General features: G+C 52.5%; 49 protein-coding genes, 1 tRNA gene, 1 CRISPR repeat array and 1 riboswitch (1 of these 52 cut by a window edge). Of the genes, 18 read left to right on the forward strand and 32 right to left on the reverse strand.

The genetic code is table 11. The features are described from left to right. A protein-coding gene (locus ACK4HN_RS07705) for a prohibitin family protein (RefSeq protein WP_409868974.1) crosses the window boundary here: on the reverse strand, positions 1 to 413 show its 5' portion. 421 nt of this gene lie to the left of the window's left edge; 413 of the gene's 834 nt are visible here — the first part of the coding sequence; it begins with the start codon at positions 411 to 413; its stop codon lies beyond the left edge, outside the window. Positions 414 to 519: 106 nt separating this feature from the next. Here ACK4HN_RS07705 and ACK4HN_RS07710 point away from each other — a divergent pair, with 106 nt between their 5' ends. Next, positions 520 to 1,176: an ATP-dependent Clp protease proteolytic subunit gene (locus ACK4HN_RS07710; RefSeq protein WP_409868975.1), complete on the forward strand. Its 657-nt coding sequence runs from the start codon at positions 520 to 522 to the stop codon at positions 1,174 to 1,176. Here the strand turns inward: ACK4HN_RS07710 and ACK4HN_RS07715 are convergent. The 5 genes from ACK4HN_RS07715 to ACK4HN_RS07735 all read right to left on the reverse strand — a co-directional run bounded on the left by ACK4HN_RS07715 (position 1,173) and on the right by ACK4HN_RS07735 (position 6,072). After that, positions 1,173 to 2,534, reverse strand: a complete 1,362-nt coding sequence (locus tag ACK4HN_RS07715; RefSeq protein WP_409877440.1) for an LCP family protein — start codon at positions 2,532 to 2,534, stop codon at positions 1,173 to 1,175. The genes ACK4HN_RS07710 and ACK4HN_RS07715 overlap by 4 nt on opposite strands. A gap of 190 nt (positions 2,535 to 2,724) precedes the next feature. Then, positions 2,725 to 3,696 carry a solanesyl diphosphate synthase gene (gene sds, locus ACK4HN_RS07720; RefSeq protein ID WP_409868977.1) on the reverse strand — a complete coding sequence of 324 codons (972 nt, stop codon included), beginning with the start codon at positions 3,694 to 3,696 and terminating at the stop codon, positions 2,725 to 2,727. Between the two features lie 94 nt (positions 3,697 to 3,790). After that, positions 3,791 to 4,864 carry an ABC transporter ATP-binding protein gene (locus tag ACK4HN_RS07725; protein WP_409868978.1) on the reverse strand — a complete coding sequence of 358 codons (1,074 nt, stop codon included), beginning with the start codon at positions 4,862 to 4,864 and terminating at the stop codon, positions 3,791 to 3,793. A 3-nt stretch (positions 4,865 to 4,867) separates the two neighbouring features. Then, entirely contained in the window at positions 4,868 to 5,026 is a 159-nt protein-coding gene (locus ACK4HN_RS07730; protein ID WP_409868979.1) for a chlorophyll a/b-binding protein, read from the reverse strand. Between the two features lie 26 nt (positions 5,027 to 5,052). Further along, positions 5,053 to 6,072: a succinate dehydrogenase/fumarate reductase iron-sulfur subunit gene (locus ACK4HN_RS07735; RefSeq protein WP_409868980.1), complete on the reverse strand. Its 1,020-nt coding sequence runs from the start codon at positions 6,070 to 6,072 to the stop codon at positions 5,053 to 5,055. 54 nt (positions 6,073 to 6,126) lie between these two features. On the opposite strand from ACK4HN_RS07735, the gene ACK4HN_RS07740 reads away from it, so the two are divergent. Together ACK4HN_RS07740 and ACK4HN_RS07745 are read left to right on the forward strand one after the other, a co-directional pair. Beyond that, the gene (locus tag ACK4HN_RS07740; protein WP_409869011.1) at positions 6,127 to 6,459 is read left to right on the forward strand and encodes a YnfA family protein; all 333 of its coding nucleotides are present in this window, start codon (positions 6,127 to 6,129) and stop codon (positions 6,457 to 6,459) included. Between the two features lie 66 nt (positions 6,460 to 6,525). After that, a tRNA-Gly gene (locus ACK4HN_RS07745) sits at positions 6,526 to 6,597 on the forward strand. A gap of 85 nt (positions 6,598 to 6,682) precedes the next feature. Here the strand turns inward: ACK4HN_RS07745 and uvrC are convergent. The 12 genes from uvrC to ACK4HN_RS07805 all read right to left on the reverse strand — a co-directional run bounded on the left by uvrC (position 6,683) and on the right by ACK4HN_RS07805 (position 20,061). After that, a complete protein-coding gene (gene uvrC, locus ACK4HN_RS07750; protein ID WP_409868981.1) occupies positions 6,683 to 8,578 on the reverse strand; it encodes an excinuclease ABC subunit UvrC in 1,896 nt (631 codons plus the stop codon). Between the two features lie 13 nt (positions 8,579 to 8,591). Next, positions 8,592 to 10,367 (reverse strand): M61 family metallopeptidase, encoded by a 1,776-nt coding sequence (locus ACK4HN_RS07755; protein WP_409877441.1) that lies wholly within the window; start codon positions 10,365 to 10,367, stop codon positions 8,592 to 8,594. A 30-nt stretch (positions 10,368 to 10,397) separates the two neighbouring features. Then, a complete protein-coding gene (gene rpsJ / locus ACK4HN_RS07760; protein WP_298614098.1) occupies positions 10,398 to 10,712 on the reverse strand; it encodes a 30S ribosomal protein S10 in 315 nt (104 codons plus the stop codon). 115 nt (positions 10,713 to 10,827) lie between these two features. Beyond that, positions 10,828 to 12,057, reverse strand: coding sequence for an elongation factor Tu (gene tuf, locus ACK4HN_RS07765; protein WP_409877442.1), 1,230 nt, complete (start codon positions 12,055 to 12,057; stop codon positions 10,828 to 10,830). A 17-nt stretch (positions 12,058 to 12,074) separates the two neighbouring features. Beyond that, positions 12,075 to 14,150 (reverse strand): elongation factor G, encoded by a 2,076-nt coding sequence (gene fusA / locus ACK4HN_RS07770; protein ID WP_409868984.1) that lies wholly within the window; start codon positions 14,148 to 14,150, stop codon positions 12,075 to 12,077. 74 nt (positions 14,151 to 14,224) lie between these two features. Further along, complete coding sequence (rpsG, locus tag ACK4HN_RS07775) at positions 14,225 to 14,695, reverse strand: 30S ribosomal protein S7 (protein ID WP_409868985.1); 471 nt, start codon at positions 14,693 to 14,695, stop codon at positions 14,225 to 14,227. A gap of 64 nt (positions 14,696 to 14,759) precedes the next feature. Further along, complete coding sequence (gene rpsL / locus ACK4HN_RS07780) at positions 14,760 to 15,164, reverse strand: 30S ribosomal protein S12 (RefSeq protein WP_149819523.1); 405 nt, start codon at positions 15,162 to 15,164, stop codon at positions 14,760 to 14,762. Between the two features lie 56 nt (positions 15,165 to 15,220). Then, a complete protein-coding gene (locus tag ACK4HN_RS07785) occupies positions 15,221 to 15,949 on the reverse strand; it encodes an RsmE family RNA methyltransferase (protein ID WP_409868986.1) in 729 nt (242 codons plus the stop codon). Positions 15,950 to 15,973: 24 nt separating this feature from the next. Further along, positions 15,974 to 16,816 (reverse strand): class I SAM-dependent methyltransferase, encoded by an 843-nt coding sequence (locus ACK4HN_RS07790; RefSeq protein WP_409877443.1) that lies wholly within the window; start codon positions 16,814 to 16,816, stop codon positions 15,974 to 15,976. Then, positions 16,798 to 18,291, reverse strand: a complete 1,494-nt coding sequence (locus ACK4HN_RS07795) for a leucyl aminopeptidase (protein WP_409868988.1) — start codon at positions 18,289 to 18,291, stop codon at positions 16,798 to 16,800. Before ACK4HN_RS07795 ends, ACK4HN_RS07790 begins: the two co-directional genes overlap by 19 nt. Before the next feature lie 55 nt (positions 18,292 to 18,346). Further along, positions 18,347 to 18,772 (reverse strand): VOC family protein, encoded by a 426-nt coding sequence (locus ACK4HN_RS07800; RefSeq protein ID WP_409868989.1) that lies wholly within the window; start codon positions 18,770 to 18,772, stop codon positions 18,347 to 18,349. A 2-nt stretch (positions 18,773 to 18,774) separates the two neighbouring features. Beyond that, entirely contained in the window at positions 18,775 to 20,061 is a 1,287-nt protein-coding gene (locus tag ACK4HN_RS07805; RefSeq protein WP_409868990.1) for an efflux RND transporter periplasmic adaptor subunit, read from the reverse strand. Positions 20,062 to 20,206: 145 nt separating this feature from the next. On the opposite strand from ACK4HN_RS07805, the gene ACK4HN_RS07810 reads away from it, so the two are divergent. The 3 genes from ACK4HN_RS07810 to ACK4HN_RS07820 all read left to right on the forward strand — a co-directional run bounded on the left by ACK4HN_RS07810 (position 20,207) and on the right by ACK4HN_RS07820 (position 23,425). Then, positions 20,207 to 21,508 (forward strand): valine--pyruvate transaminase, encoded by a 1,302-nt coding sequence (locus ACK4HN_RS07810; RefSeq protein WP_409868991.1) that lies wholly within the window; start codon positions 20,207 to 20,209, stop codon positions 21,506 to 21,508. Positions 21,509 to 21,764: 256 nt separating this feature from the next. Beyond that, positions 21,765 to 23,045 (forward strand): glutamyl-tRNA reductase, encoded by a 1,281-nt coding sequence (locus ACK4HN_RS07815; protein ID WP_409868992.1) that lies wholly within the window; start codon positions 21,765 to 21,767, stop codon positions 23,043 to 23,045. 5 nt (positions 23,046 to 23,050) lie between these two features. Continuing rightward, positions 23,051 to 23,425, forward strand: a complete 375-nt coding sequence (locus ACK4HN_RS07820; RefSeq protein WP_409853682.1) for a YraN family protein — start codon at positions 23,051 to 23,053, stop codon at positions 23,423 to 23,425. Positions 23,426 to 23,431: 6 nt separating this feature from the next. Here ACK4HN_RS07820 and ACK4HN_RS07825 read toward each other — a convergent pair whose 3' ends face one another. From ACK4HN_RS07825 to queC, 5 genes are all read right to left on the reverse strand, one after another. Further along, positions 23,432 to 24,862 carry a mechanosensitive ion channel domain-containing protein gene (locus ACK4HN_RS07825; RefSeq protein WP_409877445.1) on the reverse strand — a complete coding sequence of 477 codons (1,431 nt, stop codon included), beginning with the start codon at positions 24,860 to 24,862 and terminating at the stop codon, positions 23,432 to 23,434. Between the two features lie 132 nt (positions 24,863 to 24,994). After that, positions 24,995 to 25,294, reverse strand: coding sequence for a TMEM165/GDT1 family protein (locus tag ACK4HN_RS07830; protein WP_409872876.1), 300 nt, complete (start codon positions 25,292 to 25,294; stop codon positions 24,995 to 24,997). A gap of 10 nt (positions 25,295 to 25,304) precedes the next feature. Further along, the gene (locus tag ACK4HN_RS07835; protein ID WP_409853552.1) at positions 25,305 to 25,469 is read right to left on the reverse strand and encodes a hypothetical protein; all 165 of its coding nucleotides are present in this window, start codon (positions 25,467 to 25,469) and stop codon (positions 25,305 to 25,307) included. Positions 25,470 to 25,674: 205 nt separating this feature from the next. After that, positions 25,675 to 27,591 (reverse strand): molecular chaperone DnaK, encoded by a 1,917-nt coding sequence (dnaK, locus tag ACK4HN_RS07840; RefSeq protein WP_409868995.1) that lies wholly within the window; start codon positions 27,589 to 27,591, stop codon positions 25,675 to 25,677. Positions 27,592 to 27,715: 124 nt separating this feature from the next. After that, positions 27,716 to 28,417, reverse strand: coding sequence for a 7-cyano-7-deazaguanine synthase QueC (gene queC, locus ACK4HN_RS07845; protein WP_409868996.1), 702 nt, complete (start codon positions 28,415 to 28,417; stop codon positions 27,716 to 27,718). 143 nt (positions 28,418 to 28,560) lie between these two features. Between queC and ACK4HN_RS07850 the strand changes: the two genes are divergently transcribed. From ACK4HN_RS07850 to ACK4HN_RS07860, 3 genes are read left to right on the forward strand one after another with little or no spacing between them, the layout of a single operon-like run. After that, positions 28,561 to 29,598, forward strand: a complete 1,038-nt coding sequence (locus ACK4HN_RS07850) for a Gfo/Idh/MocA family oxidoreductase (protein WP_409868997.1) — start codon at positions 28,561 to 28,563, stop codon at positions 29,596 to 29,598. Between the two features lie 60 nt (positions 29,599 to 29,658). Then, positions 29,659 to 30,096 carry a hypothetical protein gene (locus ACK4HN_RS07855; RefSeq protein ID WP_409868998.1) on the forward strand — a complete coding sequence of 146 codons (438 nt, stop codon included), beginning with the start codon at positions 29,659 to 29,661 and terminating at the stop codon, positions 30,094 to 30,096. Position 30,097: 1 nt separating this feature from the next. Further along, the gene (locus ACK4HN_RS07860) at positions 30,098 to 30,685 is read left to right on the forward strand and encodes a 4'-phosphopantetheinyl transferase family protein (RefSeq protein WP_409868999.1); all 588 of its coding nucleotides are present in this window, start codon (positions 30,098 to 30,100) and stop codon (positions 30,683 to 30,685) included. A 59-nt stretch (positions 30,686 to 30,744) separates the two neighbouring features. Here ACK4HN_RS07860 and ribBA read toward each other — a convergent pair whose 3' ends face one another. Then, entirely contained in the window at positions 30,745 to 32,388 is a 1,644-nt protein-coding gene (gene ribBA, locus ACK4HN_RS07865; protein ID WP_409869012.1) for a bifunctional 3,4-dihydroxy-2-butanone-4-phosphate synthase/GTP cyclohydrolase II, read from the reverse strand. Between the two features lie 208 nt (positions 32,389 to 32,596). After that, positions 32,597 to 32,742: riboswitch (cobalamin riboswitch) on the forward strand. 535 nt (positions 32,743 to 33,277) lie between these two features. On the opposite strand from ribBA, the gene metE reads away from it, so the two are divergent. The 3 genes from metE to ACK4HN_RS07880 all read left to right on the forward strand — a co-directional run bounded on the left by metE (position 33,278) and on the right by ACK4HN_RS07880 (position 37,161). Continuing rightward, positions 33,278 to 35,560, forward strand: a complete 2,283-nt coding sequence (metE, locus tag ACK4HN_RS07870) for a 5-methyltetrahydropteroyltriglutamate--homocysteine S-methyltransferase (RefSeq protein WP_409869000.1) — start codon at positions 33,278 to 33,280, stop codon at positions 35,558 to 35,560. Between the two features lie 58 nt (positions 35,561 to 35,618). Continuing rightward, positions 35,619 to 36,095 carry a hypothetical protein gene (locus ACK4HN_RS07875; protein ID WP_409869001.1) on the forward strand — a complete coding sequence of 159 codons (477 nt, stop codon included), beginning with the start codon at positions 35,619 to 35,621 and terminating at the stop codon, positions 36,093 to 36,095. A gap of 79 nt (positions 36,096 to 36,174) precedes the next feature. Continuing rightward, positions 36,175 to 37,161, forward strand: a complete 987-nt coding sequence (locus ACK4HN_RS07880) for a methyltransferase domain-containing protein (RefSeq protein ID WP_409869002.1) — start codon at positions 36,175 to 36,177, stop codon at positions 37,159 to 37,161. On the opposite strand, the gene ACK4HN_RS07885 is transcribed toward ACK4HN_RS07880, so the two are convergent. After that, complete coding sequence (locus tag ACK4HN_RS07885) at positions 37,146 to 37,781, reverse strand: YqiA/YcfP family alpha/beta fold hydrolase (RefSeq protein WP_409852334.1); 636 nt, start codon at positions 37,779 to 37,781, stop codon at positions 37,146 to 37,148. The two genes, ACK4HN_RS07880 and ACK4HN_RS07885, sit on opposite strands and share 16 nt — an antisense overlap. Positions 37,782 to 38,139: 358 nt before the next feature. Between ACK4HN_RS07885 and ACK4HN_RS07890 the strand changes: the two genes are divergently transcribed. Together ACK4HN_RS07890 and ACK4HN_RS07895 are read left to right on the forward strand one after the other, a co-directional pair. Then, positions 38,140 to 38,559, forward strand: a complete 420-nt coding sequence (locus ACK4HN_RS07890; RefSeq protein WP_298976338.1) for a photosystem I reaction center subunit II PsaD — start codon at positions 38,140 to 38,142, stop codon at positions 38,557 to 38,559. Positions 38,560 to 38,699: 140 nt separating this feature from the next. Continuing rightward, a complete protein-coding gene (locus tag ACK4HN_RS07895) occupies positions 38,700 to 39,008 on the forward strand; it encodes a DUF3181 family protein (RefSeq protein WP_409869003.1) in 309 nt (102 codons plus the stop codon). Here the strand turns inward: ACK4HN_RS07895 and acsF are convergent. After that, positions 39,005 to 40,069 carry a magnesium-protoporphyrin IX monomethyl ester (oxidative) cyclase gene (gene acsF / locus ACK4HN_RS07900; RefSeq protein ID WP_409877447.1) on the reverse strand — a complete coding sequence of 355 codons (1,065 nt, stop codon included), beginning with the start codon at positions 40,067 to 40,069 and terminating at the stop codon, positions 39,005 to 39,007. The genes ACK4HN_RS07895 and acsF overlap by 4 nt on opposite strands. A 273-nt stretch (positions 40,070 to 40,342) precedes the next feature. On the opposite strand from acsF, the gene ACK4HN_RS07905 reads away from it, so the two are divergent. From ACK4HN_RS07905 to ACK4HN_RS07915, 3 genes are all read left to right on the forward strand, one after another. Continuing rightward, the gene (locus tag ACK4HN_RS07905) at positions 40,343 to 41,068 is read left to right on the forward strand and encodes a heme oxygenase (biliverdin-producing) (RefSeq protein WP_409869005.1); all 726 of its coding nucleotides are present in this window, start codon (positions 40,343 to 40,345) and stop codon (positions 41,066 to 41,068) included. 43 nt (positions 41,069 to 41,111) lie between these two features. Next, on the forward strand, positions 41,112 to 42,494 hold the full coding sequence (gene hemN, locus ACK4HN_RS07910) for an oxygen-independent coproporphyrinogen III oxidase (protein ID WP_409869006.1): 1,383 nt from the start codon (positions 41,112 to 41,114) through the stop codon (positions 42,492 to 42,494). 89 nt (positions 42,495 to 42,583) lie between these two features. Further along, complete coding sequence (locus tag ACK4HN_RS07915; protein WP_409869007.1) at positions 42,584 to 43,423, forward strand: acyl-CoA desaturase; 840 nt, start codon at positions 42,584 to 42,586, stop codon at positions 43,421 to 43,423. Here the strand turns inward: ACK4HN_RS07915 and ACK4HN_RS07920 are convergent, their stop codons facing one another. Further along, positions 43,424 to 44,173 (reverse strand): DUF928 domain-containing protein, encoded by a 750-nt coding sequence (locus tag ACK4HN_RS07920; RefSeq protein WP_409869008.1) that lies wholly within the window; start codon positions 44,171 to 44,173, stop codon positions 43,424 to 43,426. It abuts the gene before it with no gap. Between the two features lie 370 nt (positions 44,174 to 44,543). Between ACK4HN_RS07920 and ACK4HN_RS07925 the strand changes: the two genes are divergently transcribed. Continuing rightward, the gene (locus tag ACK4HN_RS07925; RefSeq protein ID WP_409877448.1) at positions 44,544 to 46,229 is read left to right on the forward strand and encodes an alpha/beta hydrolase; all 1,686 of its coding nucleotides are present in this window, start codon (positions 44,544 to 44,546) and stop codon (positions 46,227 to 46,229) included. A gap of 34 nt (positions 46,230 to 46,263) precedes the next feature. Here ACK4HN_RS07925 and cas5 read toward each other — a convergent pair whose 3' ends face one another. From cas5 to cas6, 5 genes are read right to left on the reverse strand one after another with little or no spacing between them, the layout of a single operon-like run. Continuing rightward, entirely contained in the window at positions 46,264 to 46,881 is a 618-nt protein-coding gene (gene cas5 / locus ACK4HN_RS07930) for a CRISPR-associated protein Cas5 (RefSeq protein WP_409877449.1), read from the reverse strand. After that, positions 46,881 to 47,753, reverse strand: coding sequence for a type I-B CRISPR-associated protein Cas7/Cst2/DevR (gene cas7i / locus ACK4HN_RS07935; RefSeq protein ID WP_409877450.1), 873 nt, complete (start codon positions 47,751 to 47,753; stop codon positions 46,881 to 46,883). Before cas7i ends, cas5 begins: the two co-directional genes overlap by 1 nt. Before the next feature lie 29 nt (positions 47,754 to 47,782). After that, entirely contained in the window at positions 47,783 to 49,336 is a 1,554-nt protein-coding gene (gene cas8a1, locus ACK4HN_RS07940) for a type I-MYXAN CRISPR-associated Cas8a1/Cmx1 (protein WP_409877451.1), read from the reverse strand. Further along, the gene (cas3, locus tag ACK4HN_RS07945; protein ID WP_409877452.1) at positions 49,333 to 51,579 is read right to left on the reverse strand and encodes a CRISPR-associated helicase Cas3'; all 2,247 of its coding nucleotides are present in this window, start codon (positions 51,577 to 51,579) and stop codon (positions 49,333 to 49,335) included. Before cas3 ends, cas8a1 begins: the two co-directional genes overlap by 4 nt. After that, positions 51,569 to 52,225: a type I-MYXAN CRISPR-associated protein Cas6/Cmx6 gene (cas6, locus tag ACK4HN_RS07950; RefSeq protein WP_409871701.1), complete on the reverse strand. Its 657-nt coding sequence runs from the start codon at positions 52,223 to 52,225 to the stop codon at positions 51,569 to 51,571. Before cas6 ends, cas3 begins: the two co-directional genes overlap by 11 nt. A gap of 267 nt (positions 52,226 to 52,492) precedes the next feature. Next, positions 52,493 to 53,318: direct repeats of the CRISPR family, unit length 36 nt; unit sequence GTGCTCAACGCCTTACGGCATCAGAGGTAGAGGCAC. The last annotated feature ends 64 nt before the right edge of the window (positions 53,319 to 53,382 follow it).

The raw sequence follows: 53,382 nt of genomic DNA on the forward strand, positions 1-53,382 counted from the left end.
GCGGTGCGGCGGGCAGCGGCAATTTTGAAGGCCTCTTGGGTTTGGGGAGCAATAATTTTAGCCACGATGTTTTCCAGCGTCCCTTGGGTACGGCGCACATCCACAATGGCTAAGGGGTCAAGGCGAAAGTTAATGGCAAAACTGGCGGTAATGTCCTGCAAATCTTTGGTGGCACTTTCCGCTGGCACTTCAAACTTCTGCACAGTTACGTCATAGACATCCACAGTGGCAATGAAGGGGGGCTTCCAGTGAATGCCCTCAAGGAGGGGGATATCCTGAGCCTTGCCCAAAATACTCAAGACGCCCGCCTGCCCAGGATTGATAATCACCACGGCATTCAAGAGGAGGACTAGCAAGAGAAGGGCGATCGCCAGCACTGAGGAAGTCAGCCGCGAACTGAGGAGTTGATTCATACTCAAGGAACTTGATTTCTGCTTTGATTATAGGCGGTGCCTCCCGCCGATCCTGAAGGCAATTCCTTGCTAGAGTACAGATAGTCTGTCATTTGCTGAGCGTCCTATGCGGTTGCCCATTACTGCTGCCCAAGCGGCCTACTATGGTGATGCCTACTATCGCACCCCACCCCCCGATCTCCCTTCGCTGCTGTTGAAGGAGCGGATCGTCTATCTCGGTATGCCTTTGGTGCCAGCGGTCACGGAGCTGATCATTGCGGAACTACTCTATCTGCAATACGACGATCCTGAAAAACCGATCCGCATTTACATTAACTCGACGGGCACCTCCCGCTATGATGGTGAACCCATTGGGTTTGAGACCGAAGCCTTTGCTATCTGCGACACCATGCGCTACATTAAACCCCCTGTGCATACGATCTGTATTGGTCAAGCCATGGGGATGGCAGCTATGTTGCTCTCCGCCGGTACCAAAGGGTGTCGCGCCAGCTTACCCCACGCCACCATTGTCCTGCACCAAACCAAAAGCTATGCCCAAGGGCAGGCTACCGATATCCAAATTCGGGCCAAGGAGGTACTGGCCAATAAGGCAATGATGGTGGAAATTTTGGCGCAAAACACTGGTCAGCCCCCTGAGCGCATTGCTCGCGATATGGATCGGCTGCTCTATATGACGCCCCAAATGGCCAAGGAATACGGCATCATTGACCGCATCCTCGAACCGGAAGCCGTGACCAAGAAACTGCCGGCAACCCTGACTTAGTGCAGGACGGCGGCCCAGTCGCGACCAATGCGAATCGTAATATCTGAAGACAGCACGCCCGTTGAATTGGCTGAGACCCGCCCCAAACCAAGGACAGAGCGAATCATTTGTGCAGCTCCAATATCCCCTTGCTGAGCGACGATTTCTGTTTCGGGGGTTTGCTGATACCATTCCTCAGCGATGATCACATTGGTATAGCCGTGGTGGGCGAGAAAATCCGCCATGTCTTGGGCAGCGTCCCTGCTGCCGGAGGCATTTTGTAAAGCAATGCGTAACGTGCCGCCTTCGCTCCAACTGGAGTTGACGAGTTTCGAGGGGCGATCGCTAAAGTGCTCAGCCACCAGTCGATCAATGCGCTCATAGTCAGGCAGCCAGTAGCTCGCCTCATAACCATCGCCACTAAAGCGCCCCGGCAGCAAGATCAAGCGGAGATTCTCTGGCTCAATGCGCAGACTAAACTGGGCGATCGCCATCAATTCGGCAAAGGTTAAATCCGTGTCCACATATTTTTGAAGCACGCTGTAGAGTTTCGGCAACTGGGTCAGCATGACAGGATTGGCCAGTTTCTTTTGTAATGCCTTGATTAGCATTTGCTGCCGTTGGGCACGGCCAATATCCCCCAGTTCATCGTAACGAAAGCGAACAAACCCCTCCGCTTGCTCTCCATTCAGAGTTTGCAGCCCCGGTTGAAGATCAATGTAGAGTTTTTGGGTGTGATCGGTATAAACCATCCGCTTGGGCACATTCACCTCGACCCCGCCCACCAGATCCACTAGTTCCCGAAATGCCCCCGTATCAATGCGAATGTAGCGATCAATGGGGGTATAGTTCAGGGTTTCGCTGACCACCCGCACCGTGAGATCGACCTCCCCATAAACATTAGCCGCATTAATTTTGCTGATGCCATAGCCAGGAATCTCCACCCGCGTGTCACGGGGAATACTCAAAACGGTGATGGTGCCATTTTCAGGGTTAAATCGCGCCAGCAGCATTGTATCGGTACGACCACGGAAGCGTTCTGGAGAGTCTTCGGGAGCATCCAAGACCTTATCCACCCCCAGTACTAAGAGATTCACCGGCCGACTCATGCCATACTGTAACCCCCGTGTCATCATTTCTAGCCAAGAGGGATTGCCTTGGCCACGATGGTTGGTACCTTGAAAGGGTGACATCAAAACAAAGGTCATGCCCGCAAAAGCAGAGACCAAGGACACACCACTAAAGGCAGCAATCCAGCCTAGGGTACGCCACATTGAAGGGCGCGATCGCTGACCCCTGCTTTTTTGATATACCCTTTGACTCCCCCGACCACCCACAGTCGAACTTACCGGTTTACGCTGTTTGACGCCTCGTGCCACAAATTCACTCCCGAAACAAACACAAGTCATGGGCTAGCCGGGTGGACATACCCCCTGTACCTAGTCTAAGGGACTCACTCCTCATCCCCCACTTATACCTATTGGACTGCCCTAAGGGATTCTTGTTTCTATTTTTCGCCCACTGCCTGAGATTTATGCGCTGTGCATTGGAAATTCGTTGGTTGACAGCTTAATAGAGCCGCTCAAGGACATAGTCTGTCAATTGACTGAGGGCCTGACGCGGTTCCGACGGGGGAAGCACTTCAAGTGCCGGTAGAGCCGCTTGGGCATATTCTTTGGCTAAATTGCGGGCATCTTCAATGGCACCACTTTGGCGCACTAGGTTGAGGGCGGTTTCTAGATCGCCTTCTTCACTGAACTCCCGCTCGATCAGGGTGTGCAGGTAGGGGGCTTTGGGTAGGGCATAGAGCACCGGTGCCGTTAGGTTGCCATCGCGCAGATCTGAGCCAGCGGGTTTCCCTAGTTCTGCAGTGGAGCGGGTAAAGTCGAGGATGTCATCCACAATCTGAAAGGCCAACCCTAAATTTTTGCCATAGGTGTACATGGCTTCAATGGTTTCTGGGGGCGCTTCACTGAGCACGGCGGCGGCCTTGGCACTGTTGGCAATGAGGGAGGCCGTCTTGTAGTAGGTTTTCAGTAGATAATCATCTAGGGTAATGCTGGTGTCAAAGCGGTTAAAGCCCTGGCGAATTTCCCCTTCCGCAAAGTCTTTGATGACTTGGGAGAGGAGTTTCACCACCTGCAGGTTATCCAAATCCGCTAAGTACCAAGAGGCTTGGGCAAAGAGAAAGTCCCCGGCTTGGATGGCCACGCGATTGCCAAAGATGCTGTTGACGGTGGGCACACCCCGCCGCAGTTGTGCTTGATCCACCACATCATCGTGGAAGAGACTGGCCGTATGAATCATTTCCGTGATTTCGGCAAGGCGGCAGTGGCGAGGAGTGAGACCCTGATCCGGCAGGGTGGCGCGTGAGACCAGGAGAACAATGGCGGGCCGAATGCGTTTGCCACTGGCAGAAAAGAGGTGTTCGGTGGCAGCAGAGAGTACGGCGTGTTGTGCTCCAATCAGTGCCTTCAGGTTTTCTGTGAGTACACAGAGATCTGCTTCAACCGGTGAAAAAAGAGAGGTTACCGAAGTCATGGAGGGGCTGGCCGCAGAAGTTACGAAATTTTACAGAATCCTAGTTGTATTCTAAGCGAACCCACCAGTCTTGGGTAAGGGTGGCGATGAATTTTCAGCAAGGCTCAAAATTGAGGGCAGCACCGCTGGCAGCATCAAATAGATAAAGGTGCGTGACCTGCAACTGCACAATATCACCCATCGCAGGAATTTGCCCACGGGGAGCAAGCCACAATAGTTCTTGGCAGCTTTGCTGCAAGCGACAGCGAACAATAGCTTCCCGACCCAAGGGTTCCACGAGGGTGGCGATCGCCCCTAGGCCCTCCTTGCCAAGGTGCAAATGCTCTGGGCGAATTCCCACGGTGAGGGGCTGTTCACTTTTTAGCGACCAATGGGAGGTGTTCGGACAGGGTAAGGGCTGCTGCTCTATCCACAGGCGGCTGCCATCCCAGCGAGCGGGCAGTAAGTTCATCGGTGGGGTGCCCAGAAACCGCGCCACCATTGTATTGGCTGGTCTTTCGTAGAGGTCGGCGGGGGTGCCAATTTGCTGGATTTGACCGCGATCGAGCACCACAATGCGATCGCCAAGGGTCATGGCCTCCACCTGATCGTGGGTGACATAGAGGGTGGTAATGCCCAGTTGTTGATGCAATTGCTTCAATTCAGCACGGGTTTGCTCCCGCAATTGGGCATCAAGGTTGGAGAGGGGTTCATCAAGGAGAAACACTTGGGGCGATCGCGCCAAGGCTCTGCCCAAGGCTACCCGCTGTTGCTGACCTCCCGACAGTTGACGGGGTTTGCGCTGAAGCAAAGACTCAATCCCTAGGAGCTTCGCCACTTGGAGCACCCGTTGCTGCCGTGTGGCCGGATCAACACCGCGCATCTTGAGGCCAAAGCCCAAGTTTTCCGCCACGGTCATGTGGGGATAGAGGGCATAGTTCTGAAAGACCATGGCCACATCGCGATCGCGCCCACTGCGGCTATTGACACAGGTCTCCCCAATATAAATCTCGCCACTAGTGGGTTGCTCCAAACCAGCAATGAGCCGCAATAGGGTGGATTTACCACAACCAGAAGGGCCGACAATCACCCAAAGCTCCCCCGCAGGTACCGTCAAGGAGAGTGGACCAATCGCCACCCCCGGCGCAAAGCGCCGCGTCACTCCCTCTAGACGCAGTGTTGCGGTCACAGCCTATCGCAAACCCACCCACGTAAAGAAATCTTGGCCGGTCACCCACTCCAGCACTAGCAGGGCAACAAAACCAATCATGGCAAAGCGGCCATTGATCAGCTCCGCATAGCGCGACCACCCAAATTGGGGGGTCAAATCCTCAGGCGTTGGTTCACTCATGGCGTTAGGAATGCAAAACAACTTCTTTAGCTTGGCGTAAAGCCTTCGCGGTGTACTCCCATTTTAGAAGAGGGCTGTCGCTGCTGTAGGGCGGTGATCACCGCCTGAATTTGCGCTTGACCGGCAGACTTTTCAAATCGCAGTGGAAACTTACCGCGCCGCAATAACCGCCAACCTAAGGGGGCAAGGCTCACAACGCCCTGCAGATCTCGAAAGTGATTGCCCACCACCCGCAGGCCAAATTGCCGCTCATCCACCCAGCCACCTTCTTTCACGAGTTCTAAGAGGACTTGACGATGGCGCAAAGGACGGTCTAGATTGCGGGTTGCTGTTGTTGAGCGTGCTAGGATCGCCTGCTTGATTTCACTAATGCGATCGAGGGGTTGCACACCCACGGGACACACCGTATTGCAATTAAAACAACGGGTACAGCCCCACACGCCACTGCTGGCCGTGTTGTATTGCTCTAGGCGTTGGTCAGTTTCGCTATCGCGGGTATCGGCCACAAGGCGAGCAGCCTTGGCAAGGGCGTGGGGACCGACAAAGTCTGGATTCACTTCCACGGCATTGCAGGCACCATAGCAGGCACCACAGAGAATACAGTTGCCCGAGGCATTCAGTTTGGCGCGATCGCTGGGGGATTGGAGAAACTCCCGCTCTGGCACTTGCCGTGCCGCTGTACTCACATAAGGATTGACGGCTGAAAGTTTTTGCCAAAAAGCGCTCATGTCCACGACAAGGTCTTTGAGCACAGGCAGATTTCCCAAAGGGGCGATCGCAATTTGGTTGGGAACAGGACTATTGGCTAATTCAGCGCGAATACTTTGCTGACAGGCGAGGGCAGAACGACCATTAATCGTCATTGCACAACTGCCGCAGATGGTGTTGCGACAATTTTTGCGAAAGCTGAGGCTGCCGTCGTAATATCCCTTAATCTGGATGAGGGCATCCAGAATGGTCAGGGAAGGATCAATCTCTAGTTCAAAGGTTTGCCAATAGGCGCCCCTGTCTGGTGCTTGGCGGCGAATGGTCAACTGAAAGGTCATCGTCTAGTGTCGGCCCACTATCATCTCCAGTCTATAGCAAGCGTTACGACCATGCTGAAGGTTGCACAGTCGCTCCTTTACTTCCTCATCACAGGCCTCCTGGAGCTGGGGGGAGCCTATCTTGTCTGGCTCTGGCTACGGGAGCACAAAAGCATTTGGTATGCCTTAGGGGGGGCGATCGTTCTTTTTCTGTACGGGATGGTACCAACCCTCCAACCTGCCCATTTCGGTCGTGTTCAGGCAGCCTACAGTGGCATGTTTCTGCTGGTGGCCCTAGTCTGGGGCTGGGGAATTGAGAAAGTGCGCCCCGATAAGTTCGATCTGCTCGGTGCCGGGGTGGCGCTTCTGGGCACCCTGATCATCATGTACGCGCCAAGGGGGCATTGAGGGGGTTGCAATCCTTGGGCAGCTCTTGACAACTGCCCTGCTCATTTTCTAGACTAAGAAGGTACTGCGGGTATAGCTCAGTGGTAGAGCGCAACCTTGCCAAGGTTGATGTCGCGCGTTCGAATCGCGTTACCCGCTTGGGTTATTTACTGCTTAGCCTTTTTTCCAGAGGCTTTTTCCGCGAAGAGAGAGCAGCCTTGCCTTATTGTGGCGAAAGGAGCAGTCAAGGGGTAGGGTCAGCATCCCGATGAAAATAGCGGTAAATTTTTTCCGCCAAGCGGGGGCCGACCCCATGTACCTGCGCCAACTGTTCGGGCGTGGCCATGCGGATGTAGTCAATGGAGCGAAAGGTGGCAAGCAGTTCTTTTTGACGCCGATAGCCCAAGCCGCGAATTTGGTCGAGGTGCGATCGCCGCTGGCGTTGGGCACGTTTTTGCCGGTGGAAGTTAAGGGCAAAGCGGTGAGCCTCATCGCGGACGCGGCGGAGCAACTGCACCCCCGGTTGCTCCGGATCCGTCGGCAGGGGCTGGGATTGATGGGGGAGGAAAATCTCCTCCCGCTGTTTGGCTAAGCTGAGAAGGGTGAGGTCGCCCAAGAGTGGCGCCAAAACCTGAACCACAGCCGAGAGTTGCCCCTTGCCACCATCAATGAGGATGACATCCGGCCAGTCATCACTCTCCAGAGGGTTCCTTTTCCCCTCAAGATAGGGAGCAAAGCGGCGGCGGAGAATCTCGGTCAAGCTGGCAAAGTCATCGGAGTGGCCCAGTTTGACCTCGGGATTGCGGATGTTGTAGTGGCGATAGTGCTGCTTGGCGGGTAACCCTTCAATAAAGACAACCCGTGAGGCCACCGCATCAGCCCCCTGAATATGGGAAATGTCATAGCCCTCAATGCGATGGGGTAGGGTGTCAAGGCCAAGGAGTTGGGCTAAATCTTCAAGGGCGGTTTGGGTGCGATCGCTCGCCTGCTGAAGGCGCACCAGTTCCAGTTCGGCATTGCGTTGTACCATGGCAAGCAGTTCGGCTTTGGCTTGGCGCTGGGGGACGGTGAGGGTAACGGCACGCCCTTTCTTTTCGCTCAGGTAGGTGCGTAGCAGGTCTGCCTCTGGCAGAGGATATTGCAGCAAAATTTCACTGGGAATTTCCACCTCCTCTACTTGGGCATAGTGTTCTTCGAGTACCCGCTGCAGAATCGTGGCGGGGCTGCCACTCTGGGCATCAGCCACAAAAGCTAAACGTCCCACCAAGCGACCGCCGCGAATTTGAAAGAGTTGAATGGCTGCATAGCGATCGCCCACAGCAAGGGCAATGGCATCCCGTGACACCGTATCGTCGGGCAAGGCAACCTTTTGATCTACCCCCAACTGCTCTAGGGCGCGAATTTGATCCCGCAACCGTGCCGCCAGTTCAAAATTGAGGTCTGCTGCCGCTTGTACCATTTGTTCTCGCAACTGCGCCACCAGTTCCCCCGTACGTCCCTGAAAGATCATCGCCGCCTTCTGCAGGGTTTGCCGATACTCTTGGGGGGAAATGAGGCCTTGGCAGACCCCCGGACAGCGACCAATATCATAGTTAAGGCAGGGGCGATCCTTAAAGAGGGGGCGGGGACGTTGCCGCAGGGGAAAAAGCCGCTTCACTAGGGCAAAGGTCTGGCGCAGGCGAAAGCTATCCACATAGGGACCATAGTAGCGATCCTTGGGGGAGTCACTGGTGCTACTGCCGGCATTACCAAATTGGCGTTTGCGGGTAATGAAAATGCGGGGGTAGGGTTCCGACCAAGTAATACAGACGTAGGGATATTTCTTGTCATCTTTGAGGAGAACGTTGAAGGGGGGCTGATGCTGCTTAATTAAATTGGCTTCGAGGGCAAGGGCCTCGGCCTCCGTATCGGTAACAATGAATTCAATGTCCGCCACCTGATAGACCATCAGCTCAAGGCGTGGCCCTAGGTGGGCGGGTTCACGAAAATAGGAGCGCACCCGCGATCGCAGGCGTTTGGACTTGCCAATGTAGAGAATTTGATCCGTCTTGTCCTTAAGGAAATAGACTCCCGGTGCCAAGGGCAGTTGCCGCAGCACCTGTTCCAAGCGATCGCGATCCTGAATCAAGGGCTGAAGCATTGTGCTGCCTCCCCTAAAGCTGCGCTGCTGTGGCTCCCAACCAAGCTTCTAAATGTGCTCGCTGGCTCGGCGTGGCATCAGCACAGCACTGCAACCGATAGTTGGGTTGGGGTTGCCCTAAAATCAGTGTCCCAGTGTGCAATTGCTGATCATGGAACCATGTCAGGTGAATCGTCTCTCCCACTGGGTATTCCCGCAGTCGCTCTGACCAGTCCTCTGCGGTGATGCACCAACCATTGAGGGCAATGATTTCATCCCCAGCCACCAAGCCTGCCTGTTCAGCGGGGGAGTCCCGCAGCACTGCCTTGATTTGAAGAGGGCCGTGTTCCTGCTTGAACTGAAGTCCCGTATAGGGCAGTGCGTCTTGGGGGACTAGTTCCAGCCCAACTTTAGCCAGCCACTCCTGAAGGGGGAGTTCCACGGTTCCTTCAATGAACTGCTCGCGCCATGTCCCCAAGTTTTCATCGGCAACGGTTTCAATGGTCTCCCACAGCTCATCGGGGGTGTAGCCTTGACCCGTTTCACCATACTGCTGCCAGAGCCGCCGCAAAACATCGAGGAGCGATCGCTGGTGATTGAAATTCAGGCGAATCCGCAGATCCAACAGTAGCGCCACCAACTCCCCTTTGAGGTAGTAGGACATCTGGGAATTGATGCTGTTTTCATCGGGGCGATAGAGCTTAATCCAAGCATCAAAACTCGCGGCACTTAGGGATTGCACAAAGCGACCGGGGGTATGGAAATAGCGATTGAGACTTTCACTGAGGAGCTGCAGATACACCTTGGCATCAAATAGCCCAGCCCAGAGGGGAATGAGTTGATCAAAATAACTGGTCACCCCCTCTGCAAACCAGAGACTCGTGGTGTAATTCTCACTGTCGTAGTCAAAAACCTCGAAGGCTTGGGGGCGAATCCGCTTGACGTTCCAGAGATGGAAAAACTCATGGGCCACTAAACAGAGAAAGCGGCGATACTGCTCCGCTTGCTGAAAGCCAAAACGATGGAAGATCAACGAGCAGCTATTCAGATGCTCTAAGCCGCCGTAGCCCTTGTGGGTAAGGTGCAAAATAAAGACATAGCGATCGTAGGGCAAACCACCAAACAGACTTGCCTCGGTGGTAATGATCCGCTGCATATCGGCGATCGCCCGCTCTGGATCAAAATTTCCCTCGCCCCACACCGCCAATTCATGGGGTTTGCCTGCCGCCTCAAAGGTGTAAACCGCATGGGTGCCCACTTCAAAGGGGCTATCCACCAATAGATCGTAATTTGCCGCCCAAAAGGTGGAGCTATCCTCCCCCAAGGGTTCGAGGGGAGTGGTGACCCGCCAACCGCAAGGTGCTTCAATGGTGACCGTCAAGGGCTGGTCGCGATACTCTGGCACATAGAGACACACCGCTGCGGGATTGAAATAGGCGTGGCTGCCATCAAAGTGGTTGGTGCGTACCGAGAGTTCATGGGCATAGATGGCATAGCGCACTTCCAGTTCTAGACCGGGCGTGCACGCCACCTGCCACTGGTTTTTGGCACACTTCCACCACTCAAGGGGGGTACCATCGGCAGCCGTTACCGTAAAATCCTGAAGATGCCGCGCATATTCGCGCACAAGGTAGGAGCCGGGCGTCCAAACCGGTAAATGCAGATGAAGGACATCGGTTTGCGGTGCCCTCAACCGCAGCGTCACCCCTAAAAGATGCGTATGCCCCTGCTGGCAGTTAATCCGATAGGCCATTGCAGGGGGCTGAAGAAAAGATGTAGAGGGGGAGGGATGAATGATCGTATGGGTCATATCCCTCAGTGTAGTGAACTTTGGCGACGCTTACAATTTCACCTCGATATCCACCCCCGCCGGCAAGTCCAACTTCATCAGCGCATCAATCGTTTTTGGCGAAGGCTGGTAAATGTCGAGGATACGACGGTGGGTACGGGTTTCAAAATGCTCCCGCGAGTCCTTGTCAATGTGGGGCGATCGCAGGACACAGTAAATTCGCCGTCGTGTCGGCAGAGGAATCGGCCCGACGGGGGAAGCGCCAGTCCTTTTTGCGGTTTCTACAATGCGATCGCAGGAGGTATCGAGCAAGCGGTGATCAAAGGCCTTAAGGCGAATACGAATTTTCTGTTGCAAAGCAGCCATAGTGAGATTCCCTACTTGTCAAGGTTCAGCGAAGATCAAACAAAAATTCAGACCCAAAAATTGGGATAGAAAAGGCCGCCAACACCCCACAAAGGCTAGCGGCCCTACAGATCAACTACTCAATGATTTTAGAAACAACGCCTGCACCAATCGTACGGCCACCCTCACGGATGGCAAAGCGCATCCCCTGCTCAATGGCAATGGGCTGGATTAGTTCCACGGTCATTTTGACACGGTCGCCAGGCATCACCATTTCAGCAGCGCTACCATCGTCAGCCGTAAAGGAAGTGATCGTACCAGTCACATCGGTGGTGCGCACATAGAACTGCGGACGATAGCCCGCAAAGAAGGGAGTTTTACGACCACCCTCTTTCTCAGTGAGCACGTATACTTCACCCTCAAACTTGGTGTGGGGCGTAATGGAGCCGGGTTTAGCAATCACCATTCCCCGTTCCACATCCTCTTTTTTCAGACCGCGCAGGAGCAGACCAGCGTTGTCACCGGCAATCCCCTCTTCGAGGCTCTTCTTAAACATTTCAATGCCAGTGACAGTAGTCGTCCGCGTTTCCCGCAGGCCGACAATTTCGACCGTCTCGTTGAGCTTGATGCGCCCCCGCTCAATCCGTCCAGTGGCCACTGTCCCCCGACCAGTGATAGAGAACACATCTTCTACGGCCATCAGGAAGGGCTTGTCCACATCCCGCTCAGGCGTAGGAATATAGTTATCAACCGCATCCATCAGTTCATAGATTTTGTCCACCCATTCATTTTCACCGCGTTGGGTTTTGGGGTTGGCGGTCATCGCCTCAAGGGCTTTCAGACCCGAACCACGGATAATGGGTACCTCATCTCCGGGGAATTCATACCCATTAAGGAGTTCTCGCAGTTCCAGTTCCACTAGCTCCAGCAATTCTTCGTCATCCACCATGTCGACTTTGTTCAGGAAGACAACGATGCTGGGCACCCCGACCTGACGCGCCAAGAGAATGTGCTCCTTGGTTTGGGGCATTGCACCGTCAGTTGCGGCCACCACCAGAATGGCACCGTCCATTTGCGCGGCACCGGTGATCATATTTTTCACATAGTCAGCGTGGCCGGGGCAATCCACGTGGGCATAGTGACGCTTTTCAGTCTCATACTCCACGTGAGCCGTATTGATGGTAATCCCACGGGCTTTTTCCTCAGGTGCCGCATCAATTTCATCATATTTGCGAGCTTGGGCTTTCCCCTGAGCAGCTAGAACCATGGTAATAGCTGCTGTCAGCGTCGTTTTACCGTGGTCAACGTGACCAATCGTACCAATGTTAACGTGGGGTTTGGTTCGTTCAAATTTAGCGCGTGCCATGTTGTTCCTCGTATAGACTATGCGTTCCCTTTATTTTTGGCAATGATCGCCTCAGCCACATTACGGGGGACTTCCTCGTAATGGCTAAATTCCATCGAGAAAATTCCCCGACCTTGGGTATTCGAGCGAATGTCAGTGGCATAACCAAACATCCGTTCGAGAGGGACTTTTGCGGTCACTTTGGCAATGCCATTTTCCACAGTTTGTCCCTCAATTTGACCGCGACGGGCAATCAAGTCTCCCATCACTGTCCCAAGGAATTCTTCTGGAACCTCGACCTCGACCTTCATCATTGGCTCTAGCAGCACTGGATTGGCTTTCATCACTGCCTCTTTAATCGCTATGGAGCCAGCAATTTTGAAGGCCATCTCCGAAGAGTCCACTTCGTGGTAGGAGCCATCCACTAATGTGACCTTGAGATCAATCACTGGGTACCCTGCCAAAATTCCCGATTCACAGGCTTCCCTCATCCCCTGTTCAGCGGGTGGAATGTACTCTTTGGGTACAACACCGCCGACAATTTTAGAGACAAATTCAAAGCCAGTGCCGGGTTCGGCAGGCTCGACTTCAATCACAACGTGACCATACTGGCCTTTACCGCCACTTTGACGGATAAACTTGCCTTCGGCACGGACAGGTTTGCGAATCGTTTCGCGGTAGGCCACCTGAGGTTGGCCAATATTGGCTTCCACTTTGAATTCCCGCTGCATCCGATCCACAAGAATCTCAAGGTGCAATTCCCCCATACCCGCGATCACGGTTTGGTTGGTTTCGGGATCAACGCTGACACGGAACGTGGGGTCTTCCTCAGAGAGGGCTTGCAGGGCTTTGGAGAGTTTTTCCATGTCCTGCTTGGTTTTGGGTTCCACAGCCACGGAAATGACTGGCTCTGGAATGTACAGCGATTCAAGGATCACAGGGGAGTTTTCGTCGCAGAGGGTATCCCCTGTAAAGGTTTCCTTCAAACCTAGGGCAGCCCCGAGATCCCCGGCTCGCAGTTCATCCACCTCAATCCGCTCATCCGCTTTAAGCACGATCAGACGGGAGATGCGCTCTTTCTTGTTCTTGGTGGCATTGAGCACATAGCTGCCTTTTTTCAAAACGCCGGAATACACGCGCACAAAAGTCAGGCGGCCATAGGGATCCGACATGATCTTGAAGGCCAGCGCTGCTAGGGGTTGATCGTCGTCGGCAGCGCGTTCTACCTCTGTGCCATCGGGAAGATGCCCTTTAATCGCTGGAATATCAACAGGTGAGGGCAGATAGTCCACGACGGCATCAAGAAGCAACTGCACACCCTTGTTCTTGAAAGCAGACCCACATAGCATCGGCACAATGGTGCCGGAAATGGTTCCTTTGCGTAGGGCAGTGCGGATTTCTTCTTCGGTGAGTTCTTCTCCCTCAAAGTATTTTTCCATGAGGGCATCATCGGTTTCGGCAACCGCCTCGATGAGCTTGGTGCGATACTCTTGCGCCAGTTCAGTCACTTCGGCAGGAATTTCCGTGTCTTCAATTTCCTTGCCAAGGTCGTCTTTGTAAATTTTGGCGCGCATGCGCACGAGGTCAACAATGCCCACAAACTGATCTTCAGCACCAATGGGCAACTGAATGGGCACGGCATTGGCTCGCAGGCGATCGCGAATCTGGTCATAGACTTTGTAGAAGTTTGCCCCAGTGCGATCCATTTTGTTGACAAAGACGATGCGCGGGACACTGTAGCGATCCGCTTGCCGCCACACGGTTTCCGATTGCGGTTGCACACCACCGACGGAGCAGAATACCGCAATTACCCCATCGAGAACCCGCATGGAGCGCTCCACCTCAATCGTGAAGTCCACGTGGCCAGGGGTGTCAATAATGTTGATCTGGTGGTCTTTCCAAGAGGTGCTAATGGCGGCGGCTGTAATGGTGATGCCCCGCTCCCGCTCCTGTTCCATCCAGTCGGTAACCGTGGTACCTTCGTGCACTTCGCCAATTTTGTGCACCACACCAGAATAGAAAAGAATACGTTCAGTTGTGGTTGTTTTACCCGCATCAATGTGAGCGGCAATCCCGATATTTCGCACTCGCTCTAGCGGGGTCGTCCGTGCCACAGCTACCTCCTTGTTTGTTGCATTACGTTAGAATTCTTAAATAATTGTATCCAACTCTTGAACCGTATGGCGGTCTAGTAGCGATAGTGGGCAAAGGCCTTGTTGGCTTCTGCCATCTTGTGGGTTTCTTCTCGTTTGCGAATGGTGCTCCCGGTCTCGTTAGCAGCATCCATCAGTTCATTGGCCAGCTTGGCTGACATCGAACGGCCAGCTCGTTTGCGGGAAAATTGCACTAACCAGCGCAAGGCCAAGGCGACCCCGCGATCAGGACGGACTTCCACAGGCACTTGGTAGGTGGCACCCCCCACACGGCGGGCTTTCACTTCCACTAGGGGCGTTGCGTTTTTCACAGCACGCTCAAAAACTTGCAGAGCATCCTCGCCGGTGCGCTCCTGCACGGTTTTCATTGCATCATAAACAATGCGGCTGGCAAGGGATTTTTTGCCATTGAGCATAACTCGCTGGATCAACATACTCACCAGCACGTTGTTATAGACCGGATCAGGGGCAGTAGGCCGTTTTTGAGCGCGAGTGCGACGAGACATAGGTGTTTGCTGTTTGCTCTAGTGAAGTTTAGGGTTTCAACTCAAGGAGATAAGAGAACGGAAATTATTTTTTCTTACCGGTAGCAGCAGCCTCACCGGGTTTGGGACGCTTGGCACCGTATTTAGAGCGACCTTGCTTACGGTCTTTGACACCCGCGGTATCCAGCGTGCCACGAATAATGTGGTAGCGCACACCGGGCAAATCTTTGACCCGACCGCCGCGAATCATCACCACAGAGTGCTCCTGCAAATTGTGGCCAATTCCCGGAATATAAGCGGTGACCTCAAAGCCAGAGGTTAAGCGTACTCGTGCCACTTTGCGCAGGGCAGAGTTGGGCTTTTTGGGAGTTGTGGTATAGACCCGTGTGCACACCCCACGCCGTTGGGGGCAGCTTTTGAGAGCCGGAGATTTTGTTTTCTTTTTCAACAGTTCCCGCTCTTGGCGGATCAATTGCTGGATGGTGGGCATTGCTGCTTACGTTAATTTCACCGAACTTCTAGTGTATCGAGCTACCTGTCGCGTTGTCAATGCTGTTGTGCCGTTGTGCAGTGCCTCTCAGTGTAATGGCTCACTATGGTTACGCTGGCGATCGCAGCGGTGACGGCTCGCAGGGTACGCCGCCCCAAGGAAAAGGCTTGCCAACCAGCCCTCAAGACCTGCCCTAGTTCTGAATCTGTCCATCCCCCTTCTGGTCCGATCGCCAGATAAATTGGCTGAGATAAATCCATCTGGGGCAAGCAGTCCCACAGGAGCGGTGAGGCATTCAAACTCGCAACGTAGCCCTTGGGGGTAAGGCTGACCATTTCAGTAACGGAGAGGGGGTCGCTGAGGGTGGGCACATAAAGACGCTCACTTTGCTCGGTGGCCTCTTGGAGAATGCGCTGCCAACGCTGGTATTTATGGGCACTGGGCTGCAGGAGCGATCGCGCCGTTTGAATGGGAATGATGCGCTTAACCCCCAATTCCGTTGCCTGTTGCAGCACTTGCTCAAAGTTTGCCGCCTTCAGTAGAGCTAGACAGAGAATAATCTCAGCATCAAGTTCCGTCTCAGGGTAATCAGGGTGTAATAGCTTGACGGTGTTTTTCTGAATCTCCCCAAGCCACCGCTGACCCTGACCGTCAAGAATCCAGAGTTCATCTCCTACTTTAAGGCGCAACACATGATACAGGTAATGCTGCTGCTCGGCAGTCAGGTTGACGCATTGGTCTAGAATTTGGCCCGCTTGAACAATGAGCCGTTGGGGCGATCGCATGAATAAGGCTACTCGTCAGACCTGTTAAGTACTCACAGGCTTAATTGCCTCCATAAATAAAGAGTCGGGCTTGCGCACTTGGCCATCAACCACATCTAAGTTGTAACGGGAAAACTCAGGAATACGACTCTCAAAAGCAGAGACAGCACGACAGTCATGGAAACCACAAGCTTCAATCAAGACCTTGAGAGAGTAGCTGTCGTACATCCACAGGTGTACCTCGCCACTGAGGCGAAACAGCCCCACATCGAGAGCATCAGCTCCTTTTTTTCCCAACAGTGGCCAAATTAGAATTTTGGAAAGAAACTTACGGGGATAACGCAGGGGTCGCAAAATTTTTTTGATTTTTTTGAGAAATGTCTGGGGTTGTTGAGCTGTTTTGAAAAAATTTTCAGCCTCTTGGCCAATGCGGGAGCGCACAAAGTCAGGATTTGGGATGTTTGGATTCAGAAGATAAGTTGCCATTGCTCCACCACTGTGATGGCGAACCAGTTGGTCTAAAAGTTCGAGTTTTAGCCAGTCATAGTTTGCACTGTCTGTTTGCTTGCCACTGCGTAAAGCATCAAGTTCGGCCAAGTAAGCACGGGTTATTTGCTCCAGATCAGGAACAACAATGCGCAAAATGCCGCCGGGTTTCAAAATTCGCCAAGAATCGCGTATGAAGTGTTTTGCCTCCTCGTAATTCAAGTGTTCAAGAACATGCGAAGAATAGACAGCATCAACTTCCCCTTCGCTAAAAGGTAAGCCGCGGCGAAGGTCCCAACGTTTTACACCCGCAGCCGCTGGCGCAATATCAAAGTTTAGCCACTCAGGGTGGAAGGTCTGACCACAACCAACGTTAACCAGTTTTAGGCACTGAGACTGCATAGCCACTCCACTAGCGTGCGCACAGGATAGCCTGTTCCACAGGGATTATTGTAGCCATCCTCTTTTTCCGTCCAGACGGGGCCAGCAATATCAAGGTGTGCCCAAGGGGTGTGATCGACAAACTGTTGTAAAAATAGGGCAGCGGTAATTGAACCCGCCGATCGCGGGCCGGTGTTTTTCATATCCGCCACTTGGGATTTCATGCCCTCAAAGTACTTATTTTCAAGGGGCATTTGCCAGACTTTCTCACCGCAGCGATCGCCAGCTTGTTGTAGGGCTTGCGCCAATTCTGAGTTATTGCTCCAAAGACCAGCAATGTTATCTCCCAAAGCCACAATACAGGCTCCCGTCAGCGTGGCCAAATCCACAATGGCATCAACACCTAGTTTCTCGGCATAGACCAGGGCATCGGCAAGGGTGAGGCGACCCTCCGCATCAGTGTTGTTGACCTCAATGGTTTTGCCGTTGGAGGCGGTCAGAATATCCCCCGGATGCAGAGCACGACCACTGATCATGTTCTCTGTGGCAGCGATAATAAAGTGCACCTCAATGCTAGGGGGTTTGAGTTGACCGAGAACCTTGGCCGCTCCCAAAACGGCGGCGGCTCCCCCCATGTCCATCTTCATGGTTTCAATGCCCCCTTGGGTCTTGAGGTTGAGGCCACCCGAATCAAAGGTTAGCCCCTTACCCACCAGGGCGATTTTCTTCTGCACCGTGCCCTCCGGCGTATAGGTGAGGTGAATAAATTTCGGCGGCAAATCTGACGCCTGAGCCACCCCCAAAAAGGCGCCCATGCCAAGGGCGGCACATTCCTCCCGCTCTAAAATCTTTGCGCTCAAGCCGTAGGTAGCTGCTAGCTGCTGAGCTGTTTCCGCCAGTGTAATGGGGGTCACTTGGTTGGCCGGCGCATTCACCAGTTCGCGGGCCAAAATCACGCCGTCGCAAATTTGCTGTGCACGGTTCAGCGCCGCTGTTTGCTCTCCTAAACCCAACAGGCTGACGGATTCGGGATAGGGGAGTAACTTGCGGGCTTCGGGATCCGACTTGAAGCGGACATCGCTATGCAGGGCGAGGAGAACCCCTTCCGCAATGGCTTGGGCAGCATCCGCCGCCTCTAAAGTTTCATGGGGCAGTGCCATGCCTAATGTTTTTACGCGTTCACGGCGAGCCGTACGGGCAATGGTGGCAGCAGTACGGCGGAGGGTTTCGAGATTAAATTCATCGCGATTGCCTAGCCCCACAAGCAACAGTTTTTTGATGGGGAAGTTAGGCAATAGGCGCATCAGCAGGGAGGTGCCAGATTTGCCCTGAAATTCCCCTTCGTTGATCAGTTCTTGCAATAGACCGTTGAGCCGTTGATCAAGGGTCGCGTAGGGGTCGGTGAGGGTGAGGGTACCTTCCGTTTGAAAGACAGCGATCGCCAGTAAATCCCCCGACCAGTCGGAAATTGCTGTAGTGGTTGTTTGCAGGTGCATGCCTATGGACGACTCAAAAATCTCTTAACTCCCTTATTTTATCGGCGTTTAGGCCTTAACAGGAACCGAGACACTGCAAAAATTCAAGGGGCAGGCCGTCACAATCCCGCACAAAGGCAACGTGATAGAGGTGGGAACCAATCACCTGCTGAGTGGGCTTCAGCAATACCTCAAAGGGTAAACTGCGTGCCTTTAATGTTTCTGCCACCTGATTGAGCCATGTTTCAAGGGGGTCGGCATGGTCACTCAGATCAAAGGAGAGATGGTAGTAGCCGACATAGTGCTCATCGTGGAAGGGATCCGCAGGCGGCTGGGGTTCAGGAACTTGCAGCAATTCGAGGCGGGTGTGCCAGCCCTTGAGCCAGCAGGCGAGGGTATAGCCTGTGGTGAAGCGAACTTCCATTGTAAAACCAAGGCATTCATAGAAGGCGATCGCCCGCTGAATATTGGCTGTACGAATGGAAACGTGGTGCAAGCCCATAGCTACTCCTGTTTCCGCCGCAGCCGCTCAGGAAAGTCAATAAAGACCCGCTCCCCAGCGCGGACACCGCTGATAATTTGGGTTTTGTCTTGCCAACTGCTACCAATTGTGACAGGGCGGAACTTAGGCTGATTGTCTTCACCCACAACATAAACACCTGTTTGACCGCGCTCAACGGCGATCGCTACTGTCGGCACCAAGAGGGCATTGTTAATTTTTTGCCCCAGAAAATCTAAGTCCACATTCATCCCAGAGCGTAGTTTTTCTAGTCCCGTCACTAAAGAAACCCGCACCTGAAAGAAGGTGACATTTTGTTCGACAACGGCTTCAGGAGCCACGAGGCGCACTCGCCCTTTAAAGGTTTCCCCCGGATAGGCATCGGCACGGATTTCAACAGGTTGCCCTACGAGCACTTGGCCAATATCCACTTCCGGTACTTCGGCAAGAATTTCTAAGCCCTCAGCGATTGCCACAATGGAGGTCGAGGTGGCAGAGGTGGTCGCCGAAGCGGTGGTTGTGGGAGTAACAAATGCGCCCGGATTCGCATACTTCTGGGTAATAATCCCTGTGAAGGGTGCGCGAATGATGGTATCTTCAAGGGCAGCCCGCGCTGCTTGGACTTGGGCTTGGGCAGCGGCAACGCCTGCTTCGGCCTGGCGGATCTCTTCACTGCGGGAGCCGCGCTGCAGGAGTTGCAAACGCTTTTGGGCTTCATTGAGACTGGCGATCGCGCTATCGCGATTCGCCCTTAGTTCATCTAGGGTATCGCGGGGAATTGCCCCCTCTGCCGCGAGCCATTCATTCCGTTTCAGGCGTTCTTGGGCCAATTGAGCACGGGTAGCAGCTGCCCGCACTTGGGCTTCGGCTTGGGCAATTTCCTCAGCACGGTTGCCGGCAAGCACGCGATCGCGACGGGCAATGGCCTCAGCGAGGTTGGCTTGGGCTTGAGCCAGTTGTGCCTGTTCATCGCGGCTGTCCATGCGGGCGATGATTTGGCCGGCTTTGACCCGATCGCCCTGCTCAACATAGAGGGCGGTGAGAAGGCCGGCCCGTTTCGGACTGATATTGACCGTTTGCACTGGCACCACTTTGCCCGTGGCCGCAATCCGAGCCACTAAATCGCGACTGTCTTGAACCGGCACGGTGTAGCGATCTAGATCAAGGGGGCTTTGACGCGATCGCCACCACAGTAGGCCACCACTGCCAATCAGCCCAGCAGCAATCATCCCAATTGCTAGCGATCGCCAAGGGGAAGAGGGTCTACCGACAAAGGGGATAAACGCTGCCATGAATCCTTTACAGTTCTTGCCCTATTCTAACGTTATGTTACAGTGGCCCACCAAACAGCAGTATTGACCGTGTCTATTGATTCCATCTGTCCCTCAATAGAAGCGCAGATGCTATCCTAACCAATACTGTCTATGTCCTTTGCCTATGAATCCTGCACTCTCCCAGATTGGCCAGCAAATGTCCCAACTGACGGGAGTTCGGGCAATTATGAAGGATATTATCGAGACACTGCGCCTGAATCGTGGTCAAGACCTGATTAATCTGAGTGCAGGTAACCCCCTCATTATTCCAGAGGTGGAACAACTGTGGCGCGACTGTACCCACGAGCTAATGGCCAGCCCAGAATTTGGCCAAGTGGTCTGCCGCTACGGCACAAGCCAAGGGTATGAACCCCTAATTGCTGCCGTTGTCGATGATTTTAATCGTCGCTATGGTTTGAACCTGACGGAGCGCAATGTCTTGGTCACCCCCGGCAGTCAGGCCATCTACTTCTTTGCTGCTAATGCTTTTGGGGGCTTGAGCGCCAACGGTGAATTAAAGAAAGTCGTTCTCCCCTTGAGTCCAGAATATACGGGCTACGGCGGCGTCAGCCTCAGTCCCAATACTGTGGTTGCCTATCGTCCCCGCCTTGAGATTTTTGAAGCGGATCACACCTTTAAGTATCGTCCCGACTTTCAACAATTGCACATTGATGAGACGACGGGATGCGTCATTTTCTCGCGCCCCTGCAATCCCACGGGAAATGTGCTCACGGATGTGGAGGTGCGGCAAATTGCGGATCTGGCAGTGCCCTATGGGGTTCCTGTGCTCATTGATGCCGCCTATGGTCCCCCCTATCCCAGTTTGAACTTTACGGAACTGGCACCTGTTTTTGGCGGCAATATCGTCCACTGCCTCAGCCTCTCCAAGGCGGGACTGCCAGGGGAACGGGTGGGGATTGCCATTGGCGATCGCGAGATTTTGAGTGTCCTTGAAGCCTTTCAAACCAATGCCTGTATTCATGCCTCGCGCTATGGTCAGGCGATCGCGGCATTAGCCATTGCCAATGGTGCCCTAGCTGAAGTCTCTGTGAATGTCATTCGTCCCTTCTATCAGCGCAAGTTTACCGTTCTCGAAGAAACCCTACGCACTGCCTTGCCCAATGATATTCCTTGGTTTTTGCATCGCGGGGAGGGGGCGATTTTCGCGTGGCTGTGGCTACGGGATTTACCCATGACCGATTGGGAATTGTATCAACACCTGAAGCGAGCAGGGGTGATTGTCGTTCCTGGCAGTTCCTTTTTCCCCGGCTTGACCGAGCCGTGGCGCCACAAACAGGAGTGCTTGCGCATTAGTCTTACCGCCAGTGATGAGGACATTGTCCTAGGCATGCAGCAACTGGCCGCCACCATTACCCAAGTCTATCAAGAATCCCCTAGCCGCTCCTATTCCGATGTCCTTGCCTAAAGTTGGGGAGCCGCCAAACAGCGATTTGTTAGATAGGCCTCGGCAGATTTTCTGGAGTTCCCACCTATAGGGTTTTGAAGAGGGCGGCAGCAACAACCTGACCGGCAGGCTAATCCCAAGGAAACAAGCACTGACGGGAGTGCGACTCTTGGGGCAGCGGGAGCCTTTGGTAAAGACTTGCAAACAAGCGTGAAGGAGGCTCAAGAATCTTGATACAACAATTGATGGAGTTGCAGCCGAACGTCAACCGATTCCTATGAATATTGCTGTCATTGGCTTGAGTCACAAAACCGCCCCTGTGGATGTGCGCGAAAAATTGAGTGTGCCAGAGGATGTACGGGAGCGGGCACTGCAACATCTGTGTGGCTACGCCCATATTCAGGAAGCGACCATCCTTAGCACCTGTAACCGCTTAGAAATTTACATTGTTACGAGTGACACTGAGGTGGGCGTGCGGGAAGTGCATCAGTTTCTCAGTGAATGGAGTCACATTCCCCTGCCCCAACTGCGTCCCTACCTCTTTATCCTGTTGCATCAGGATGCGGTGATGCACCTCATGCGGGTGGCCTCGGGTCTAGATAGCTTGGTGATTGGCGAAGGACAAATTCTCTCCCAGGTGAAACGCTGTCATCAGTTGGGTCAGCAGTACAAGTCCATTGGTTCGATTCTCAATCGTGTCTTTACAGCAGCGATCGCTGCCGGTAAACGGGTACGCACCGAAACCAGTATTGGGACGGGAGCGGTCTCCATTAGTTCAGCGGCGGTGGAACTCGCCGACCTGCGGCTGCAAAATCTCCAGAACTGCCGCATTGCTGTTGTCGGGGCGGGTAAAATGTCCCGCTTGGTAGTGCAACACCTGATTGCCCGTGGAGTCAAGGAAATCAGCATTATCAACCGCTCCCTGGAACGGGCACAGGAACTGGCGCAGCAATTTCCCGAGGTCCGCTTTGAACTCTTTACGATGACGGATTTACTGCCGATTGTGGCCGCAGTGGATTTGGTCTTTACGGGCACAGCAGCCACACAACCCCTCTTGGATCGTGAGAATTTAGGCTCCGTCCTCACGGGCGATCGCCCCCTGTCCATCATTGATATTTCCGTGCCCCGCAACGTCCATGCGAATGTGACAGAATTGGCCTCTGTGCAACTGTTTAATGTGGATGATCTCGAAGCCGTCGTTGCTCAAAACCAAGAGGCACGACGCCAATTGGCTCAAGAGGCGGAGGGCATCCTTGAGGAAGAATTAGACACCTTCTTGGCTTGGTGGCACGCCCTAGAAACAATTCCCACCATCCGCAGTCTGCGCCAAAAAATGGAAGCGATTCGTACACAAGAACTGGAAAAAGCTCTCTCCCGCCTAGGCAGTGAGTTTGGCGAAAAACATCAAGGGGTTATTGAAGCGATGACGCGCACGATTATCAACAAGATTCTTCATGATCCCACCGTGCAACTACAATCGCAACGGGATTTAGAGAGTCGCCAGCGCGCGATGCAGACCCTTCAAGACTTGTTTAATCTCGAACCCATTGAGGCCTAGGGTCGATGCGTCAGGTGGGCAATCGCGGGGAAGCCGTGGTTGTCGTGTGGCTACAAACCCAGCAGTGTCAAGTTTTGGCTCAGAACTGGGCTTGCCCTTGGGGTGAGCTAGATATTATCGCCTGTGATCTGCAAGGAGTGGTGCGCTTTGTCGAAGTAAAAACCCGCCGTTCCCGCAACTGGGATAGTGATGGCCTCGGCGCCATTTCCCCTAGCAAGCAACGCAAACTCATTTTGGCCGCTCAAGCCTTCCTAGAACGTCAGCCCCAGTGGCAGGATCATCCCTGTCGCTTTGATGTCGCCTTGGTGCGATACCAAGCAGGTGCCTATCGGCTGCATCAATACTTGGAAAACGCATTTAGTCTTGATTCAACCGATTGAGCACGTTTACCAACTCAGGAGTTTTTGCAGGCGATCGCGAATCCAGTGGATGGGCCGACTTTGCTCCGCCTCTTGGTGACTCAGTTGCTGAAGCTCCTGTTGATGTTGCGCCAGCACATCTTGACGACGGGCGATCGCCACCGCAATATCATCAGCAAGGGAAGGGTGTTCTTTGAGCAACTGTTCAAATCCCTCCCGTGGCAGGACAAACAAGACCGTCTCCGTCATTGCCATCATTGTTGTTGGACAGGCCACCCCCAGCATCAGCGGTAGCTCGCCAAAGTGCTCCCCTGCCTTAAAGGTCAGCATTGGTTTGAGTTCGCCACTCTCCTCATAGACTGCGGCCATCTGCCCTTGCAAGACAATGTAGAAGTTATTGATTGGCTCTTGGGCACGAAACAAAATTTCCTGCGCTCTCAAATGCTTGCGGTAGCCCGCCTCAATGAGAAAACGCAATTGCAGATCATTCATGCATTGAAAATAGCTTACCTGCTGTAGTAGCGACTTTAGGGAAGGAGTTGCCGGCGCCAAGGGCATCCCCACCGTTTGCTCTGGTTCGTCGGCGGTAGGAAAGAGTGCCCCTGCATTGCGAATCCAGATATCCCGCTGCGGAAAAGGAATTGAGATATTGTGCTGTCGAAAATAGTAATCAATCTTGAAATTAAGACTGCTTTTGATAAATACGCGCCGCTCAATGGCATCCGTCCATACCCAGAGTTCAAACTTAAGGGCAGAATCACCAAATTCACGGAAGATTACCCGAGGGGCTGGCTCCTTGAGGACATCTGGCTCAGAATGGGCAATATTCAACAAAACCTCTGTAACTAACACTGGGTCTGTGCCATAGGCCACCCCAATGGGAATATCAATGCGACCGCGATGGGTTTGATAGTACCAATTCAGCACCGGACTATCAGCAAGGTAGGTATTGGGCACCACGACATTTGAACCGTTAAAGGTTTGAATGACTGTGGCTCGCATTGACACTTCTTGAACATAGCCACTGATGTTTTCAATTTCCACAAAATCACCGACACGCACTTTGCGCTCAATGAGCAGGGTGAGACCACTGATGAGATTGCGGGTGACATCCTGCAAACCAAAACCAATCCCTACCCCCAAGCCACCAATAATCACCGCTAGGGAATCGAGATTAATCCCCACTGCTTGCAGAACAATAATGTAGCCCAGTGCTCCGCTAGCACCACTGACAACGGTGGAAATGGCTTCGCGGTTACCTAAATCCAAACCCAAGCGGGGTAGGAGTTGATTTTTCAGCACCCCCTTGAAAAACCGTGCCAAGACAGCTACAAGGATGAGCAACAGCACCACTTGAAACAGCCAACGCAGGGAAATGGTTTCCCGCCCAAGGCGAAACAAAGGTGCATCCACAATATTGATAAAGGATGACCACAGCTCAATAAATTGAGATGGCATTCTCCACAGTCTCCTCAGGGGTTCACCCACTTAGACAGTGCCTAAGATAATCAGCGTGCCCAAGCCAACCCCCTCACTTTAGCAGGGGAGAACGTGCTTGCTCCATCGTCTAAATCACAATTGTCTGGGTCATTAAAGGCTTGGGTGCAGCATGTCCCACAATAGCCAAAGGGCGATCGCTAGGAGACTAGTGCCCGTCAGTGTTTGTAATCGCTGTTCTGAGAGATACTGTGACAACCAGCGACCAATCAATACCCCAATCAAACTAGTCGTCACTAAGGCTAAAGCGGCTCCAAAGAATACGAGCCAAGGAGAAGCAGCGCGGGCAGCCATGAAAAACACAGCAATTTGAGTTTTATCGGCAAATTCAGCCAAAAAAACGGTTAAAAACGCAACCCCAAACTCTCGCCATGGCAACGCGCGCTTAATCACCGATTGCCCTCTAGGCGTCCGTCATTTCCTCAACCGTTTCGGTGGTTTTCGTCTCTGGGCGATTCTCCGTATTTAGGCGGCGGTTGTAGCGACCCGAAGAACGCTTGCGAAACTTACGAGCATAGGCTTGGTTACGAAGAGCTTTTTCTTTCTTGGGATTGCGGCGTTTGGCCATGCTTACCTCAGTGGTAGGGGTGGTCTCAGCATTCAGCAAAAACTAAAACAAGAATTCTATCGTATCGGAATTTCTCTTTTAGCACAAGAAGCCGCCAGCGAAAAACCACCGAGCATACCACAGCCAAAGAAATGAGAAACCCCCTAAGCCTTGACCTAGGGGGAGGAAGAGTCTTGTTCTGGCAGACAGTTGCCAATGGGCGGCGCTATTTCGTTTCCGAAAACTCAGCGTCAATCACTTCGTCACCACCGCCACTGCTACTGCTGCCGCTGGCGCCAGTCCCATCACTGGACTGAGGACTTTGATAGACACTGGAGCCGACGCTGTAGAGGGTTTGTTGCAAATCCTGCATCAGGGATTTCACCCGCTCAAAGTCAATGGACTCAATGGGTTTCTTCTGAGCTTCAGTGCCGATTTCCGAGCGCAAGTTGGCAATGAGGGAGGTGAGGCGGTCTTTATCACTGGTGGAGACCTTATCCCCCAACTCGTTCAACTGTTTCTCGGCTTGATAGCAGAGCTGCTCTGCTTGGTTCTTAGTCTCGATTTTCTCGCGTTTGGCTTTGTCGGCAGCAGCGTTCATTTCTGCTTCGCGCACCATGCGCTCCACTTCCTCTTTGGGCAGTGTTGAGGCGCCGGTGATGCTGATGGACTGCTGTTTGCCCGTGCCTTTGTCGCGAGCAGTTACGTTCAGGATACCGTTGGCATCAATATCAAATGTCACTTCGATTTGGGGAACGCCACGGGGTGCTGGAGGAATACCGTCCAAACGGAAGGTACCGAGGCTCTTGTTGTCGGCAGCCATTTCCCGCTCCCCTTGCAGGACGTGGATCTCCACATTGGTTTGACCGTCAACCGCAGTAGAGAAAATCTCGGATTTTTTCGTCGGGATCGTGGTGTTGCGGGGAATGATTTTCGTCATCACACCGCCAAGGGTTTCCACCCCCAAGGACAGAGGTGTGACATCGAGGAGGAGAATGTCTTTCACTTCCCCCGCCAGCACCCCTGCTTGAATGGCAGCACCGACCGCCACGACTTCATCGGGGTTCACACTTTGGTTGGGTTCTTTGCCCAGCAACCGTTTAACCAATTCTTGGATGGCAGGAATGCGGGTGGAACCTCCTACCAGTACCACCTCATCAATCTGCTCTTTAGTGAGTTTGGCATCCTTGAGGGCTTGCTCAACGGGAACGCGGCAACGATCAATGAGGTCAGAGCAGAGTTCCTCAAATTTGGCGCGGGTAAGGGTCATGTCGAGGTGCTTCGGACCATCCTGCGTTGCAGTGATAAAGGGCAGGTTGATTTCCGTTTGCATGACGCTGGAAAGTTCAATTTTGGCTTTTTCTGCCGCTTCCGTGAGTCGTTGCAGCGCCTGTTTGTCTTTGCGCAGGTCAATGCCCTCTTGGGCACGGAAGGACTCGGCTAAGTAATCTACGATTTTCTTGTCGAAGTCGTCACCGCCAAGGTGGGTGTCCCCGGAGGTGGCGAGTACTTCAAAGACACCATCACCCACTTCAAGGATGGACACGTCAAAGGTACCCCCACCCAGGTCAAAGACAAGGATGGTTTCATTGGCTTTTTTATCTAGACCATAGGCCAAGGAGGCGGCGGTGGGTTCGTTGATAATCCGCAGCACTTCGAGACCGGCAATTTTGCCGGCGTCTTTGGTGGCTTGGCGCTGCGAGTCGTTGAAGTAGGCAGGCACGGTAATCACCGCTTGGGTGACTTCCTCGCCAAGGTATTTGCTGGCATCCTCTTTCAGTTTGCGCAGGACTTGAGCAGAAATTTCTTCGGGGGCAAACTGTTTGCCAAGGGCGGGGCAATCCAGCTTGACGTTGCCATTGAGGTTCAAAACTTTGTAGGAGACCTCGGTGGCTTCGTGGGTCACCTCATCAAAGCGGCGGCCAATAAAGCGCTTCACAGAATAGAAGGTATTTTCGGGGTTCATCACGGCTTGCCGTTTGGCAATTTGACCCACGAGGCGATCGCCATTCTTGGTGTAGGCAACAACGGAGGGCGTTGTCCGAAACCCTTCAGCATTGGCAATAACCGTGGGCTTGCCCCCTTCCATGACGGCCACACAGGAGTTGGTGGTTCCCAGATCAATTCCGACAACTTTTGCCATAGCGACGAAAACTCCCTTTGCAGGCTAACTTTGATGCGGGGCACAGCACCCATAGTGGGCTTAACCCTCTCTTTCTCTATAGTGCGATCGCTCCTGTGGTGAGCAAAAGGGGGATTTACCGAACCTAGAGCGGGGGGTGAACCGCGTAGGGCAAGGGATCCTCTAAACCTAATTCGGCAAAGGCGGCCAAACGCAACCGACAGGCATCACAGCGACCACAGGCCTGTTCGCCATCGCTATAGCAAGACCATGTCTTTTCCCAAGGCACGCCGTACTCATTGCCCAGACGAATGATGTCTTTTTTGTGAAGTTCAATGAGGGGGGTGACGATTTCAATGGGCTGGCCTTCACGTCCCTGCTTGGTACCTAAGCGATAGACCTCCTGCATGGCAGCAATATAGTCAGGGCGACAGTCGGGATAGCCAGAGTAATCAAGGGCATTGACGCCAATATGAACGGTTTGCGCCCCTCGGGCTTCAGCATAAGCAAGGGCAATACTCAAGAAAATCGTATTGCGGGCGGGGACATAGGTGATAGGAATCTCTTGGCTCATGGTGGCCAGATCGCGATCGCGGGGCAGGTCAATGGTTGAGTCTGTCAATGCCGAGCCACCCCACAGCCGCAAATTCAAGGGAACGATTTGATGCTGAATCACCCCGGCGATGCTGGCAATGGCGATCGCTGCTTCTAATTCCCGCCGATGGCGCTGGCCATAGTCAAAGGAGAGGGCATAGCAGGCATAGCCCAGCGCTTTAGCACGAAATAACACGGTGCTGGAGTCTAAGCCCCCTGAAAGCAACACAACGGCCTTTTGTGTCGTCATCATACCTGTCTATCAAAAACTTTACATTTGGTAATGCTGTGGTAGCATCTTTCTAAAAATGTTCATTCTGTGAGTTTTTACTTACGGCGGGCGATCGCCAACACCAAGCCTTTCCCCGGTTGCGTAGAGGAGTGAAATAACTAGACATGAGTTCTGCCGTCGTCCGTCCCCAGCCCGAGCCACTGCGCATTGGCGTCATCGGTGTTGGCAACATGGGTCAGCACCACACCCGTGTTTTGAGTTTACTCAAAGATGTCGAACTTGTGGGCATCTCTGACGTGAATCTGGAGCGGGGCATTGATACCGCCAGCAAATATCGGGTGAAATTCTTTGAAAACTATGTGGACTTGCTGCCCCACGTTGAGGCGGTGTGTATTGCCGTGCCCACCCGTCTCCACCATGAAGTGGGCATTACCTGCTTGCGCCACGGGGTGCATGTCTTGGTGGAAAAACCCATTGCCGCCAGTATTAGCGAAGCAGAATCCCTAGTCAACGCAGCAGCAGAGTGCCAATGCATCCTCCAAGTGGGGCATATTGAGCGATTTAACCCTGCGTTTCAAGAACTGAGTAAAGTCCTGCGCACGGAGGAAATCCTTGCTCTTGAAGCCGATCGCATGAGTCCTTACTCGGATCGCGCCAATGATGTCTCGGTGGTTCTCGACTTAATGATCCACGACATTGACCTGTTACTAGAACTCACCAATTCCCCTGTGGTGCGCCTAACGGCCGCAGGCAGTCGCTCCGCCCATTCTGGATACCTCGACTATGTAACTGCCACCTTGGGCTTTGCCAACGGCATTATTGCTACCCTCACCGCCAGTAAAGTGACCCACCGCAAGCAACGGCGCATTGCCGCCCACTGCAAAAACTCTCTCACAGAGGCGGATTTTCTCAAAAACGAGATTCTCATTCACCGCAAAACTACTGCCTCATGCAGTACCGATCACGGCCAAGTCCTCTACCGCCAAGACGGCCTAATTGAGAAGGTCTATACTAGCAACATTGAACCGCTCCATGCAGAATTAGAGCACTTCGTCAACTGTGTCCGTGGCGGTCAACCCCCCTCGGTGGGTGGGGAGCAGGCCCTCAAAGCGTTGCGCTTGGCTAGTCTCATTGAACAGTTAGCCCTTGATGGCCATGGTTGGGGACAGTTGGATGCCTCCTTAGCCGCATTGATTCGTTAGCACGTATCACCCTCGCTGCCTTGCGCTAGGGTAGTAAGTACAGTAGCGAGGGTGGTGTCAATGATGGAGTTGGAAGGCTGTGCCTTTTTGGCCGCCCAAGCCAAGGTGAAATCCTATCTCGCCCATTGGTTTCAGTTGGGCAAGCGACTTTGTATTTGGGGTGGAGAGCATACTATACTGCCGCAACCTGTTCTTCAGGGCGATCGCTACAGTCAAGCCTTTGAAGCCTGCTGGGCCTATGTGATCTCCGGTCAAGCGGGAGACTGTTTCCTCCAAGACACGACAGAGACGATTACTCAACTCCTCAGCGACTGTTGGGACATTACCCCCTGTGCCCGCTGCCAAATGCCGGTGCCCCTACCCTGTCATGGGTTGCCCCCGGTGCACTGTCCTTGTGCAAGTCTGCCCAACTGGCCAAATTTTGATTTACCGCTGCCCCACAGTCCAATTAATCCGCGTACTCACCTATTGTCGCTAAAAAAACGCCTCAGCCCTTAGTGTGCGGCACACCTCCTTACCCCCAGTTATTGCCCCTCAATGGCAGACACCTCCCCCCGATCTCACCTTAGATTCCCATGGGCTGCATCTTTGGTGGTTAACGCTTTCCCCAGATGTCCCCCGTGAGGTTATCCTGCGTACCTATTTGCGGCGCTATCAGCCGAATCTTGGCGAGAAGCCTCTACCGCGTACCGCTGGGGGGAAGCCCTATTTGGATGCCATGGAATTTAACTGGAGCCATAGTGGCAACTTAGCGGTGTTGGCCGTGAGTGGCAGGGCGGCGGTGGGTGTCGATGTGGAGATTTTGCGCCCCTGTCCTCAGCGTCTAGCCATTAGTCGGCGGTTTTTTGCGACTGCTCTGCAACAAAGGGTACTGAAGGGGGGCGATCGCTCGTTTCTACAGGCTTGGACATACTATGAAGCGTGGCTCAAGGCTCAGGGGATCGGGGTATGGCAGCGGACAGCAGCTCAGCCTTTAGAACATTGGGCAGCCAGTTTCCCCGTGGGCGATCGCGCCATTGCCAGTGTTGTTGTGCTAGCACCAACGCCGCCGCAGTGTTTCTTTTTTCGGCCAGAAGTAGTGGGATAAGTGAATGTTCACCCTTGATCAAATGACAACGTAAACGTTCCAAGATACTCATTCAGGCTTTAACCTGCTACTGCTGACCATGAATAGATAAGGTGGGGCTGCCACTCGCTGGGAGGCTGTTGGGTGTAGGCTTGGCGATCAAGATCCATGGGTAGGTTGAGCATTGGATCGCTGCCCGTGGCCACAAGAAATTCAAATCCCTTCAGCATTGGCCATTGGCAAAATTGCCGCAGCAGGGTTTGCACTGCAAGCACATAGGGGTGTTCCGGCTGCTGATACCAGTGGCGATCAGCCACATGAGGTTGGTCAAAGCCAAAGTGAACAATCAGGTCAGGATGCCCAAAGATCGCCTGAGCAACCGGCCGCGCTTCTTCGCGCACTAGCAAATGGACACCTGCGGCCAGATGACGTAGTTTTTCCAGCCGCTCATAGCGATCGCCCGCATTGAGGGGCGACTCCTGCCAGCGAAAGGCCACTGTGATTAGGTAAGTTTGCAGCAGCAGATGCCCCAGTTTCTCCGCCTTGGTTGTGAGGTAGGGGGTATTGTAGGGGGTGGCTTCAATCAATAGGGGCACCCGATCCACCACTTCGAGGCCATAGCCCTTAAGCCCAGCAATTTTACGGGGATTATTCGTAATCAGGCGAATTTGCTTTACCCCCAAGTCATTCAGGATTTGTGCCCCGACACCATAGTCACGGAGATCTGCGGGAAACCCTAACTTCTCATTGGCTTCCACGGTGTCAAAGCCCAGGTCTTGGAGGGAATAGGCGCGCAGTTTATTCACTAGGCCAATCCCCCGTCCCTCCTGACGCAGATAGACCAAGATGCCTCGACCCGCAGTATTGATCATTTTTAGGGCCGCTTGCAGTTGCATTCGACAATCGCAGCGCAAGGACCCCAAGGCATCGCCCGTCAAGCATTCAGAATGGACGCGCACCAAAACGGGTTGCTCGCTAAACGTGGCGGGATCCCCTTTAACCATGGCGACATGCTCCGACTGATCGAGGGCATTGCGATAGCCATAGATTTGAAATTCACCGAACTCCGTCGGTAGCTTGGCCACAGCTTCGCGGCGCACAAAACGCTCATGCTGGAGACGATAGCTAATGAGATCGGCAATGCTAATAATTTTCAGTTGGTGGGTGCGGGCATATTCCATGAGTTGGGGCAGCCGCGACATGGTACCGTCGGGATTTTGAATCTCACAGATGACCCCCGCTGGGTAGAGACCTGCCAATCGTGTTAGATCCACTGCGGCTTCGGTATGGCCGGCGCGCTTGAGAACCCCTCCGGGGCGCGATCGCAGGGGAAAGACATGGCCAGGGCGCCGCAAATCTTGGGGGCGGGTGGTGGGGTCAATAAGGGCTTGAATGGTGCGGGCACGGTCTTCAGCCGAAATACCCGTCGTCACGCCCCACCGCGGACCAGCATCCACACTCACCGTAAAGGCAGTTTGATTACTATCGGTATTCGTTGTCACCATTAAGGGCAATTCCAATTCATCGAGGCGATCGCCCTCCATGGCAACGCAAATCAGTCCCCGTCCATGAACTGCCATGAAGTTAATCATGGCGGGGGTAACTCGCTCGGCGGCACCAATGAGATCCCCCTCATTCTCGCGATTTTCGTCATCCACCACCACAATCACTTCGCCCCGCCGCAGGGCATCCAACGCTGCTTCAATGGAGTCAAACACAGGCACGTCCGCCAAGGCAGTTACTTCCAAAACTCTTAAGGGTTCTTAATTACTAAGTTACAGCGTTTTTCACGTGGATTGGGTGCCACCACATCCTACCAAATTTTTATAAGATTCTGTTTTTGTAACAAGGAATGCTCTTGTCTTAGCTTTTATCGTTTTCCTTCAGATGTTTTGCGCTAACTCATTCATTCCCTTAGTTGCTTATGGTAAGATCCTTGCATTATCATCTGGTTTTGCTAGGGGTCAGCTAGCAAACGTAAGGGGGAAAGTTCGGTGCAAATCCGACGCTGTCCCGCAACTGTGATGAAGGCAGGGGCCTTCTCAGCCAGGATGCCCGCCAGAGGACTGCTGTTCTATTCATCTGCGAGGTACGGATGATGCTGTGTCAGGCTTGCTCTTTGCTGGAAATTATCTGTCCTAGGCCACGACTTCTGCAAAAGTTCAGAAGGCCAGTGCAGTGAGTTTTCTAAAAAAGAAACAAGTCAGTCTGCCTGAGAACCTTTTTAGGGGGTGTACGTCGCCCTGCACCGAAAAGTTAGTGTCTCTTTGCAGGAGAGTTTGAACTTTTTTAGCAGGTTTACCCCCTAAGAAAGAGGCTTTATTCTCCCTATGGCAGCGACATAACCTTTTTTAGGAGATGGGATGCACGAGGAGATTTGGCTTCTCCTTTTACAGCGGCTTTCATCATTTTGCGAGTCTCCCATGGCTGCAAAAAAGGCCGTGACTGCTTCTAGGCATTTTTACACTGCTCTTGAGTCCTCAAGTTGTTCTCATTAATTCATTGAGACTGCTTGAGAGGGGAAGTCACCGCTAGCTATCTGACTCAAAGGACAGTTGTACTTTTCTACTGTTTGTTAACTTCAACTCTATTTCGAGATTCAAAGGATCACCAATGACAGCACAAGCTTCTGTGTCTAAACTGCAATCCCACCTACCAACGGCAACCATTGGCTATCCACGCATTGGCAAAAATCGAGAATTGAAAAAGGCGCTTGAAGCCTATTGGCAGGGCAAACTTGAGCCAGCAACACTTTTGACAACGGCTCAAGAGATCGCTAGAAGCAACTGGAATAGCCAAGTGGCGGCTGGAATTGACGAAATCGGGGTCGGTGACATGAGCTTGTACGATCCCATGCTCGACTGGTCTGTGCGCCTTGGTATTGTGCCCGATCGCTTTAGTCATTTGCACGGGTTAGAGCGCTACTTTGCTATGGCGCGGGGGCAAGAAGGAGTTCCTGCTTTGGAAATGACAAAGTGGTTTGATACAAACTACCACTATTTGGTGCCTGAGGTGGGCGATCGATGGCAGGAGGCTGATTTCAGCGATTTCTTGGAACAGGTGCAACAAGCACAACAGGAGATAGGCGATCGTGCAATTCCCATTGTCATTGGTCCAGGGACATTCCTGCGGTTAAGTCGGCTGCTTGTCAATCAAGAGGTTGTTGCGGATCGTTTGGCTGAGCGTTATGCTACTTTACTCAACCACCTCAAAGACCTCGGTGTCAAAGGTGTGCAGCTTCACGAACCCGCTCTTGTTCTTGGTGATGCCCCTCAATTTCAACCCCTATATCAACGCCTATACCAACAGCTCACTCAAGTGGGTTTGCCCCTGCACTTGGTGACCTACTTTGATGACTTGGGGGAAGCCTATCCTTGGGCAGTTCAGTTACCCGTTGCCAGCATCAGTCTTGACTTTACCCGAGGTCGCAATCTGGAATTGCTAAAGGAGCATGGGTTCCCTGAGGACAAAATTTTGGGCGTTGGTCTTATTGATGCCCGCAATGTGTGGGCGATTCAGCCTAACACTGTTTTAGACAAACTGCAAGCAATCCGAGCGATCGCCCCGCAGATTAAACTCCAGCCCTCTGCTTCTTTGCAATTTGTGCCCTACGATGTTCGTCGGGAAGTCAAGCTTCCCGAACCACTGCGCAATGTTCTCAGTTTTGCCGAACAAAAGTTAGCAGAACTTCAATTACTCAAAGCGTATTGGGAAGGGGATACAACTAGCCATACTCGCATTCAGGAGCTAGAGGCTCACTGGCGTGCCTTCCAAGGGTTTAGCCCTGCCAACCCCAAGGTGCAAGCTCAACTGAAAAGCCTAACGCCCCAAGATTTTGAGCGTCCAGCCCCCTATAGCGATCGCCAAAAATACCAGGTGCAATTGCCCCCTCTGCCAACCACAACCATTGGCTCATTTCCACAAACCCTTGAGATTCGGCAACTGCGGGTTAAACTCAAACGAGGTGAAATCACTCAAGCGGAATACGAAGCAGCAATTGACGCCGAAATTGCCAAGTGTATTCGTTGCCAAGAAGAGGCTGGCCTTGATGTCCTCGTTCACGGTGAATTTGAACGTACTGACATGGTGGAATTTTTTGGCCAGCAGTTGTGCGGTTTTGCCTTCACTGAGCATGGCTGGGTACAAAGCTACGGTAGCCGTTGTGTGCGACCTCCCATTATTTACGGCGATATTGAGCGGCCTCAACCGATGACATTACGGGAATTCAAAGTGGCTCAGTCCCTGACTCAAAAACCTGTCAAAGGAATGCTTACAGGCCCTGTGACCATGCTCAACTGGTCATTTCCCCGCAGTGACATTCCCCGCAGTGAACAGGCGTTCCAAATTGCCCTTGCCCTGCGTCAGGAGGTAGCTGATCTTGAAGCCGCAGGTGCCAAGATCATCCAAATTGATGAACCCGCCCTGCGTGAAGGCCTACCCTTGAAGCCGGAACGCTGGTCAGAATACTTGACATGGGCAGTGGATGCTTTTCGCCTCGCTGCCGGGGTTGCCCAAGCGGCCACCCAAATTCATACCCACATGTGCTATTCCGAGTTTGGCGACATTATCGACCACATCCAACGCCTTGATGCCGATGTTCTCTCGATCGAAAATAGCCGCAGCAATAACGAAACACTCTTTGAAATTACTGATGCGGGATATTCGCATCAAGTTGGCAATGGGGTTTATGATGTCCACAGCCCCGCTGTTCCCAGCGTTGAGCAAATCGTTGCCCAACTCAAAACAGGCTTGGCCCATTTACCCATTGAGCAAATTTGGGTGAATCCTGACTGTGGCCTCAAAACTCGCCGTTGGGAAGAGGTGATCCCAGCCCTCAAGAATATGGTGGCTGCTTCAAAAAAATTACGCGCTGAGCTGCAACAGCAGTCCTCCTGAGCCGTTGGGCATGCCCCTGCTCCCTAGTGGGGGCAAAGTTTTCCTTGGCAACGACTAAATGAGTCAGTCTCCGCAATCTATGGAATTAACCGAGTGGCAGGATCAGTGGATTGCCGCAAATTTACTGAGCTTGGGCTATAACGCTTGGGTAGGCTATCTCAGTGCGGGTGCCGGTGTGGTGGTGTGCACTACGAATACCCCCCAAGTTGGCGTTACTGGGGAAACCTTTTCTGCCCACTATGTGCCTCGGCAACGCTTAGCCCCCTTCCTTAATGCTTGGTTGGCGGTACCAGATACTGTGATTCTGCACCATCACTTTATGAGTGCCCACATTCTAGAGGCGGCTGACTCCTATGACCCACAACGGGAGTGCTTGTTGCTCTTGGAGTCGGGACAACAGGTGACGTTCTTTTACTTGAAAAACTTACCTGTACCACCACCTGCCGCTTATCAGTACCTCTGTCGCTACTGGGAAGAAGTCAAACCGCAAAGACAGGTCTCTCCTGAGGAGTCAGTGGGGGGCGATCGCCCCTAACAGTTCTGCTTTTACTGTCTTGTCGAACAACCAGAAACCTTGTCATCCTAGATAGTGATCCACACACCCAGCTTTCTCCATGTTGCATCTATTCCTGCTACTACTTGCTGCCGCTGTGGCCTTAGCCCTCTTGGGGACAGCGCTTTATCTGCTCTTTCCTCGGAAGTATGAGTCTGCCCGCTCTGTTGCCGAGTCCTATGATAACTGGACCAAGGATGGCATTTTGGAATTTTATTGGGGTGAGCATATTCACCTTGGCCACTATGGTTCGCCCCCTCGTCCCAAGGACTTTCGCCAAGCGAAGGTAGATTTTGTCCATGAGATGGTGCGTTGGGCTGGTCTTGATCGCCTGCCGCCGGGGACAACAGTATTGGATGTGGGTTGTGGCATTGGCGGCAGCAGCCGCATCTTGGCGCGCGATTACGGTTTCCATGTGACTGGAATTACGATTAGCCCCGAACAAGTACGGCGGGCGCAGGAACTCACTCCCCCAGATCTCAATGTGCAGTTTCAGGTGGATGATGCTCTAGCCCTGTCATTTCCAGACGCAAGTTTTGACGTGGTTTGGTCTATTGAAGCTGGTCCCCACATGCCGGATAAGCAACAGTTTGCCAAGGAATTGTTGCGGGTACTCAAGCCGGGGGGAATTCTGGTGGTTGCCGATTGGAACCAGCGGGACGATCGCCAGCGTCCCTTGAGCTTCTGGGAGCGACTAATCATGCGGCAACTCTTGGATCAATGGTCGCACCCTGCTTTTGCTAGTATTGAAGGCTTTACGGAAGCCCTTGCCGCAACCGGTTTAGTGGCTGGAGAGGTGATCACTGCCGACTGGACCCAAGAAACGCTCCCCTCGTGGTTAGATTCAATTTGGCAGGGCATTGTGCGGCCAGAGGGGCTAATCCGCTTTGGCCTACCGGGGCTAGTGAAATCTTTGCGGGAAGTACCCACTTTCCTGCTGATGCGGATTGCCTTTGGGACGGGACTGTGCCGCTTTGGCATGTTTCGCGCCGTGCGAGCAGAAATTCCTGCGGTCTCCTTGAACTCAGCCTCTCAAGTTAATTGCTGATAGATGATGGGATACATCATGCCCCAAATGGCCGGCTGTACCTCCTTGAGGGCGTGATCACTATCCAATTCCACCCGACTCACCCAAGGGCGGCCTTCACAGTAGCGGCGACTGGCTGCGATGGGAATCACCTCATCCTGAAGGCCATGGAAAATGAGGGTCGGCACAGGCCGCTGAAGCTGGCGATCATCATAGGCCAGTAAATCCTTGGCAAAGTCGTAGCTCAAGGGCAGCAGGCGTTCTTCGGTGTAGTGATAGACTTCTAAAACCCCTGTTTCTTGCCAGCGAGGGTATTCATCTCCTAAACGCGGCAGCCAATGGCTGGCGAACTCAAAGGCAGGGGCAAGGAGAAACAGTTGCACCACTTGGGGATGTTTTTCAGCGAGCCAAGCGGCCGTTAGACCACCAAAACTAGAGCCAATTATCGTCACGGGTTCTGCTGGGGAGAGCAGTGCTGCTACCTGTTGAATTTGGCGCGTGAGGGTCAAGTGAAAAAAATCCCCCTGATTGAGATCAGGGATGAGTAGCGGTTGACCGAGTTCCTCAAAGCGATCGCGAAAGTACTGCGCTTTAGCAGAGCGCGGCGACGAAGCAAATCCATGCAGGTAGAGATATTGCATTGCTCAATCATCCCCTGTGAGGAGCGGACATATTTTTGTTGCATTTTGTCAATAATCTAAACAAATTAGCCCTTTAGCCATAGGTTTTTCAAGGGTGATCATTGGCAATCATTCAGAATCAGGATCAAATCGCCCAATCACGATGAGTCATCGTGAACGAACTGTTACAGTTTCTCACAACTCGCATCAACACCGCGACTTCAATGCTACGATGCCGTTGAATCTGGCTATAGCGCTTGACGAGGGCGCCAGCCCTTTTCCCAAGGATTGCATCCCCTGCAGGAATCCCATAGCTAAGAAAAGGGTTGTAACTAGCCGATCTTAAGGATAAAAACGTGAGAGATTGAGGATCGAACGCATGACAACACTCACTGGGCAACCTCCGCTCTATGGTGGCAGCACCGGCGGCCTCCTCAGCAAAGCGGATACAGAAGAGAAATACGCCATCACTTGGACCAGCCCCAAAGAGCAAGTTTTTGAAATGCCGACGGCTGGGGCTGCTGTGATGCGTGAAGGGGAAAATCTCGTTTACCTTGCCCGCAAGGAGCAGTGCCTTGCCCTCGCTACCCAACAACTGCGTCCCCGCAAAATTAATGACTATAAAATCTATCGCATTTTCCCCGATGGCGAAACGGTGTTGATCCATCCCAAGGATGGCGTTTTCCCTGAGAAAGTGAACCAAGGGCGGGAAGCCGTCAACAGTGTACCGCGCTCCATTGGCCAGAATCCCAACCCCTCTCAACTCAAGTTCACGGGCAAAAAGCCCTACGATCCATAGGTTGGCTCTGAACAGCCTCTTGAGTGCCCCCCTATGGACCAGCCATGGGGGGATTTTTAGCTATGATTGAGCAGGCCTTCCAGACTGTCCTATTTGACCGCTGTGCCTGATGATAAGGAAGACAGAGTCAGGTGATGCCTATGAGTCGTACCCCCTTAATTGAACGCCTTGCAGCGGAAATCGGCCGTGACATTTATATTGATGTCGCCAAATGGCATCTCTACCTTGGGGATGCAAAGCTGGCAGCCCCCCTTGCTGAGGCCTTCTTGCCCCTTTTGGAACAGGGGGAGATTAATTCGGCGCAAGTCACTCGCGTCTTGCAGGAGGTTGCCGTTCTCCTTGGCGGCGGTCAGCAGTCCCTTTCCCTCGATCGCCTGATTCCGAAGGCCAATCAAGCGCTGCTGCTCGAACTGCTCAACCGCTTTCGCCAAGAGGAGCTAGAGACTTAACGCACGGTGCCCCATTCCTGTTGGGCATTGACGGGAGGCAACAGATAAATCCGCAGGAGATGACCCGCGATCGCCAACTGGTGAGGCAGCTTCCGCAAGGCCTTCAGCCACTTCGGTTGAGTGCTGGCTTCAATAGCTTGCAATTTCTCGCTGATTTCAACACAGCGTTGCAGACGGGGGTAAAACTCGGGGTGATCGACATTGAGCACCACCGAGAAGGTGCGCGCCGCTGTTTCATTGGTTTTGGCAATCACCTTGCGATCGAATTCCGTGGCATCGAGGCCAAGGGCTTCATAGAATTTGGCACGTTCATGCACCGTCAGCGTATGGGTAGCAAACACCGTCAGCAGGAAAAAGCGCATCCATAGTTTGGCGCCCCAGCCCTGAAGCAATTGGGGTTGGGAGTGGATCAAGGCCTTGAAAATATCGCCGTGGCGGTTCTCGTCTTGGCACCAACTCTCAAAGTAGTTAAAGAGGGGATAGAAGGAATGTTCGGGGTGCTTTTGCAGGTGACGGTAGATGATGATGTAGCGCCAATAGCCAATCTTCTCCGAGAGATAGACGGTGTAGAGTACCCAGGGCAGCGGGAAAAAGGTGTAGGTACGCGCCTTGGAGAGATAGCCCAAGTCCATAGCATGGCCAAAATCCATCATCGCCTTGTTGAGAAACCCCGCGTGCCGCGCTTCATCCCGTGCCATCAGGTGAAAGATTTCCGCCAAAAGGGGGTTGCGATTCTTGAGCTTGCGCGAGAGTTCCTTAAAGAGCAGAAACCCTGAAAACTCAGAGACACAGGAACGCTCAAGGTAGTCAATAAAGGCTTTGCGGGTCTCTGCATCCAAGGTGTCCCATGTGCCTTTGAAGGAGTCGTCGCGGACAAAGTGATGGCGGTTGTAGTCTGCCCGCATTTCCGCCAACATTGCTTCGAGTTGTTCCTGCTGGCGGCTGAGGTCAAGTTTTGCTGCCTGTTCAAAATCTGTTGTGTAAAAACGCGGCGTTAAAAGGTTTTCGCGAATAGTTTTAACCGTCTGAGTTGAATCGGGATTGGGGGCGATCGCCACCATAAGCCTTTCACTCCTATAGAACTAAACCTATGCAAGGCATACCGTTTTACTATACTATATCCCTCAGGACGGTCAAGAACCACCTTGACGATTTTGCAAAAGTAGGCAGTTTTGTTATGTTTTTTAAATTTTCACTTGACAGCCATATGGTTAAAAAGTAATACTCACCTGTAGTTTGCCCCTCTTCCCCTATTCAGCCCACGGCCATTCTCCGTTGGCAGGATGACTTTTTTCAAAAAAGATTGCTAAAAACTGATTTCAGGAGTTACAGGTATGACAGTGCTGTCCCTTGCGCTGCGCGAAGGAACTGCTGAGGCTCACACCTTAGCTGAACACACCGCCTTCATGAAATGTTTTGTCCGCGGGTTAATTACCCCAAGTCTTTTCCGCCAATTTCTGGCCAACCTCTACTTCGTTTACACCGCTCTTGAGGCAGCCTTGGCCAATACTGAAAGCATGCGGCCAATCTACTTCCCCGAACTCAACCGCAGTGGTCAACTGGCCGAAGATTTGGCCTTCTACTACGGCGACAATTGGCGCGATCAGATTACCCCCCTCACGGCTACCCGTGTTTACCTCAGTCGTATTCATGATCTAGCCCAGAGTGATCCTCTGTTGCTCATTGCCCATTCCTACACCCGCTATATGGGTGATCTCTCTGGGGGACAAGCCCTGAGTAAAATTGTCCGTTCGCAGTTAGCGCTTCCCGAAGGCGAAGGCACCGCCTTTTATGAGTTTCCAGCCCTGCCGACCCCGGAAGATAAGAAAGCCTTTAAGCAGCGGTATCGGGAAACCTTGGATAGTCTTGGCCTCGACGAAGACGCGATCGCCCGCATTGTCAAGGAAGCCAACTTTGCTTTTGCCCTCAACTGTAATCTCATGCACGCCCTTGAGCCTGAGTTAAAAGCTACCCTTGGCGACGCGGTTTGGCAATCGGTGGTCATCGAGAACCAGCCCAGTCGGCGGGAGCACCCCCGTCCTGCAGCCGTTGCCGTCTAAGGCCCACTGTTGATCTTGTTATGTTAGGAGCTTGCAAACATCCATGAGTGTGGTTCAGCCAATTCAATTTGATCGGGCACTGCTACAGAAGTACGATCGCCCCTTGCCCCGCTATACCAGTTACCCTACAGCAGCGGAATTTACTGCCGAGTTTGATCGCCATTGTTTCCAGCGGGAACTGCTGCGGAGTAACGCAGCGCACCTGCCCCTCTCCCTCTACGTGCATATTCCTTTTTGCCAAACCGCCTGCTACTTTTGCGGTTGCAACGTCATTGTCACCCAAAGCCAAACCATTGCCAAAACCTACTTGGATGCCTTAGCAGAGGAAATTGCCCAAGTGGCGGCACGGCTGGATCGCACTCGTCCGGTGATTCAAATGCACTGGGGCGGCGGTACCCCCAACTACCTCACGATTGACCAAGTGGAATTCCTGTGGCGGACACTCAGCCACCACTTTGAATTTGCCAACGATGCGGAAATTTCTATTGAGGTGAATCCCCGCTATATCAACCGCGATTACCTCTTTCGGCTGCGGGATCTCGGCTTCAATCGCATCAGCTTCGGCCTGCAGGACTTTGATCCCCAAGTGCAACTGGCAGTGAATCGCATCCAGCCTGAAGCATGGCTCTTTCAGGTGATGGACTGGATCCGCGCGGCCGAGTTTGAGAGTATCAACATTGACCTCATCTATGGCCTGCCCTATCAAACCGTCCAGTCCTTTGAAGCCACAATTGCTAAAACGCTACGCCTTGACCCCGATCGCATTGCGGTCTTTAACTTTGCCTATTTGCCCAATCTCAAACCGATTCAAAAACGCATTGACCCAACAACGCTCCCCGATGGTGCAACAAAACTGGCCATTTTGCAGCGGGTGATTGAACTGCTGACGAGCCATGGCTATCGGTACATCGGCATGGATCATTTTGCCAAGCCCACCGATGAGCTGGCGATCGCCCAAGAAGCAGGGACGCTGAAGCGCAACTTTCAGGGCTATACAGCGCTGCCAACGGCGGATTTGATTGGCTTTGGCCTTACCTCAATCAGTATGTTGCAGGCGGCCTATGCCCAAAACCAGAAACACCTAGCCACCTACTTGAGTGAGATTGCAGCAGGTCAACTGGCCACTGAGCGCGGCATTCAACTGCACCCCGAGGACTTGCTGCGCCGCCAAGTCATCATGGAACTGATGTGCCAGTTTAGGGTGGACAAAGGGGCGATCGCCCGCCAGTTTGATCTTGACTTTGATACTCACTTTGCCTGCGAGCTAGCTGCCCTAGAGGAATTGGCTGCCGATGGCCTCATTCACTTGGGGCGCGATCGCCTAGAGGTCACTCCTGTCGGACGACTCCTCATCCGCAATATCGCTGCCGTCTTTGATACCTACTTGCAACAAAAATCTGGTAGGACATTTTCTAAGGCCATTTAGCCACAGATAGCCTTTAGGATTTTCTTGTGGCTCAGAATCCCGAAACCTAAACTTGCGTCTAAACTCATAAACGGTAGTGAGGAGTGCCTATGTCATCATCCTTGGAATTGCAACCAGAGACCAGTCGCCTCAATTGGGGCTTTGTCCTGTTTCTGGGGGCGGTTCATGTCTTAGCGGCTGTTGCCCTCTTCTTTTTCTCTTGGTCTGCCTTGGCAGTGACTATTTTTCTCCACTGGCTCTTTGGCAGTATCGGCATCTGCTTGGGGTACCATCGCCTTTTAAGTCACCGCAGTTTCCAAGTGCCCCAGTGGTTGGAGTACATCATTGCTGTTTTGGGGGCTTTGGCCATGCAGGGAGGCCCGATTTTTTGGGTGGCTGGACACCGCTTGCATCATGCCTACACCGAGGATGAAGTCAAGGATCCCTACTCGGCGCGGCGGGGTTTTTGGTGGAGCCATATGCTGTGGCTTATGTATCCCCACCGTCAATTCTTTGATGCCGAGGCCTATGCCCGCTTTGCGCCGGATTTGACACGAGATGCCTTTTACCGCTGGCTCGATCGCTACTTTTTGCTGCTGCAAGTACCCCTTGCCTTGCTGCTCTATGGCCTCGGCGGTTGGTCTTGGCTACTGTGGGGAGTGTTTGTGCGGGCGGTCTTCCTGTGGCATAGCACTTGGCTAATCAACTCTGCGACTCACAAGTGGGGCTACCGCCGTTTCGACACAGCGGACAACTCTCGCAACCTTTGGTGGGCAGCGCTCCTCACCTATGGCGAAGGTTGGCACAACAATCACCATGCCTATCCCCACGTCGCCAAAGCTGGCTGGTACTGGTGGGAAGTGGATGCCACATGGTGGGTGATTCGCCTGCTGCAAATCTTGGGGCTTGCTCGGAAAGTGCAGCTACCCCCACCTACAGCGCTTTCTTGATTAGCGAGAATTGCGCTGGCTACCTTGGGCGATCGCTAGATTGCTCAGCCGATGGAGACCAACGCCCTCGCTGGTCATTAACTCTCTCCAGAGAGTGTTAATTTTGGGGTCATTGGGCTGCGCCTGCCGCAGTTTCACCAACGCATCGAGGGCATCATACCAAAGGCCATTGCTAGCCAACAGATCATACCGTTGCAGCGAGCTGGCTTGGTGGAGTTGTTTTTCCAATGTCTTCGGTAGAGCGACCCGCTGTACCCAGCCTTCGACAAAGCGAATTTGTGAGGGATCGGGGTCACTGGAGTTACAGATGAGGCTCACAGTCCAGCGGTAATCCACCCCTTCCTGTAGAGGCGGCACGTCACCCGCCAACGTAATACTGTCTAGGCGTGGGCGATTAGCCATCGGAAACTGCTGCCTGTAAATTTGCACCTGCGTCCCATTGGCAAGGGTCTGAAAGAGGGCAAACTCCAGAGCTTGGTAATTGTTGGCGGGTAAATACCAGTAAAAGGTGGGGCGATTCGCCGCCGTCAAGCCAATGTTACTTGCTGGTACCAGTGTGGTTAGATCAGGCTCATTCGCTGCAGTTTGTACTTTACAGATGCCGCGTGTCGCTGCCCCCTCACGATTCCCCGGACGGGATAGGTTTTTGGGGGGCGTGAATCCTGCCCAACTCAGACCCGCATTGAGAATGAGGACGGCCAAGCTCCAAGGAATGAAATATCGCAGTGAGGTAAACATAGGGCGTTTCATAGGTCAATATCCTTGGTGAAAAGGGGGAGTGGGGAGTATTCGGCGTTTTATCGTCAATCTTTGGTCAGTTCCCTACCTGTCACACTATTACCATAGGGCTTTGGTGTAGGCTGCGGGGTGATAGCGCCAACGAGATGGTGATGATGTCCATCACGTAAGGGTATTGCGCTGTCTCACAACTTGAGTAGTGTTCAGGACGAGGAGAGTACCCCAGCAGTTCCAAAGCGGTGCCAACATGATTGCAGCAGCTTATAGAAAAGGGCTGTCTCTATACTGGAAAGTACCGATAGGATTTTTGCACTCACTGTTCCCACTACTTTTCTATCTTTTCTCAGCTTTTTGCTTGAGTGGTATTGCGTGACTCTTCGCTGTGAACACCCTCTCCCTTAAGTGGTTTCTCTTGCCCCCCCTCAGTGTCGTGGCGGGTTTCAGTCTCTTTTTGGTGGGATCAAGGGGGCTGTCGGCAACCGCAGCCGAACGCATTATTTTTCGCTATGGTGTCTTCGAGCGATCGCTCCCCATTGCGGATTTAGAACGATTTGCTACCACTGGCCAAGCCTCCCCGGAACTCGCCAGCTACCTGCGGTTATTGTCACCTGTGCAGCGGCAGCAATTGCGGTTGGCCTTACAGGAACGGCTGCGACTTTCCCCCGTAGCTGTTGCTCAACTGTTATACTCCCCCCTAGGTCAAGAATTGATGGTGCAAGCGGCGCGGATTCTGGAAACCCAAAGCCGCCAAGAAAATGCCCTTGCCCTGCGATCGGCGTTGATTGTCGCTGCCACTGATCCCCATGGCCTCACTGCCTTGAGTGTGATGCGCCACTACCCCTCCCCAAGTCTGCGCTTTAACCTCAAAAAAGGACTCGCCATTCTCAAAAACTTCCAGCAGACCATCCGCGAAACAGAGACAATTCTCGGTGTTGTCCGTCAACAGGCTCTGGAACCTCACCCCACCTCTGTGCCCGCCAGTGTGCAATCTTTGCTGAGGGTGGGGCCTTGGCGGTGGCTGGAGATGCCTTGGGCAGCGGTGGATGAATCCCCTCAGCGGTTGCAGTTGACGGGTCACTCCCGTGTTGTTGAAGCGGGTCTCTATCTACCCATCGTCCCTAGGGGACAGCGGATTCCAGTGGTCATTGTTTCCCATGGATTGGGGGCAAATCGTTATAGCTATCGTTACTTGTGTCAACATCTGGCTTCCCATGGTTTTGCGGTGATTGCCCTTGAGCACCAAGGTAGCTCGACGCGCCAGTTACTTTCATTTTCTATGGGTTATGGCAGCCCCATGGCAACCGCTCAAGAATTTTTGGATCGCCCCCTTGATGTCACATTTGTCCTCAATCGTTTGGAAGCCTTTCCTGAGCAACTCTACCCTTGGGCAGGGCGGCTAAACTTAGAGCGGGTGGCCATGATTGGCCAGTCCTTTGGCGGCTACACAGCTTTAGCCCTTGCGGGGGCACCGTTGGATTTTCAACAACTGCGGCGACATTGCACCAGAAGTGTCCTTGACTCTTTTAATGTGTCTCTGCTGCTCCAATGCCAAGCGCAAGCATTACCACCAAAGGTCTATTCCCTAAAGGATCCCCGGGTGCAAGCAGTGATTGCGGTTAACCCAATTACCAGTGCTGTCTTTAGTCCTGAGTCTTTAAGTCAGTTAAAAATTCCTGTTATGTTTGTGGCTGCCAGTGACGATACGATCGCCCCAGCGGTGGAGGAGCAAATTTATCCTTTTACATGGCTGAGGACACCCGATCGTTACCTTGTCTTGATGGACGATGCAACGCATTTTTCGACAATTGGTGAGGCGGGTCAAAATGAACCCGTACTGCCAATCCCCAAATTCCTAGTCGGTGCCGCTCCCCCGCGATCGCGCGCCTATCTGCGAGGATTGAGCTTGGCCTTTTTACAACTGTACCTCTTGGGGGATGAACAGGCGCGACACTGGCTGACACCAGCCGCAGCAATGGCGTTGAGTTCACCCACCTATGGCCTGAGCCTAACCCAATCCCTAGCCCCAGAACTGTTGGAAAAGGTACCACAGGCAGCCAAGTATCGCTAAGCTAACTGTGAAGTCAGTAAAGGAACACTGAACATCATTTTGGAATCGTGACCCAACAATCTTCTTGAAATTCAGGACTGAGCTGAAAGCGCTGGAATATCCCTCTAGTTGTGTGGCGATCGATCCAAATGGGTAGGCTAATCTGACCACGATTGCACCTAACAAGCCAACGAATAGCGCCATCCTCTTCACGGTAGGGGCGTACGCCATTGACCAATGCCCACGACTCCCCTAGGCTGAGTCCACCAAAGCGGGAAATTTTTGAGGGTGTGGAGAGGGCGGTCTGCAGCCGCTCCACCAGCTTCGGTGTTCCAGCGTTTTCACTGGAATCCACTTTAACCGCTAGTTGCAGGTTAGTCAGCAATTCATAGTGATTCGGCTTGGAAAACTTACTCGTGGGATAAGTGCCTAGGTGACTCTTGCTGAACTTGTGATGCCGCTGTTTACGCAGAATCCGTGAAATGGGTGGATCGTCACCAATGATGCCAATGGCAAGTTTGACGCCCCGATGTCGCTCCATGTTCTCTTCGCCGACAAGGGAAAGTAGCATGCCATAAACAGTCGAGGGGGGTGGATAGCAATACGTTTCCTTATAGTCTCGGGCAAAGCTGCGGGGAAAACTCGTGCAAGGGCAATGGATGTAAAGTTGCATCAAGCAGCCACCTTGATACCAAGCTTTTCTTTTAGCCGTTTTTTGGCTTCGTTGATTGTCTCCTTCACTCCTCGGTAAACTTGAACCTTTAAATCCTCTAACTGCCGACCGTAGGATGTATCGGCAATTTCACCACCAACTATTAACTCGTCTGCTTTCACATCACCTACTTGCACCAGTCGCACCAGCCGAGGACACCCCACCGATTCACCAACACGCTCAAAAACATCCATAATCCAAGGACTGGGATCATCGGTCATCCGAATCACAATGGACTCTGGACTAAAATCGTATAAAAAGCGGGCATGGTTGCCACCCACATGCTGCACCGCGGCAATGGCATCGAGGGCAAGAAGAGCACGAGCTGGTTGCTTCAAACTGTTTGGTGTGAGGGCGATCGTGTACTGATAGGCAGTGTAGTGCATTTCAGTCATGTGAATCGAAGTTTTCCCCTTTTCGCCCCCTTTAGAGCCAAAGGCAATATCTCCCCAATAGGGATCTAGACTTATGGCGCGACTAACTTCTAAAGCTCCGCGTCGTTTGGTCGTAGCATTTTCATTATCCTTACCCTTTTTGGCGTCCATATAGCCAAACAAATCATCATCAATATATTCCTCGGCATTGAAATTTTCTTTTTTGAAGCTATATTTGTCTGTTTCGGGATTGAATGTACGGTTAGTTTGTTGTTCATAATGGTTTTGAAAATACTCCCGCAATGCCCAACGGATCGCTTCTGCACTCACAGTGGTGTATTGATCGTTGCCACGGGTTATCTTTTGCAAAGTTGAGAGGGTACTACCATCTCCTTCTCCCCGGTTATTTGCTGCGATAAGAGTGGCAGTCACAATCGTTGCAAAAAGATGCGTTGTCATTTCATTGCTTCTGAAACTAAGGAAGAAAACTATTGATCAGTTTCATCGGTGAAGACAAACATTTCATCCGCCGCGTCTGTACTCTCGTCATCCGTTAGGGGATCAGTACCATTCAACGAGTCTTTTTCCTTTCCGCAGTAGGTGGCGATCGCCAGCAAGACCAAATCCCTTGCCCGTCGCCAGTTTTGCTCTCGATGGATCCACTGAATAATTTCTGACCCCTTATTGAAAGCGGCTTTGCTACGAAACTGGCTCAGGAAATACACCAGTGCAGTGGCAAATGCCTGCTGCGTACTAGGACGCTGAAACCGATAGATGGCCTTATCGGTCACTTGCTTATAGTCTAAGTTGCGACCTTGTTTATTAGCTTGCTGAATCTGCCCATGTAGGTATGTTCTAAAAGCGCCCTGAACCACGTCAAATAACACCTGCTCATCAGAATTCAAGTTTGCCGCCATCTTTACCAGCCCTTCACGTTCATAGAGCTTGTTACGTTTGTAAAACTCAAAGAAACCCGCATACCAAGGCTTACCTTCAATTAAATTATCACAAATCCAAGGCAGGACTTTAGAAAGCGCTAACCAAGTTTCGCCATTCTCCTGTCGCACCTGCGCAGGAAAAACTTGGCGTGCCATTTCATACAAGTTTAGGACTGCATCTGTGGCCTGCACGCGATACACTGCCTGTTTTAGATAAGCCTGCTGCGCATCCCAAATTTGCTTCCCCAACTGGTAAACTTCACAGTAGGGCACACTAAACCGTTGACTCTCTTCCTGAACTCTTTCCCTGAGCAGAAAATGCAAAGCAGATTCTCCAGCACTACTGCTGCGAAAGTCCCGATAGCAGTATCCGGACATCTGGCGATGGCGCGTGACCCACTGCTTCAAATCTTGCACTTCTGGAATCACTAGTGCCGAGCGCGCGGAGAGTTTGCCACCGACCGTTTGGGGAGGGAGTTGGTAGTAGCCACAGGCAAGGGGTAAAAAGAGCAGTGCTAGAAAGCCTTGGGGTCTCTCTTGATAAGGACCATTAACAAAGCACTCCACTAATCCAGGGAGATGGTGTCCCTTCAATGGGATATGCTCTTTGAAAGCCCCCTTCTTACCAAAGGCATCCTTAATCTCCTTCTTGGTGTAGTAACAGCCCGACAAGGGCTTAAATGTAAGTTGAATTTCTGGCTGCTCTGGCTCAATTGAGAACGTCAGGGTAAGAGAATTACTTTCTAGATTGCGCTGTTTGTTGTGCTGTAGGAATGTTGTTAGCACGCCCTGGGTAAAGATGTACTTGCCTTGTTCATCTAGTTTCAAAGCAGGGACATCTAGGTAACCTTGAGTACTAATCTGATAGGTCTGCTCTAAAAGCCATGTCACAGCCTTTTGGTCACTACCTTTCCATTCCAACTTGACTTCTTCATTAGTAATCTCCCACTCCAACTCGACTTCAGTGATCTTCCCCTTCCACTCCAGTGGGGCATTGCTGCGTTCCCTCTCCAGTTCCGCTAAAGCCAAGGCTAATCCTGCAACTCCTGCGCGATGGGGAAGGAGAAAATTGGGGTCACAAAGGGACAGTGTAAATTGACTCAAAGCTCGCTACCTCCTTTGCACTCAAAAGCACCTAAGTTCGGACAATAACTCCATTGATTGCTAGGAGCAATGAGATAGCCACTCTTATGGCGTGGCCAACCCTTGATGTTGTTGGCAGGTAAGGGAATGGTATAACGGGGCAATTCACTGGCCTTGAGTGAGCTGATTTTTTCTATATCCTGTTCAAGGAGTGCAGTGACGGTATAGCCTGCTTCACGCAAGGGGGCAGCGTAGGTTTTCCAGCCACCGTCTAGCCACACGCAGTGCTCCTTTGGGTTGCTGGTAATATTCAATTGCTTCAGCCAGTCTGCTAGTTGTCTTTGATTTACCTCTTTACCTTTGAAGTGACGTATCAATTCCCAGCCTGCGGCTAACTCTTCTTGCTTGTAAGGAAAACAAACGTTTTTATCAGGATAAAAAAGAGCATCACAGGGATGACCACAGTATTGGCGGTTCAGTCGCCCCAAGCGTTGGATTAGCCCTGCGGGATCGGCTACTTGAGTCACGAGAAGGGTAGCGGAGAGATCTAATGAAATTTCTGCCACTTGGGTCGTGATTGCTAGAATAGGTTGATCTTGCTTGAAGGCCTCCACAACCGCACGATGGTGCTTCACGCGATCCTCGTAGCGAAAGCGGCTGTGATAGAGGAGAGGATGAAAGCCTTTCTTTGCTGCCTCTTTGTAAAGGGCGATCGCTGTATTCACCTGATTACAGACCCAGAGAACCTTACCGCCCTTCTTCAGTTCTTGTTCGACGCGCTCCCAGTCTGGCTGATCTAGCTCATGGAAGGAATAGCGGGGTAGCTCTTCTAGCTCTTGGGGACCTTGAATAATTGCAACCTCCTCCCCTGCTGCCTTGCGGATGTCGTTCTCCTGAGATTGTAGAAAGGAAGCAGACATCAACAAAATGGGAGCCTTGACAACTTCCAAGAATCGCAGAAGGGCGCCAAATAAAGCATTGTCATAGCAGTGAACCTCATCGAAGACAAAGGCGGCATTGGCAAGGGCTGGGAAACAATAGAGAGGGCGGCGGTGACATTGCAGTAATCCTAGAACGGTATCTACCGTGCAGACTGTCACTTTGGCGCCCCATGCCTTAAAGGCCTCCAATTTCTGAGCGGCTTCGTTGACTCCCCCCTCGTTATTCTCTTCTTCCTCGCCGGTGCAAGCTAACTCCAAGTCGACCTGTGAACGAGAATGCAAGAGTTCGGATTCCACTTGGTTGTGCACATAGTCGAGAAAGCCCTCTGTACTTGTGCCGGTGGTTGGGTAGCAGAAGAACAGCTTGCGTCCAATGGCATGACGCATTGCCCAATTATAGGCTCCTAGGGTTTTGCCGGTACCGCAACCTGCCTGTGCCAATGTTACCCGTTTAGAGTTCTGCTTAAGATCAACTTGAAATTTGCGCAGTTGACGATATTCCCCGCAACGCGCATTAATCACCTTTTCTAAATCGGCTTCGGTGAGGGTATTCTTTAGTTCTGATTGAATCCACTTCTGAATTGAAACCTGCGCCGACGCAGAACCAATGGCATCCGCTGCAATGAGTAGTGCTTTAACAACGGCAAGAAACACTGGATTTGGTTGCCATTCAATGAGAGCATTCAAGACTTCCTGACGCTTGGCTTTGATCGTTTTGATGTTCCATTTCTGTGAGAAACTAATGCGAATTTTGGGAGGGAGTTTTAACGCTCGCGTGCCAAAACGAAGTAGCCTTTTGAAATCAGTATGTTTGACATACCAGTAAAGACAAGTATCACCGCTTCCCTCCCGTATTTCCCCTAGATCACTCGTCTGCCGACCCTGTTTGCCACCCAGTTTCAGATGATGCCCTCCTGCAGCAGTCAGTGCTACCATGAAATCTGCATTTGGACACTGCTGCAACCATTCTCGAAATTCCCAAGCGAGGAGCACAGAAGCTACTTCATGACGGATCAGTTGTGGATGTTTCTTTTTGTTTCTGACAACAAGTTGAAACTGATGATTGGCCTTCCCCCAGTCGTGTAAGTAAGCAGCCAACCTTGCTGTGGCTTTTATTTCGTTGATATTAGTCACCTTAGTCAACCCAAACTGTTCTAGCAGGTGCTGACCGAGTGTTTCCACAAGGGTGGTGATGGAAGCAACCACTGTAGCTGTGTGACCCGCCAAGTGATGGGCACCTTGCCAATCGGGAGTACGGGGCAGTGAGGATTTAGCAAGAAGAAGATTGGGACACAACTTTGGTGGTTCAACACTAGGCGGCATCAATATCCTCCTTATGAGGGTAGAACCAGCCACAGCCAAAATGTTGTCGTCCCCCTAATCCATGCCATTGCAACTTTAGGGAGTCTTCAGGAGTTAAATCTTCGACAATCACGCGGTAGCCCACTACCTTCTTTCCTTTCACTTGAATCGTGCGCCGTGCTAAGTCACCATTAGGATCAGAGGGAATAAATGGCCTTCCTTGAATGCCTAAATGATTTAGTCTTTTCTGACAGGACTCCAAAAAATAGTGGGGCATTTCTAGGTGATCAATTGCTTCTAATTTGAAGGTGACTAGGCGAGCTGCGAGAGTTCTTGAAGGCTTTGGCAATGTAATGCGAGGCTGTACAAGGCGGATCAAGTGCCCTTGGATGTCGAGTACTTGGTTTTGAAAGAAGCGATACCACGTTTGCACTTGATCTGAAAGACATCGGATGCGGAAGCGTGAAGCTTGATTCAAGTAAACAACCCCTTCATGATTTGGCACTCCGGGAATAGTGCTTAGGCGAAGATCACTGGGCAGGTTTTCGTATCCCAATTTTTGTAGCTGTTGCTTGATGGCAGAGTATAATGCGTAGCCATGATCTGCTGGCAGCGTTTTTCCACGTAAGCTGTAATGGATCTCCAGAAAGCGATTTTGGTCACTCATAACACCTATGATCTCGGCCTAGTGTTGCCGTATATGTGACTCTCAGGCATTGCTAAAGGTATCCAACTTTTAGTTGCAAGAATTATGCTAACTGATAGCTTATAGTTGTAAATTTAAGAACATCCTAACTTCTATTGTAGATAATTGCAAGAAGCAAGAAACTTTTTGGGTAGGAATATTTATTTTTATTCAAGAAACTTAACCAACCGTTAGGCTAGCTCACAGCATCAGAGGTAGAAAACTACTGGCGGTGCCTTTGAAAGCCACGTGCTCAACGCCTTACGGCATCAGAGGTAGAGGCACGGAAGGATACTCCTCAGGCAAAACTACCGGAATCGTGCTCAACGCCTTACGGCATCAGAGGTAGAGGCACCCCCGCCCAGAGCGCAAAGACGCGGTTTATGCCTCTGCGTGCTCAACGCCTTACGGCATCAGAGGTAGAGGCACTTGAAGTCCTCCTCAGCATGGGAGCCACCCATGCGGTGTGCTCAACGCCTTACGGCATCAGAGGTAGAGGCACAAGTACAAGCGGATTCATTTTTTTTGAATCCGAAATGTGCTCAACGCCTTACGGCATCAGAGGTAGAGGCACACCCACCGTCGGATCGGGGGTGGAAGCCGACCCGGTGCTCAACGCCTTACGGCATCAGAGGTAGAGGCACCTATATCGTTGATTCCGACCCGCCTCGCTGGCGACAGTGCTCAACGCCTTACGGCATCAGAGGTAGAGGCACGGGTTGGTACGTCAAAGACAGGCAGCTTTAGACGAGTGCTCAACGCCTTACGGCATCAGAGGTAGAGGCACGGTCTGGTATTGGAGATAGAGCATTTAATTAGAAAGTGCTCAACGCCTTACGGCATCAGAGGTAGAGGCACTACAGTACCCACTCAGTGCGCAGGGGAGCGATCACGGTGCTCAACGCCTTACGGCATCAGAGGTAGAGGCACGTCCAAGGGTCTGCCGGCGATGAAACGCCACAGAGCCCGTGCTCAACGCCTTACGGCATCAGAGGTAGAGGCACATCTTAGACCGTACTTCTCTCGCTAAGTCTCGGGAGTGCTCAACGCCTTACGGCATCAGAGGTAGAGGCACATTTTCTGTGGTGGCCAACACTTGGGGGCGATCGCGTGCTCAACGCCTTACGGCATCAGAGGTA

The sequence above is a fragment of the Thermosynechococcus sp. genome, assembly GCF_046299655.1.
GTDB lineage: Bacteria > Cyanobacteriota > Cyanobacteriia > Thermosynechococcales > Thermosynechococcaceae > Thermosynechococcus.

Excerpts from the sequence above, each read along its gene's own strand:
- queC (WP_409868996.1), bottom strand. The coding sequence starts at position 28,417 with ATGATGACGACACAAAAGGCCGTTGTGTTGCTTTCAGGGGGCTTAGAC.
- ACK4HN_RS07875 (WP_409869001.1), top strand. The coding sequence starts at position 35,619 with ATGAGTCAGTCTCCGCAATCTATGGAATTAACCGAGTGGCAGGATCAG.
- ACK4HN_RS07920 (WP_409869008.1), bottom strand. The coding sequence starts at position 44,173 with ATGAAACGCCCTATGTTTACCTCACTGCGATATTTCATTCCTTGGAGC.
- ACK4HN_RS07905 (WP_409869005.1), top strand. The coding sequence starts at position 40,343 with ATGACAGTGCTGTCCCTTGCGCTGCGCGAAGGAACTGCTGAGGCTCAC.
- ACK4HN_RS07850 (WP_409868997.1), top strand. The coding sequence starts at position 28,561 with ATGAGTTCTGCCGTCGTCCGTCCCCAGCCCGAGCCACTGCGCATTGGC.
- ACK4HN_RS07800 (WP_409868989.1), bottom strand. The coding sequence starts at position 18,772 with ATGGGCTTGCACCACGTTTCCATTCGTACAGCCAATATTCAGCGGGCG.
- cas3 (WP_409877452.1), bottom strand. The coding sequence starts at position 51,579 with ATGCCGCCTAGTGTTGAACCACCAAAGTTGTGTCCCAATCTTCTTCTT.
- rpsL (WP_149819523.1), bottom strand. The coding sequence starts at position 15,164 with ATGCCCACCATCCAGCAATTGATCCGCCAAGAGCGGGAACTGTTGAAA.
- ACK4HN_RS07795 (WP_409868988.1), bottom strand. The coding sequence starts at position 18,291 with ATGCACCTGCAAACAACCACTACAGCAATTTCCGACTGGTCGGGGGAT.
- ACK4HN_RS07815 (WP_409868992.1), top strand. The coding sequence starts at position 21,765 with ATGAATATTGCTGTCATTGGCTTGAGTCACAAAACCGCCCCTGTGGAT.
- cas5 (WP_409877449.1), bottom strand. The coding sequence starts at position 46,881 with ATGCAACTTTACATCCATTGCCCTTGCACGAGTTTTCCCCGCAGCTTT.
- ACK4HN_RS07810 (WP_409868991.1), top strand. The coding sequence starts at position 20,207 with ATGAATCCTGCACTCTCCCAGATTGGCCAGCAAATGTCCCAACTGACG.
- sds (WP_409868977.1), bottom strand. The coding sequence starts at position 3,696 with ATGACTTCGGTAACCTCTCTTTTTTCACCGGTTGAAGCAGATCTCTGT.
- ACK4HN_RS07835 (WP_409853552.1), bottom strand. The coding sequence starts at position 25,469 with ATGGCCAAACGCCGCAATCCCAAGAAAGAAAAAGCTCTTCGTAACCAA.
- dnaK (WP_409868995.1), bottom strand. The coding sequence starts at position 27,591 with ATGGCAAAAGTTGTCGGAATTGATCTGGGAACCACCAACTCCTGTGTG.
- ACK4HN_RS07915 (WP_409869007.1), top strand. The coding sequence starts at position 42,584 with ATGTCATCATCCTTGGAATTGCAACCAGAGACCAGTCGCCTCAATTGG.
- rpsG (WP_409868985.1), bottom strand. The coding sequence starts at position 14,695 with ATGTCTCGTCGCACTCGCGCTCAAAAACGGCCTACTGCCCCTGATCCG.
- acsF (WP_409877447.1), bottom strand. The coding sequence starts at position 40,069 with ATGGTGGCGATCGCCCCCAATCCCGATTCAACTCAGACGGTTAAAACT.
- ACK4HN_RS07880 (WP_409869002.1), top strand. The coding sequence starts at position 36,175 with ATGTTGCATCTATTCCTGCTACTACTTGCTGCCGCTGTGGCCTTAGCC.
- ACK4HN_RS07855 (WP_409868998.1), top strand. The coding sequence starts at position 29,659 with ATGATGGAGTTGGAAGGCTGTGCCTTTTTGGCCGCCCAAGCCAAGGTG.
- ACK4HN_RS07805 (WP_409868990.1), bottom strand. The coding sequence starts at position 20,061 with ATGGCAGCGTTTATCCCCTTTGTCGGTAGACCCTCTTCCCCTTGGCGA.
- ACK4HN_RS07885 (WP_409852334.1), bottom strand. The coding sequence starts at position 37,781 with ATGCAATATCTCTACCTGCATGGATTTGCTTCGTCGCCGCGCTCTGCT.
- ACK4HN_RS07790 (WP_409877443.1), bottom strand. The coding sequence starts at position 16,816 with ATGCAGTCTCAGTGCCTAAAACTGGTTAACGTTGGTTGTGGTCAGACC.
- metE (WP_409869000.1), top strand. The coding sequence starts at position 33,278 with ATGACAGCACAAGCTTCTGTGTCTAAACTGCAATCCCACCTACCAACG.
- tuf (WP_409877442.1), bottom strand. The coding sequence starts at position 12,057 with ATGGCACGCGCTAAATTTGAACGAACCAAACCCCACGTTAACATTGGT.
- hemN (WP_409869006.1), top strand. The coding sequence starts at position 41,112 with ATGAGTGTGGTTCAGCCAATTCAATTTGATCGGGCACTGCTACAGAAG.
- ACK4HN_RS07755 (WP_409877441.1), bottom strand. The coding sequence starts at position 10,367 with ATGACCCATACGATCATTCATCCCTCCCCCTCTACATCTTTTCTTCAG.
- ACK4HN_RS07890 (WP_298976338.1), top strand. The coding sequence starts at position 38,140 with ATGACAACACTCACTGGGCAACCTCCGCTCTATGGTGGCAGCACCGGC.
- ACK4HN_RS07895 (WP_409869003.1), top strand. The coding sequence starts at position 38,700 with ATGAGTCGTACCCCCTTAATTGAACGCCTTGCAGCGGAAATCGGCCGT.
- cas7i (WP_409877450.1), bottom strand. The coding sequence starts at position 47,753 with ATGACAACGCATCTTTTTGCAACGATTGTGACTGCCACTCTTATCGCA.
- ACK4HN_RS07735 (WP_409868980.1), bottom strand. The coding sequence starts at position 6,072 with ATGACCTTTCAGTTGACCATTCGCCGCCAAGCACCAGACAGGGGCGCC.
- ACK4HN_RS07825 (WP_409877445.1), bottom strand. The coding sequence starts at position 24,862 with ATGCCATCTCAATTTATTGAGCTGTGGTCATCCTTTATCAATATTGTG.
- ACK4HN_RS07730 (WP_409868979.1), bottom strand. The coding sequence starts at position 5,026 with ATGAGTGAACCAACGCCTGAGGATTTGACCCCCCAATTTGGGTGGTCG.
- uvrC (WP_409868981.1), bottom strand. The coding sequence starts at position 8,578 with ATGCTTCAGCCCTTGATTCAGGATCGCGATCGCTTGGAACAGGTGCTG.
- cas6 (WP_409871701.1), bottom strand. The coding sequence starts at position 52,225 with ATGAGTGACCAAAATCGCTTTCTGGAGATCCATTACAGCTTACGTGGA.
- ACK4HN_RS07710 (WP_409868975.1), top strand. The coding sequence starts at position 520 with ATGCGGTTGCCCATTACTGCTGCCCAAGCGGCCTACTATGGTGATGCC.
- ACK4HN_RS07785 (WP_409868986.1), bottom strand. The coding sequence starts at position 15,949 with ATGCGATCGCCCCAACGGCTCATTGTTCAAGCGGGCCAAATTCTAGAC.
- rpsJ (WP_298614098.1), bottom strand. The coding sequence starts at position 10,712 with ATGGCTGCTTTGCAACAGAAAATTCGTATTCGCCTTAAGGCCTTTGAT.
- ACK4HN_RS07820 (WP_409853682.1), top strand. The coding sequence starts at position 23,051 with ATGCGTCAGGTGGGCAATCGCGGGGAAGCCGTGGTTGTCGTGTGGCTA.